A 55,552-nucleotide genomic window follows, 5' to 3' on the forward strand; every position below is an offset into this window, starting at 1 on the left:
CCCCTCCCCTGAAGGGGAGGGGCTTACGTAGACTTCAGCCTTGACTCACCCGACCAGCTGCACCTCGGGCTGCCAGCCCGCGCGCATCTGGCGGGCGAACAGCTCGCGCATCTGCGCCAGCGAGAAGAGGTGGGCGTAGATGAGCGGCAGCATGCCGTTCTGCACGATCTTGCGCAGCTGATCGCCGCGCATCTCGTTCAGCTTGTTCTCGTCGACCATCATGAAGCCGCGATAGATGAAGGGCTGCTCGGCGCCGTCCGGCTGGATCGAGACTTCGCCGTCGATCAGCAGGTTCATGTCCTTCAGTTCCCGCATGAACTGGCCGGTGCGGGCGCCAGCGGCCTCGAACTGCTCGTTGAACTGCAGGATGTTCTTGGTGACCTCGCTCGGCTCGGTGCCGTCGAACAGCGCTTCGCCTTCCTCGAACTTGCCGACCACGTCCGAGGTCGGATCGAAGCACAGCGACAGCTCGTCGCTCTCGGGACGGAGGCGCGCGAGCAGGAACGGATAGCGGCGGATATAGGCCGGGACGTAGAAGTTCGTGTCGACCAGCTTGCCTTCTTCGTCGAAGAAGGTGTTCACGCCTTCGTTCAGGCCCATCAGCGCGAGCGGCACGGGATCCTCGCCCACCGAGAAGACGATCGGCATGAAACGCTGGACCAGCGGGAATTCCTCGACGGTGACCGGCACGGCGTGCTGCTTGGCGAGGAACGGGGCGCGATCGGTCGAGCGCGTACGGAAATCGGCATGGACCTGGCTCGAAAGAGGCTCGAGCTGATTGTAAAACAAGGGAAGCGACTGCTGCGGCGCGCTGGCCATGAGGATCTCCTGAGAACTTTTTCCGTTGAAACGCGTTTCAACGCGCCCGCGGTCTATTTGCTGATGCTTGCGGGCGCAAGCGCGACCAGCTTTCCGGGATTGAGAATCAAATTTGGATCGAGCGCAGACTTGATCGCGCGCAGCGCCGCCATGCGTGCCGGCGGCGACAACCGGGCGAGTTCGTCGCGCTTCATCTGGCCGATGCCATGCTCGGCCGAGATCGAGCCGCCTGCCGCCACCACCATGTCGTGGACCAGCCGGGTGATCTGCGGCGCCTGTTCGGCATACCAGCGGTCGCGATCGGCGCCCTTGGGCGCGCGGACGTGGAAATGGACGTTGCCGTCGCCGAGATGGCCATAGGCGATCGAATGCGTGCCGGGAAAGCGCGCCTCGGCCTCGGCGCCGCCTTCCACCATGAAGCGCGGCATATCCTCCACCGGCACCGAGATGTCGTGCTGCACGGCCGGCCCCGCCGCGCGCTCGGCCTCGGAAATCGAGTGGCGGATGCGCCAGAAGCCCTCGGCCTGCGCCTCGCTGGCGGCGATCACCGCATCCTCGGCGAGCCCCGCCTCGAACGCCTGGGCGAGCATTTGCTCCAGCACCGTCGCCGGCGCCTCGGCGGTCGCGTCGCTGGTCACCGCCTCGATCAGCACATGCCAGCGATGCACGCCTGCCAGCGGCACCCGCGTTCCCGGTACATGCTCGAGCACCAAGGCGACGGTATCGTCGGGCATGATTTCGAAGCTTTCGACCATGTCGGTCGCCGCCTGCAGCCGGCGGAGCAGGGTGAGCGCCTGGGCCGGGCTGGCCAGCCCCACCCAGGCGACCGCCCGCGCGGCTGCTGCCGGCGCCAGCCGCAGCGTCGCGGCGGTGACGATGCCGAGCGTGCCTTCCGCGCCGATCAGCAGCTGGTTGAGGTCATAGCCGCGGTTGTCCTTCTTCAGCGCCGACAGGCCGTCGTGCACCGATCCGTCGGGCAGCACCGCCTCGACGCCCGCGACCAGCGCGCGCATCGTGCCGAAGCGGAGCACCTGCACCCCGCCGGCATTGGTCGAGACCAGGCCGCCGATCGTCGCGCTGCCCCGCGCGCCGAGATCGAGTGGGAAGCGGCGCCCGGCGGTCTCCGCCGCGTCGCGGAAATTGGCGAGGATCACTCCTGCCTCGGCAACGGCCAGATTGGCGTCGGCGTCCATCCGCCGGATGCGGTTCATACGGCGGGTGGACAGCAGCAGCGCCGACCCGTCCGCCGGTGGCACAGCGCCGCCGACCATGCCGGTATTGCCGCCCTGCGGCACCAGCGGCACGCCGAGCTCATTGGCCAGCGCGAGCAGCGCGCTGACCTCTTCGGTCGAGCCCGGCGACAGGATCGCGGGCGCCGCGCCGTGATACCGGCGACGCCAGTCGGTCAGCCAGGGTTCGATGTCCTGCGGATCGGTGGTAACGGCCTTGGGGCCGAAACGCTCGGCGGCGAAGGTCGCGATGCGAAGCTGCTCGGGTGTCATGACCGTTGCGCGATAGCATGGCGTGCGGCAGTTCATCCACCGTTCAAGCCGATGTTCCTACGATCCGAGCCCATAATGCCGAATCTGCCGACTGCCGCCGCCGGCCTTGCGCTGTTGCTTGCCGCCCCCGCGGCGAACCCGGTCGCGCCCGTCGAACTCGGCCAGTCCCCGCCGTTCCAGCAGCACGTGACCATCCATGTGCCGCGCATGACCGTGACGACGACGACCATCGTCGTCCGCGAGGCGCCTGCCCGGCTCGTCGAGCGCAAGACCAAGAGCTGCGTCGACATGGATCGCATCCAGGGCTTCACCGTCAACGCCGCCGACAGCGTGGACCTCATCCTGGAGGACGGATCGCTGCTGCGCGCCAAGCTGGGGGCGGAATGCCCGGCGCTCGGCTTCTACTCCGGCGCCTATCTGAAACCGACCCGCGACAGCAAATTCTGCGCCGGCCGCGACGCGCTTCGCTCCCGATCGGGGCGAACTTGCCCCGTCCAGGCGTTCAAGAACCTCGTTCGGGCACGCTGAAGCTTGACTTTTGCGGTTGAATCCGCAAGCGCCATGCCTTCTGTAAAGGTGCATAGCGACGCGCCCTATTTCCGGACATTTGCATGAGCTTTGCCGACCTCGGCCTTTCTGACGACCTTCTCCGCGCGGTGACCGACGCCGGCTATACCGAGCCGACTCCGATCCAGCGCCAGGCGATCCCGTCGGTGCTGATGGGCAAGGACCTGATCGGCATCGCCCAAACGGGCACCGGCAAGACCGCCGCCTTCGTGCTCCCGATGATCGACGTGCTCGGCGAAGGGCGCACCCGCGCGCTGATGCCGCGCTCGCTGATCCTCGAGCCGACGCGCGAACTGGCCGCGCAGGTCGCCGAGAATTTCGAGAAATACGGCGTCAACCACAAGCTCTCGATGGCGCTGCTGATCGGCGGCGTGCAGATGGGCGACCAGGTCAAGGCGCTGGAAAAGGGCGTCGACGTCCTCATCGCCACCCCGGGCCGGCTGATGGACCTCTATGGCCGCGGCAAGATCCTGCTCACCGGCTGCAGCCTGCTGGTGATCGACGAGGCGGACCGGATGCTCGACATGGGGTTCATCCCCGATATCGAGGAAATCTGCACCAAGCTGCCCAAGGTGCGCCAGACGCTGCTGTTCTCGGCGACGATGCCGCCGCCGATCAAGAAGCTGGCCGATCGCTTCCTCACCGATCCGAAGACGATCGAAGTGGCGCGCCCCGCCAGCACCAACACCAACATCACCCAGCGCATCGTCCAGGTGTCGGCCACCGCGCATGTGAAGCGCGACGTGCTGCGCCGCCTGCTGCAGCAGGATGAAGTCTCGACGGCGATCATCTTCTGCAACCGCAAGACGACCGTGCGCGACCTCAACAAGAGCCTGAAGAAGCACGGCTTCCGCTCGGCCGAGATCCATGGCGACATGGACCAGTCCGCCCGCATTGCCGAGCTCGACCGGTTCAAGAATGGCGACGTCAACATCCTCGTCGCCTCGGACGTTGCGGCACGTGGCATCGACGTGAAGGGCGTGAGCCACGTCTTCAACTTCGACGCACCCTGGCACCCGGACGATTATGTCCACCGCATCGGCCGCACCGGCCGCGGCGGCGCCACCGGCACCGCCTATACGCTGGTGACCCCGGAGGACGCCGAGAACATCGCCGAGATCGAGAAGCTGACCGGCCACAAGATCGAGCGCGTGCCCAGCCCGGTGGCGACCGACGACGCCGAGGATGCACCTGCGCCCAAGCGCACCCGGGGCGGCAAGCGCGAAGCCAAGAAGCCCGAACCGCGCCGCGAGGACGTCGCCGCCGAGACGCCGGCCAAGCCCAAGTCGCGCCGCGCCGCGCCGGCCCGCGAGGAAGCCGCTCCGGCCCCCGCCCCGCGCGAGGAGCAGCGCAGCCGCCCGGTCCGCGACGAGCGGCCGGCGCGCGACGATCGCCGCCGCCGCCGTGATCAGGACGATGGTCCGGACGATGGCTGGAACGGCCCGATCCCGGACTTCCTCAACTACACGATCGACGCCTGAACCGCGCGGGGCCGGTGCGTCAGCGCCGGCCTTGCCGCAAGGTGATCAGCCACCAGTCCGGCGGCGCGCCCAACCGCAGCGGCATCGTCCCGCTGCCCACGCCGGCGGTCACCACGATCGTCCGTCCGGCATCTCGCACCACGCCGCAGCGCAGGCGCGGATCGTACAGCAGGCGCCATTGTTCGTGCGGCGAGTGCAGCAGCAGCGGCCCCCAACCGGGCAACACGACCTGCCCGCAATGCGTATGCCCTGCGAGCAGCAGCGGCAGGCCGTGCGGAAGCCTGGCAGTGAGATCGGGTGCATGGGTCAGCACCACCGGCAAACCGCCGATCCGCCGCCACGCCGCCAGCGTCGCCCTTACATCGTCATGGCCGGAATAGCTGTCGTCGACCCCGAGCAGCGCGATCGGCCCGCGCCGGACCGCCCCGTTCTCCAGGACCAGGACACCCGCCCGCGCCAGCGCCGTCCGGATCGCGGCGGGGGCGGTCCAATGGTCGTGATTGCCGAGCACCGCGATCACGCCCCCCGGCGCACGCAGCTCGGCCAGCGGCGCCGTCAGTCCCGCCGCGCGGGCATCGGCGCCGGTCGCGTCGTGGCCGATCACCATGTCGCCGGCGAGCAGCACGATATCCGGATGCGCCGCGTTGACCTGCGCCACGATCCGGCGCAGCCGGGCATCGTCCATGCTGCGCGCGCCGAAATGGATGTCGGACAAGAGCGCCAGCCGGAGCGGGGGCGCACCGTCCGGCCAGCCCCTCACCGCCACGTCCAAACGGCGCGCCACGGGATCGCGCAACGCCTCTCGATAGCCGACCAGCGCCGCGAGGCCGATCAGCCCGAGCAGCGCAAGCACTGCCCAGGCCGCCGCCTTCCAGCAGCGCCCGGCCGCGCCGCCCGGACCTAGAATTTGGCCCCCGCCCGGATGCCGATCGTACGCGGCGTGATCGGCACGATATAGCTCCGGCCGCACGATCCGCACTCCTGGAAGCGCGAGAGCTGGCCGCGCTCGTCGGCAAGGTTGGTGACGAACAGCTCGAGGTTGAACCGCTCGAACTCGGCGCCCGCCGCCAGGCCCACCGTGGTGAACGCCTCCAGCCGCCCGAACAATTGCGCCGGGCTGACGATCGCGCCGGTACCGGTCTGGTAAATCGCCGTGCGGATGTCCGAGGCGGCCGAGCTCTGGTGCGACACCGTCGCCTGGCCATAGGCCTTCGCCGCCCCCACCGGCACGGTGTAGCGCGCCGTCCCGCTCAGCTTGACCTGGGGCGTGATCGGCAGCCGCGTTCCGCTGGGCGCCGAGACCAGGTTGCCATTGCCGGTATCCTTGCAGGTATAGGTCGGGTCGTCGAACAGGCAGAGGTTCTTGGTGGTCTTGGCATCGGTGTAGCTGCCAGCCGCGGTCAGCGACAGGCCGCCGCTGGTGAACGCCGCATCGGCCTCCACGCCCCGGATGCGCGCGTTGGGACCGTTGTGGATCTCGGTAAAGCTGTTCGCGCCGAGGAAGGCGAACTGGAACTTGTCCCAATCCTGCTGGTACACCGCCGCGTTCAGCTTCAGCGCGCCGCCGAGCAACGTCGTCTTGGCGCCGAGTTCGTAGTTGGTCAGGAAATCGGCCTGATAGGGTTGCACATCGACGCGCCGGTTGATGCCGCCCGGGCGGAAGCCGCGCGAGACCGTGCCGTAGATCAGCACGCCCTTGGTCGGCTTCCAGCTGAGATTGAAGCGATAGGTCGCCCCCTGCCCCTGCGCCCGCACCGGCAGCAACCCGCCGCCGCGGGCATAGGTGGCGAGGTTGGTGCAGGGTCCGCCGGCCACGGCGGCCGGGAGCAGGGTGGTCCCGGCCCCTGCCGCGATCGCGTCGCGGAGCCGCAGCCCGTCGCTGGTGAAGCACTGCGCCACGCCGGTGCGCGAGCTGCCAGCACCGTTATATGGTTTGTCGGTAAAGCCGTTACCCGGGTTCCGACCAAAGCCGAAGAAGCCGATCAGCGTGTTGTCGTAGATATAGCCGCGGCCCCCGGCGGTGGCGGTCAGCGTGTTGGTGAGGTCATAGCTGACTTCGCCGAACGCCGCATAGTCACGGTCGACGCGATGCTGCTGGGTAAGCCAAAGCGTCCCCGGATGGCCGTTGACCGAGAGATTGTCGGCCAGCCCGGTGACGCGATAGTCCTGGTGGATGTCGTTCGACTGGCGCTGATAGAACAGGCCGGCGACCACCCGCAGCCGCTCGCTGGAGGGCGAGGCGACGCGCAGTTCCTGGCTGGTCTTCTTGAAATGATCGGTGCCGATGATGCGCTGGCGCGGATCGATCGCCTTGCCGGCATTGTCCGAGAAGTAGAAATAGCCGGCGAGACCGCCCACCGAGGAATAGAGCGAGTCATACGCCTCGGCATAATCGGTATAGTCGCTCGACTGGGTGTCGCGCCGGTCGAGATAGGCGCCGGCATAGGTGAGGTCCCAGTTGCCCACCCGGCCCTCGATGGTCAGCGCCGCCTGGATGAAGCGGTCGCGCCGATATTCGGGGAAGAAGTGCTGGACCTGGAGATCGCCGACCTTGGGATCATAGCCATAGGCACCGTGGCTGCGCGTTTCCTGGTAGATGGCGTTCGGCGTAACCGTCCAGTTGTCGTCGAGATCAACCTTCAGAGCGGCGCGGCCGCCCCAGATCTCGGTATCGTTGTAATTGTTCTTCACGAACGCCTTGTTGTCGACCACCACGCCGCCCTTGGTGGCGGTGCACGACGCGGGCGTCGGCTCGGGCAGGAAGCTGCGGCAGCCGGCCACATTGTCGATATAGCCGGCGTCGCGCTGGTAGAAGCCGACGAGGCGCAGCGCCGCCATTTCGTTGATCGGCAGGTTCAGCATGCCTTCCAGCTTGCCGCCCACGCCGCCCTTGTTGACCGTGTTCACCTCTGCGTCGACGCGGCCATAGGTGCCCTTGTGGTCGGGCTGGTTGGTGATGATGCGGATCGTGCCTGCCTCCGACGAGGCGCCGTAGAGCGTGCCCTGCGGACCCGCCAGGCTCTCGATGCGCGCAATGTCGTAGACATGCACGTCGAGGTTGCCGCCGATCGTGGTAACCGGCTGCTCGTCGAGATAGACGCCCACCGACGGCAGCGCGCCCGAATGGTTGCCGTCACCGCCCGACGCGACGCCACGCATATAGACAACGTTGGTGCCCGGCGTGCCGCCCAGCGCTTGGAACGAGACCGACGGCAGCTGCTGGACATAGTCCTTGAAGTTGCTGACGTTCAGCTCGTCGAGCCGCTGCGTGCCGAGCGCCTGGATGCTGATCGGGACGTTCTGGATGCTTTCGCTGCGCTTCTGCGCGGTGACGACGATCTCGTTCGAATCCGTCGGCGGCGGAGCGTCGGCTTGTTGCTGGGCCAGCGCAGGCGTGGCGGCGAGCATGGTGGACGCGAGCAGCAGCGAACGAACGACGCACCGGTTGAGCGGCATGGAAATCCCCCGATTGTTGCGCCGCAGCGTCTTGCGCAACGCTGTCACGGTCAAGCGGGGGAGACGTGAGCTGCTGTTGAATGGTCAGGATTGTTCAACAAGTGTGACGATTCAGCAACAAAGCCGCAACCGTGCGGTGACACATTTGTCGGGTATTGCGCGGCGTCAAGATGCAGAGAACGGCACCGCCGGATAGGCCGTCAACACCTCGCCCAGCGCCGCCTTGAGCGGATCGAGCCAAGGCTCGAACGGCTTCCAGCCTTCCACGCCCTCGCGGAAAATGGGGCGTCGCACCTGTTCCGAACTCGCGGTACGCACCGCACGCGCGGTCTTGTAGAAGGACAGGCAGGCGGGCTCGAATTCCAGCCCGCAGGCCGCGAGCAGCGCGCGGACTTGCGCTTCGGTATCGTCCACCATCGCTTCGTAGAACACGCGGTGCACCCGCCCGGGCGCCACTGCATCGACATGCGCCATCAGCCGCACATAGTCACAATAATAGCGGCCCATGTCGTCCAGCGCATAGCTGAAGCCTTGGCCGCGGGCGAAATGCTGCTTGAAGTTGGAGAAGCAGCAGCCGAGCGGATGGCGGCGCGCGTCGATGATCCGCGCATTGGGCAGCGCCAGCAGGATCAGCGGCACATGCGCCCAGTTGTTGGGCAGCTTGTCGATGAAGAACGGGCGGTCGGTGCGGCGCTGGATGCGCGTGCGGCGCAGATAGGCCTCGCCCAGCGCGCGCAGCGGCGCGCCACCGAGCTCGGCAAGCCCCGCGGGATAGCCGGCGATCTCGCGCGCCAGCACCGGCAGGTCGGCCAGCTCGGCGGTGCCTTCGACCTGGCTGTGGCTCGACAGGATCTGCTCGACCAGCGTCGACCCCGCGCGTGGCATGCCGAGGATGAAGATCGGGTCGGGTGCGGTGCAGCCCTGCCCGGTACGCGCCGCCAGCAGCCCGGGCGTGAGATGGGCGATATGCGCATCGACCAGCCGGGTCGTGTCCTCGGCAGCGTAGCGGAGCGACCGGCGGCGCAGCGCATTGCCGGCGGCATAATGCGCGAAGGCCGGCGCCGCCTGCCCCCGCTCCTCCAGCGCCTTGCCGAGCGCAAAATCGAGGTGGAAACGATCCTCCTCGGCAAGATCGGTGCCGGCAAGCGCCGCCGCCATCGCCGCGAGATCGGCGTCGTCGAAGCGCACCGTCTTGAGGTTGGCGAGGCTCCACCATGCCTCGCCGAGCGCCGGCATCAGCGCGATCGACTGGCGATAAGCCGCGACCGCGTCGGCCTGGCGGCCGACCGTCTTGAGCATATGGCCATAGCTCATCCACACACGCGGCTGGTTGGGCGCCTGTTCCAGCACGCGCTGGTAGAGGCCGATCGCCGCGTCGAAGTCGCCGAGTCGCGCATTCGCCGCCGCCTGAAGATTGGTATGGGTGGGATTGTCCGGCTCGTCAGCCAGCACGCGATCGAGCTCGGCCAGCGCCTCGACCGGGCGATTAAGCCGGTAGAGCACCAGCGCAAGGTTGGCGCGCGCCGGCGTGAAGCCGGGGGCGAGCTCCACCGCGCGGCGGAGCAGCGCCTCGGCATCGCGGTACCGGCCGATCCGCCCGGCAAGCTCGGCGAACATCCGGATCGCGGCGACGTCGAACGGATCGTCCTTCAGATGCGCGCGCAGCAGCGGCTCGGCGACGTGCAGCTGGTTGTCGTGCAGCGCCAGCGCCGCGTCGATCAGCCGAGGTGGATAGCGCCCCGCGGTGGCGATCCAGCTTTGTGACGGGGCCGAAGCGTGCGGCTCGTCCGGGCCATGTTCTGCAACGGCGCTGGTCATGCCGAGCGGCTCCCAGGCCACCCAACCGTCATTCCCGCGGAGGCGGGGATCCATTGGCGCTGGTACCGCAGTTCTTTCCCCAAGCGCACTGGCCAATGGATTCCCGCCTCCGCGGGAATGACGTTCGATTTTGACATCGCTCGACGTCTGATCCTCACTTTCCCGCGCACCGCGCAACCATCGGCGAGCGGGGCGCAGGGATCAAGCCGGTTCGGCGGCCTTCTGCGCGGCGGCGACCAGCGCGTCGTCGAGCGCCCAGGCGCGCTTGTACGCCTCGCGGCTCTGCACGCGCTCGACATAGGCGAGGAACGAATCGCGCTTGGGAAGCATCCCGAACATGGTCAGCCAGCCGATCTGCGAACCGAGATACACGTCGGCCGCGGTGAAACGCGCGCCGGTCACATAGGACCGCGACGACAGCAGCCCGTCCAGCACCTCGACGACGAGATCGTAAGTACCATAGCCGAACATCCGGCTCTTTTCCTCAGCCGCGACGAAGGCTGCAGCGTGGTTGGTCGCCGCCTGCTCCACCGGGCCCGCCGCGTAGAACAGCCAGCGATAATAGTCGGCCCGCTCCTCGGGCAGCGGCGCCAGACCCGCCTCGGGAAACGCCTCCGCCAGATAAGCGCAGATCGCAGCGCATTCGGTGACGACCTTGCCGTCATGGACGATGGCCGGCACCTTGCCCATCGGGTTGATCGCGCGATACGCCTCACCTTTCATCGTCGAGGCATAATCGAGCACCTCGACGCCATAAGTCGCGCCCACTTCCTCGAGCATCCAGCGCGCGATCCGGCCGCGCGACTGCGGGTTGGTGTAGAGAATCAGCTGGTCCGTCATGGCCCCGTACCCCTGTTGCTCCCGACTCGATCGGCCGGGAACAAGAAGGGAACACGAAACCGCCAGCAGGTCAACCGGTCAGAGGCTGGCGAAGGTCGCGAGCAGGCGGTCCCAGGCACGATCGGCCTGCGCGGCGTTGTAGACGCGGCTGTCCGGCGGGCACCAGCCGTGCATCGTGCCGGCATAGACCTCGATCTCCGCCGGGACTTTTGCCGCGGCGAAGGCCGTACGCAGTGCGTCCTTGTCGCCGGGAGCGCGCGCGTCGTCATTCTCGGCGATGGCAAACAGGTAGCGTCCCTGCAGCTGCGGCGCGAGCTTGTGCGGACTGTCGGCCGCCTCGGTCACCAGCGGCGCGCCGTGGAAGCTGCCCCCGGCCTTCACCCGGCCGGATAGCGCGGCGGCGGTGCGCACGACAAACGGTCCGCCCATGCAATAACCGGTGCTGCCCATGCCGCGCTTGGTGTCGACCTCCGGCTGCGCGTCGAGGAAGGCGGCGAAGGTCTTCGCGTCGGCGGTGATCGCCGCCGGGGTGAGCGGTTCGCGCCACGGCATGATCATCGCGCGCACCTCGGGCTGGTCGAACGACTGGCCGGGCTTGAGGAACGGTGCCTTGGTCGAGCGGTAGAACTGGTTGACGGTCAGGACCGCATAGCCCGATTGCGCCAGCCGATCGGCCATCTGCCGGAAGGCGGGACGGAGCCCCATGATGTCGGGCCAGACCAGCACCGCGGGGTGCCGGCCGCTGGTAGGCGCGACGAAATAGGCATCGGCGGTGCCGTCGGCGGTCTTGATGGTGACGTCGCGCCCCTGCACCGCCGCAGCATTGGCGGGACTGGGCAGGATGGCCATGATTCCGGTCGCGGCTGCGGCGGCGGTGAAGCCGCGGCGGGTCAGGCCGCCCAGCACGCGATCGTTTTCGGCTGCGGTATGCTCGTCACACATGGCGATCCTCCTCCTGTCGGGGCTCTTTGACACGACTCACCCTCACCCTCCCCACCGCCTCCGGCGGCGGGTCCCCTCCCTCTCCCGCAGGCGGGAGAGGAGCCATTGAATCCCTCTCCCGCAGGCGGGAGAGGGAGGGAGGCGCGGAGCGCCGGAAGGGTGAGGGTGATGAAGGTCCATCACCCAAGCGCTTGATACCGCACCCGATCGCCCCCGCAAAGCTGCCCCAACAAGCAGAACGGGCCCCGGCGCAGAATGCGCCGAGGCCCGCTCATTCACGCCCGGGAAGGCGATCTCAATGCTTGAACAGGCTCTCCGCCGTATGCTCGATCGGCCCGGCTTCCTGCGCCTCGGGCACATGGCTCGCGGCATAGCGCTCGGCGCGGAGCTGCTCGATCAGCGCCTCGCGGTCGCCCTCGAGGCGGGTATCGGTCGGCGCCTCGATGCCGGCGGCCTTGGCGGCCTTTGCCACCAGCGCGTCCAGCTCGCGCTGCGAGCACAGGCCGAGCGTCACCGGGTCCTTCGGGACGATGTTGCCGATGTTCCAGTGGGTGCGGTCGCGGATCGCGGCGATGGTGGTGCGGGTGGTACCGATCAGCTTGCCGATCGCGCCGTCCGACACTTCCGGATGGTTGCGCAGGATCCAGGCGATGCCGTCCGGCTTGTCCTGGCGCTTGGAGACCGGCGTGTAGCGCGGGCCCTTGGTGCGGCGGACCTGCTCGGGGCCCTTCTGCATCTTGAGGACGTAATTGGGGTTCGCCTGCCCCTTCTCGATCTCGTCCATCGTCAGTTCGTGCGCGCGCACCGGATCGCGGCCGGTGAGCTTGGTCGCGGCGGTATCGTCGGCGATCGCCTGCACTTCGAGGATGTGGAGACCGCAGAACTCGGCGATCTGCTCGAACGACAGCGACGTGTTGTCGACCAGCCAGGAAGCGGTCGCGTGCGGCATCAGCGGCTGGGCCACGGTGGATCTCCGGAACTTGAAACAATAAGGGCCGCCCATCACGGGCGGCCACACATGGTCTTGATGTAGGGGAGCTTGCCCGCCGGAGCAAGCGTTTCCGCGATTCAGGCGGCGACCTTCTCGCGGTGGATCGGCACCAGGGCGTTGAGGAACTGGCGCGCGCTCGCCTCCCAGGTGAAGCTGCGACCATAGGCGGCGCAGGCAGCGCGATCGAGCGCCAGCGCCTTGTCGATCGCGGTGCCGAGGTCCTCGTCCATCACCCCCGTCTCGGGCGTGAGCACGTCGACCGGCCCGGTCACCGGATAGGCGGCGACCGGCGTGCCGCAGGCCAGCGCCTCGATCATCACCAGCCCGAAGGTATCGGTGCGGCTCGGGAAGACGAACACGTCCGCCGCGGCATAGGCGCTGGCGAGATCGGCACCGAACTGGGCGCCGAGGAACAGCACGTTCGGATATTTCGCCTCCAGCATCGCGCGCGCGGGGCCGTCGCCCACCACCACCTTGGTGCCCGGCCGATCGACGCTGAGAAACGCCTCGAGATTCTTCTCCACCGCCACCCGGCCGACATAGAGCATCACCGGCCCCGCCAGCCCCGCCATGCGCGGATGCGGGGCAAGGCCCGGATGAAAGTTGGCGAGATCGACGCCGCGGCCCCAGTGGCGCACCTGGGTGAGGCCGTGATCGACCAGCGACTGGCGGATCGACGCGGTCGAGGCGAGAATCGTGGAGCTCGGCGTGTGGAACCAGCGGATATAGCGCCAGATCCACTCGGCCGGCACGCCCGAGCGGGCCGAGACATAGTCGGGGAACTGGGTGTGATAGGCGGTGGTGAACGGCCGCTTGTTGCGCAGGCACCAGCGCCGCGCGGCGACGCACAGCGGCCCCTCGGTGGCGAGATGAATCGCGTTGGGGGCGAACTCCTCGAGCATCGCGCCGACCGCCGCCACGCTGGTGATCGCCAGCCGGATTTCGGGATAGGTGGGGCACGGCAGCGAATAGAATTTGTCGGGCGAGACCACCATCACCTGATGGCCCTGGCTCTCCAGCACCCGCCGCACCGATTGGAGCGTGCGGACGACGCCGTTGACCTGGGGCTCCCAGGCATCGGTCACGATTGCGATACGCACGGCCTCGTCCCCCGCCGCTGCCGTCACGCCGCCGCCAGTCTGACCTCGGACTCCGGCTGCGACTCGCGCGCTGCCATCTCGTCGGCCCAGTGGAGGATTTCCATGGACCCGTCGTAATGCTCCACCAGCGCAGTGCAACCCTCTACCCAATCGCCATCGTTATAATAGGCGACGCCGTCGATCGGCCGGATCTCCGCCTTGTGGATATGCCCGGCGATCACCCCATCGACGCCGCGGGCGCCGGCTTCGCGCGCGACGATTTCCTCGAACTTGGAGATGAAGGACACCGCGTTCTTCACCTTCTGCTTGGCGTATTTCGAGAGCGACCAATAGGGCAGCCCCATCCAGCGCCGCACCGTGTTGAGCCAGCGGTTGAGCGTCATCATCATCTCGTACGCGGCGTCGCCCAGATGCGCGAGCCAGCGGTGCGACATGGTGATCGCGTCGAACTCGTCGCCGTGGAGCACCAGCAGGCGGCGGCCGTCGGCGGTGGTGTGGATCGCCTGGCGCTTGATCTTCACGCCGCCGAAATCGAGCCCGGTGAACTGGCGGAACATCTCGTCATGGTTGCCGGGAATATAGACGATCTCGGTGCCGCGCTTCGCCCGCTTGAGCACGCGCCAGACGATGTCGTTGTGCGTCGCAGGCCAATAAAAGCGCTTCTTCATCGCCCAGCCGTCGATGATGTCGCCCACCAGATACATGATGTCGCTGTCGACATGGTCGAGGAAGTCGATCAGCATTTCGGCATTGCATCCGCGCGTGCCGAGATGGACATCGGAAATCCAGATCGCGCGATATTTGCGACGCGCGTCGATCGGACGTTCCGGAATCGTGGGGGTCGCCGCGTGAAAGTCCGCGAGACCCGCGACATCGAACGAAAGCCTGGTGATCGTGGCCATTGCCAAGTTCCCGTGCAGCTACCCTGTGCAGAGACTCGCCTATGGCGCGGCATTGTTACAAATCGAATCGTTGGGATTTCATGCGATTGTCACAGTTGCGCATCGGCTGTGCCATGGCACAACAATTCGCCGTGCCGGCTGCCTTGCTCGGCAACCGGCTCTACAATGCGGTGGGGGAGGAAGAGTCGAATGCCGGTGCAATCGCTGCGGGAAATCACCCGCGACATTCTGGGCATGACCGAACAGATCCTGCGCGCCGGCACACCCCCGATCGATCAGCAGCACCTCGCCGATCTGCGCAAGAAGGTGGCACTGGCGCACAACGACTTCTTCGCCGAGCAGGAGCGCGTGCTGCTGCGGCCGCTGCGGCAGAGCGGCGATCCTGCGCTCGCCGCCATCGCCCGCTGCTGCGTCGAGCGCGACCTCGAGGGGCGACAACTGGGGCTGGTCCACTACCAACGCTGGACGCTCGCGCGGATTGTCGACGACCCCGCCGGCTACCGCGAGGAGGTGCGCAATATCCTACGCTGGATGGAAGCTCGGGTGGTCTATGCCGAACAGACCGCCTATCCGGCCCTCGTGAAAATCATTTCATCTACACAACGGCACCCAGCGGTTTGAAACGCCGCTAGAATGACCTCAGGAAGGACCCTGATGCCATTCACTACCCTGTTCGCTTGCACCCAAGACCTCACCGACGCCGCCACGGCCCTGCTGCAACTCGATGCCCGACCGGCACCCGCCGCGCTCGACGCGGCCCGCACCCGGCTGATCGAGGCGATGCGCATCCACACCGCGACCAAGGACCGGCTGCTGCTCTCCGTGCTCCGCGAAAGCGAGGATTGCGCGCATCTGGGGATGGCGCGCCGCACCACCGAGCAGGACCTCGAATGGCGGCAGCGCACGCTCGATCATTTCGCCGCCTGGCCGCTCCGCGCCGTGCTGGCGGACCCGCAGGGGCATCATCGGGCAACCCAGCGGCTGCTGCGCCTGTTCGAACGCCGGGTCGCGCATCAGGAGCAGTTGCTGCTGCCGATGGCACACGAGGCGCTGTCGCAGCGCCGCCGCGCGGCCTGATCAGGCGGACTGGTCGCCGATCGTCAGCACGATCTTGCCGACATGCTCGCCCGCTTCCATCCGCCGGTGCGCCTCGGGCGCCTGCGCCAGCGGGTAGGTGCGGTCGATCACCGGCCGCAGCTTGCCCTCGGCGACGAGCGGCCACACGTTCCGGCGCAGCTCGTCCGCCAGTAGCGACTTGAACTCCACCGAGCGGGGCCGCAGCGTCGATCCGGTGAGCGTCAGCCGGCGCCGCATCACGTCCCACACCGGGATGGTGGCGGTCGCCCCGCCCTGTACCGCGATCGAGATGTGGCGGCCGTCCTCGGCCAGGCACTGAAGGTTGCGCGCGACATAGTCGCCGCCGACCATGTCGATCACGATCTGCACGCCCTTGCCGCCGGTGAAGGCCTTCACTTCCTCGACAAAGTCCTGCGTCTTGTAGTTGACCGCAAGGTCGGCGCCGAGATCGCGCGCCGCGGCGCATTTCGCATCCGATCCGGCGGTGACCAGGACGGTCAACCCGAACAGCTTGCCGAGCAGGATCGCCATCGTGCCGATGCCGCTGGTGCCGCCATGGACCAGCACGCTCTCGCCCGGCTGCGCCCAGCCGCGATCGAACAGGTTCGACCAGACGGTGAACAGCGTCTCGGGCAGCGCCGCCGCCTCGACGAGGCTCAGCCCCTCGGGCACTTCCAGGCACTGGCCGGCCGGTGCCACCGCAAATTCGGCATAAGCCCCGCCCGCGATCAGCGCGCAAACCTGTTTGCCGAGCAGCGAGTCGTCGGTGCCTTCGCCCAGCGCGACCACCGTGCCGGCGATCTCCATGCCGAGGATCGAGGGCGCACCCGGCGGCGGCGGATATTTCCCCTGCCGCTGCAGCACTTCCGGCCGGTTCACGCCCGCCGCCGCGACTCGCACCAGCAGCTCGCCCGCCCCCGGCTTGGGGATCGGTCGCGCTACCGGTACGAGGACTTCGGGGCCGCCCGGCGCATCAGGATCGATGGCCAGCATCATTTCGGCTGCGATCATTCGGTTCGTCGCTTTTTGGACTAAGGGGAACTCCGGCGCCTTATTGACATCGACCTCCCCAGGGTCAACGTTTCGTCGCATGGACGCCGACGAAAATCTTCCGCGTCGATCCGACGATCTCGCGGCGCAGCTGGCAAGCCAGGACCTCGACCCCTTTTCGGTGGCCGAACTAAAGGCGCGAATCCAGCTACTTGAAGCCGAGATCGGACGGTGTCGCGAAAAGATTCAACGCGCCGTTCATCATCGTGCAAGCGCTGACGCTCTATTTAAGAGATGAGCGTCAAGGCACCGGAACGCGGGCGATACGCCACGATCCTCCGGTGCGGGGCCGCAGCGCTTGATGCGGGGCCTGCCACTCCCGACATAGGGGAAGACGGGCTCAGCACCCTTTCGGCCCGACTGGAGTTGTATCCGAATGCCTAGTTTCGCCTCCGCTCTCGAAGCCACCCTCCACAAGGCGCTCGAGGCTGCGTCCTCGCGCCGGCACGAATATGCGACGCTCGAGCATCTCCTGCTCGCGCTGATCGACGACGAACATGCCTCGAAGGTAATGGGCGCGTGCGGGGTGGACCTGGGCGAACTGAAGACGACCGTGGCGCACTATCTCGATACCGAGCTGGAAGCGCTGAAGGTGGACAACGCCACCGATCCCTCCCCCACCAGCGGCTTCCAGCGCGTCGTCCAGCGCGCGATCCTGCACGTCCAGTCCTCGGGCCGCGACGAGGTGACCGGCGCCAACGTGCTGGTCGCGCTGTTCAGCGAGCGCGAGAGCTATGCGGTCTATTTCCTGCAGCAGCAGGACATGAGCCGGCTCGATGCCGTCAGCTTCATCAGCCACGGCGTCGGCAAGGGCGGCACCACGCCCACCGAGGCGAGCACTCCCAAGGGCGCTGCCGAGGAAGACAAGTCGAACAAGCAGGAGGCGAAGACGGGCAAGGGTGAGAGCGCGCTCAAGCAGTTCACCGTCGACCTCAACGAGAAGGCGAAGATCGGCAAGGTCGATCCGCTGATCGGCCGTTCGGCGGAGGTTGACCGCACCGTCCAGATCCTCTGCCGGCGCAGCAAGAACAACCCGCTCTATGTGGGCGACCCCGGCGTCGGCAAGACCGCCATCGCCGAGGGCCTCGCCCGCAAGATCGTCGAGGGCGAAGTGCCCGAGGTCCTCAAGGACGCGGTGATCTACTCGCTCGACATGGGCGCGCTGCTCGCCGGCACCCGCTATCGCGGCGACTTCGAGGAGCGGCTCAAGCAGGTAGTGTCGGAGCTCGAGAAGCTGCCGCACGCCGTGCTGTTCATTGACGAGATCCACACCGTGATCGGCGCGGGCGCGACCAGCGGCGGCGCGATGGATGCGTCGAACCTGCTGAAACCCGCACTGTCGGGCGGCTCGATCCGCTGCATCGGCTCGACCACCTACAAGGAGTTCCGCAACCATTTCGAGAAGGACCGCGCGCTGCTCCGCCGCTTCCAGAAGATCGACGTCAACGAGCCGTCGGTCGAGGATACGGTGAAGATCCTGGCCGGCCTGCGCTCGGCGTTCGAGCAGCACCATTCGGTGAAGTACACCCCCGACGCGATCAAGTCGGCGGTGGAGCTGTCGGCGCGCTACATCAACGACCGCAAGCTGCCGGACAAGGCGATCGACGTGATCGACGAAGTCGGCGCGATGCAGATGCTGGTGGCGCCGTCCAAGCGCAAGAAGGTGATCACGCCCAAGGAGATCGAGCAGGTCATCGCGACCATGGCGCGCATCCCACCCAAGACCGTCTCGTCGGACGACACCAAGGTGCTCGCCAATATCGAGCAGGATCTGAAGCGCGTCGTGTTCGGCCAGGACAAGGCGATCGAGGTCCTGTCCTCGGCGATCAAGCTCAGCCGCGCGGGCCTGCGCGATCCGGACAAGCCGATCGGCAACTATCTGTTCTCGGGGCCCACGGGCGTCGGCAAGACCGAGGTGGCGAAGCAGCTGGCCAACCTGCTCGGCATCCCGCTCCAGCGCTTCGACATGTCCGAGTACATGGAACGCCACTCGGTCAGCCGACTGATCGGTGCCCCTCCGGGCTATGTCGGCTATGACCAGGGCGGCCTGCTGACCGACGCGGTCGATCAGAACCCGCATTCGGTGCTGCTGCTCGACGAAATCGAGAAGGCGCATCCGGACCTGTTCAATATCCTGCTGCAGGTGATGGACAACGGCAAGCTGACCGACCACCACGGCAAGACCGTCGATTTCCGCAACACCATCCTCATCCTGACCACCAATGCCGGTGCGTCGGACATGGCGAAGGAAAGCGTGGGCTTCGGCGAACTGAGCCGCGAGGACGTGCAGGAAGAGGCGGTGAAGAACCTGTTCACCCCCGAATTCCGCAACCGCCTCGATGCGATCGTGCCGTTCGGCTATCTGCCGCCGGAAGTCGTCGCCCGCGTGGTCGACAAGTTCGTGCTCCAGCTCGAGCTGCAGCTCACCGATCGCGGCGTCCACATCCATCTGGACGAGGAAGCCAAGGCGTGGCTCACCAAGCGCGGCTATGACAAGCTGTACGGCGCGCGCCCGATGGGCCGCCTGATGCAGGAGAAGATCAAGCAGCCGCTCGCCGAGGAGCTGCTGTTCGGCAAGCTCGTCCATGGCGGCGAGGTGAACGTGAAGCTGAAGGACAATGCACTGGCGTTCGAGATTACGCCTGCCGCGCCCAAGAAGCCCAAGAAGGGCAAGAAGGAAGCGCCTGCGGACGTCTGACCGCGCTCGCTTCGGAAACGCAATGGGCCCGGGGGAGCGATCCCCCGGGCCCATTGCATTCTAGGAACGCTAGTTCTTCCCGCATCCCCTCCCGAGCCGGAGGGAAGCGGAAGCGGAAACGATCAGCGCGCGCGGCTCGCCACCAGCACGCCCTGGTTTGCGGCAAGGATGGCCCGATCGGCAGCCTGACGAGCGTCCGCGAGCGCGGCCTTGCGGCAGTTCAGTTCGTCGGCACTGAGCAGCAGCGAGCTGCGACCCGAGTCGATGCGGCAGACGCGCTGGCTCGCCATCACCACCCGGCGCTGCAGTCGGGCGCGGCCTTCGGCGCTCAGCAGTTCGGAAGGCTGGTAGGTGATGTGGACAGTCCTGTCCTCGCGCGTTTGGGCCTGCGCCGGAACGGTGGCGGTTGCACCAAGCATTGCGGCCAGTACGACGAGACGATTCATGGCTCATTCTCCATAGTGAGAGGGATCGCGACCGCACCGCACCGGCATTTCGCAAGCGCGGGCCTCTATCGGACGCGATTAGTCACTCCCGCAATCGATCCTCACGATCGCAGGCAATGCACCAGTATTGAGAAGTAAAAATTACCGTTACCGCATTGCGCATGCAGTTCACGATTATGAGGCGACCGATATCGTCAAGCTAAGCCATGGCCTAGCGGCTGCATAATGGCTCGCGACGCACGTCGGACCGGAAGAAATCTACCTCATATCCGCGAGCACGCGACTGTGCATGCCCTTTAAGCGCGCGCGTCTCCAAACCCACTTTGCCACCATTCAAGTTTTTTCTCTCGCTCGACGCGCAAGCCGCTCCCCGCACCGAACGCGGGGAGCGGTCGCACACTTAATGATCGCTCGCGAGCATGCGCCCCTGATTGGCGGCGAGGATCGCACGCTCGGCCTGTTGGCGGGCATCCGCCAGCGCCGCGCGACGGCAGTTGAGTTCGTCGCGGCTCGCCAGCCGCGATCCGGTCTGCGGCATAGTGCAGACGCGGTTGCTCGCCAGCGCCACCCGGCGCTGGAGTGCGGCGCGGCCCTTGGCATCGAGCAGGTCGCTGGTCTTGTAGGCGACATGCACGGTGGTCTGCCGATGGTCCTGGTCTTGGGCCTGGGCAGGAACCGTGGCGATCGTGCCAAGCATTGCGGCCATCACGATGAAAGTCTTCATGATTGGTCCTCCTGGAAGCGGTGTTGGTCGCGACCTTGTCGCGGCCGGTCTCCGCCGGCTGACCGCGCCTCTACTCTCAATTTGGGTCACCCCCATGGAGGGCGCATGACAGTCCGCGGCAGAAGACATGACATAAATATTTAAGCCGGGCGCAATACTGCGTCGCAACAACTTTCAACGAAAGAAAGTTACCTAGTCAAATCGAAGTACCAACTTGGCACGAAGGGACGACTATTCCACCGATCAGCGCTGCCGCAGGCCGATTCGTCGCGCGACAACCACCGGCGTGTCGCACTGGGCAAACCGCACCACCGGCCGATAGGCATTGGCCAGCGGCTCCTTGTCCAGCGAGCGCAGCGTCGGTGCAGGCGCCTCGCCTTCGCGGACCAGCTGATCGCGGACATTCTCGCACCGGGGCTGCGGCGACGGTGTCGCGACGCTGGGTTTGGGCAGGGCGGAGGCAGCGGGCGCCTCGTCACTTGCCATCGACAGCAGGAACAGGACCATCAGCACCGCCGGCCTCCCTCTGGCGCCTTTAGATGCGCCTGAGAGGATTTTATCAGCTGCTACGGCGGCTGCCTATCGCCCCATTTCGGCCAGCTTGCGCTCCCAGGCGAGCGCATCCCGGACGATGCCGCCCAGGTCGGCATGCTTGGGCCGCCACGGCAGCGCCGCGAGGATCGCGCTGTTGTCCGCCACCAGCGCGTCGGGATCGCCTGCGCGGCGGCCCTCCAGCTTGCGCTCGATCGTCATGTTGGTCACCCGATCGACCGCGTCGAGCACCTCGAGCACCGAGAAGCCGCGGCCATAGCCGCAGTTCATGGTATGACTTTCCTCCGGCCGCGCGATCAGCAGGTCGAGCGCGTCGACATGCGCGGCGGCGAGATCGCTGACATGGATATAGTCACGCACGCCCGTGCCGTCCGGCGTCGCAAAGTCGGTGCCGAACACCGAGACATGCGACCGCTTGCCGGTCGCCGCTTCCACCGCCACCTTGATCAGGTGCGTGGCACCCGCGGTCGACTGGCCGCTGCGCCCCTGCGGATCGGCACCCGCCACGTTGAAATAGCGTAGCGCGCAATAGTTGAGCGGATGCGCTGCCGCCACGTCCTTCAGCATGATCTCGGTCATCAGCTTGGACATGCCGTAGGGATTGATCGGCACCTTGGGGCTGTCCTCGCGGATCGGCACCTGCTCGGGGATGCCATAGGTCGCCGCGGTCGAGGAGAAGATGAAGTGGCGCACGCCCTCGGCCACCACGGCCTCGATCAGCGCGCGGCTGGCGGCGGTGTTGTTGCGATAATATTTGAGCGGATCAGTCACCGATTCCGGCACCACCACCGATCCGGCGAAGTGCATCACCGCGGTCACGCCATGCTCGCGGATCGCCGCGCGGACCGCCGGGATGTCGTCGATGCTGGCGACGACCAGCTTGGCGCGCGGATCCACCGCCCAGTCGAACCCCGTCACCAGATTGTCGATCACGACGACGCGCCAGCCTGCGTCGAGCAGCGCCAGCACCGCATGGCTGCCGATATAGCCCGCCCCACCCGTCACCAGCACCGTACCGTCGCGCATCGTTCGATCCCCTTTGTTCCGCCGCCCCTCCACCCTATCTTGGACGCACAAGCAAGGAGTTCCTCGACATGACGATCGAAACGGCGACGCTCGCCGGCGGTTGCTTCTGGTGCACGGAAGCGGTGTTCAACGATGTGATCGGCGTACAGGGCGTCGAAAGCGGCTATATCGGCGGCACCAAGGAGAACCCGACCTACAAGGAAGTCTGCACCGGCGACACCGGCCATGCCGAGGCGATCCGCGTCAGCTTCGACACCGATGTGGTGAGCTATGGCGAGATCCTCGACATCTTCCTCGCAACCCATGACCCCACCCAGCTCAACCGCCAGGGCAATGACGTCGGCACCCAGTATCGCTCGGCGATCTTCCCGCATTCCGCCGAGCAGGAGCGCGAGGCGCTGGACGCGATCGACCGCGCCCGCCCGGATTGGCCGCAGCCGATCGTCACCGCGATCGAGCCGCTCGGCGAGTGGTGGCCGGCCGAGGAATATCACCAGGAATATTGGCAGGGCGAAGGCCAGCGGAATCCCTATTGTCTGGCGGTGATCCCGCCCAAGCTCCGCAAGCTGCGCAAAAGCTTCGCCAACCGGACGAAAGAGGGCGCGGCCGCTTAAGGCCGCGCCCTCCCACGGGGGTGTTCGAGACCGCGGCGCGTCACACGGCGCGCCGCGGCTTTCGAAAGGCGAAACGCGGTGCGGGGGAGCACCATACGCCAATCGGGTTCCGCGCATCGTAGGATGGAATAGTACGAACGGGCGCACGCTCGATGCTCGGGCGACGGCTCCAGAAACGCACTAGGTCCATCCCTCACCGCCTCGCCCGTCTTTTTATCCGCGAGCTGTACGGCACAACGAATCTAGGAACTTGCCGGAAACTGTAAAGAAAAATGGATACACCAACGTACCCATATTGAGACCTGGCAAGTATTTAGCGTTTGCAGCATTGTCACCGCAGACTGTTGTTTCTTCGCCGCAATCAGTTCCGGGGGTGCGCCGCGCGGGCCAGACGATCACGGATCGCCGCGCCCAGCCCATGCTGCGGCACCGGCGCAATGGCGATCGCCGGACGATCCGACGCATCGGCGCGGTGCAGCGCATCAAACAACCGCGCCGCGGCTTCGCGCAGGTCCCCCGTCGCGGACAGCGTGTCGTCGCCCTCCACGTCGCCAAAGCCGATCAGCCATTCGCCGTCCGCTGCCGTTAGTGCGTTCAGCCGCACCGGCTTCGACGGCGCATAATGGCTGGCAAGCTGCCCGGGCGCGGTAACCGCCCCCGGCGTGCTGCCGCTGCCATAGCCGGGCAGTTGCTCGGCGGTGATCGGGCCCGGCCGCAGGATGCGATGCGTGGCAGACTCGACGATCGTCGACTCGAGGCCCGCGCTGGTCGCGCCGTCGTCGATCACCAACGGGATTCGCCCGGCCAGACTGGCGGCGACATGCGCGGCACGGGTCGGGCTGATGCCGCCGCTGGCATTGGCGGAAGGCGCGGCGAGCGGCCGCCCGCTTGCGTGGATCAGCCCCTGCATCGCCCGGTGATCCGGCATGCGCAGCGCCACCGTTGGCAGCCCGGCGGTGACCAGGCTGGCGACCGGCGAGCCCTCCGCCAGCGGGAGCACCATGGTCAGCGGCCCCGGCCAGAACCGCGCCGCCAGCGCCCGCGCCTCGGCATCCAAGCGCGCGATCGTTTCGGCCTGGTCCATGTCGGCGACATGCACGATCAGCGGGTTGAACGAGGGCCGGCCCTTGGCCGCATAGATCCCGGCCACGGCGTCCGAATCGGTCGCGTCGGCGGCGAGCCCGTAGACGGTTTCGGTGGGCACCGCGACGCAGGCGCCGCTGCGAATCAGCGCGGCGGCTTCGCCAAGGGCGGCCTCGCCGTAGGGTAAGATGCGCGGATTTGCTGGGCTCACCTGCAAGGCGCTATATCGGGAGCGAGAAGAGGACAAGAGAGAGGCCTGATGTTCACCCCCGCCACTGCCGAGCAGCGTTTCGTGCTCGACCATATCGTCCGCCTGTCCGAGATCAGCGAAGACGCCACCTCCGATCTGGTGGAAGCGGTGCTCGACGGCGCCGGCCAATTCGCCGCCGGCGAATGGGCCCCGCTCGAACGGCTCGGCGACACCGAGGGCGCCCGCTGGACCGAGAATGGCGTGACGATGCCCCAGGGCTTCGCCGCCGCCTATCGCGCCTATGTCGAGGGCGGCTGGGGCACGATCGGCTCGCCGGCCGAGTTCGGCGGCCAGGGCCTGCCGGTCAGCCTGTCGATCGCCGTGCTGGAGACGCTGGGCAGCGCGAACATGGGCTTCTGCCTGTGCCCGGTGCTCACCGTCGGCGCGGTCGAGGCGCTGCACCACCACGGCTCGCCCGAACAGCAGGCACAGTATCTGCCCAGGCTCGCCACCGGCGAATGGACCGGCACGATGAACCTCACCGAGCCGCAGGCGGGCTCGGACGTCGGCGCGGTGAAGGCCAAGGCCGAGCCTACCGGCGACGGCCGGTGGAAGATCAAAGGCACCAAGATCTACATCTCGTTCGGCGACCATGACATGGCCGACAACATCATCCATCTGGTGCTCGCCCGCACGCCCGGCGCGCCGGCCGGGACCAAGGGGCTGTCGCTGTTCCTGGTGCCGAAATACCGGCTGAACGACGACGGCACGCCGGGCGCGTTCAACGACATCAAGGTCGTCTCGATCGAGCACAAGATGGGCCTCCACGCCTCGCCCACCTGCGTGCTGAGCTTCGGCGACAAGGACGATTGCATCGGCGAGCTGATCGGCCCCGAGCTGGGCGGCATCCGCGCGATGTTCACGATGATGAACAACGCCCGGTTGAACGTCGGCCTGCAGGGCGTGCAGGTCGCCGAGCGCGCCACCCAGCGTGCGGTCGCCTATGCGCGGGAGCGGGTGCAGGGGTATCGCGGCGGGGCGCCGACGGCGATTATCGAGCACCCCGATGTCCGCCGCATGCTGCTGCGGATGAAGGCGCAGACTCAGGCGGCCCGCGCGATGGTCTATTACGCCTTCGGCCAGCTCGATCGCGGCCGGGCGGGCGATGCGGAGGCGGAAAAGCGCGTCGAGCTGCTCACCCCGCTGGCCAAGGCGCATGCGACCGATCTCGGCAACGAAGTCGCCAGCCTCGGCATCCAGGTCCATGGCGGCATGGGCTATATCGAGGAGACCGGCGCCGCCCAGCATTTCCGCGACGCGCGGATCACGCCGATCTACGAAGGCACCAACGGCATCCAGGCCGCCGATCTGGTCGGCCGCAAGCTGAGCATGGACAATGGCGCGACGCTGCTCGGCCTGCTGGCGGATATGCGCGCCGAGGCGGAGGATACGGGGCTCCGTTCGCTGATCGACGCCTGCGAGGAGGTCGGCCGCAACCTGCTGGGCAGCGATGCCGACGACCGGCTGGCGGCGAGCTACCCGTTCCTGACGATGCTGTCGGTGGCGGTGTGCGGCTGGCTGATGGAGAAGAGCGGCCGGCTGGCGGCGGCGAGCGATGGCGAGCCGGGCTTCCTCAAGATGAAGCAGGCGGCGGCGCGCTTCTATGTCGAGCAGATCGTGCCTGAGGCGCTCGGCCTGCGCGCGGCGGCGATGGCCAAGGCGGCGGTGCTGTACGCGGTGGACGCGGAGGCGTTCGCGGCGTGATCCCTGCGCGGGCCCTCCCGGGGAATGGGAGGGCCTGCCAAGCGAACCGTAAAGCTACGAGACCTGCTCAGGCCGGCACGCGCTGCCGTACATTGTCGCGGTACAGGCGCAGCTCGCGCTTGCGCAGCCATTCGGACGGGCGGTCGACCGCGAAATAGAGCAGGAGCGCCACGGCCATGGCGACCGTGGCGGCGAACACCTTGTCCAGCACGCCATGCGCATGGGCAAGCACCACCGCGATGATCGGGAAATGAACCAGGTATAGCGGGTAGCTGAGATTGCCCAGCGTGCGGTCCAGCTTGGTCGAACGATGCCGCACCGACGCCGCAAGATACGGCAGCAGCGGCAGGACCAGCAGCATCGAGAACAGATCCTGCGGCATAAAATCCGCCTTCAGCTTGTCGAACTGGGCAAGACCCACGGCGGTGAAGGGCAGCACCAGCACCAGCGCCAGGAACACGCCCAGCCAGCCGACCGCCACGGCGCTGCTCGGCGTCCGCTGGTCGCGCGTCATCAGCATGCCCGCCATGAACGCCGGCAGGAACCGCGCAAAGGTCCAGAGATCATAGTGCAGGGTCAGGAACCACCCGCCGCAGGTCAGTACCGCGCAGAGCAGGACGAAGGCGGCGTCGTTGGTGCGATTCCAGAACAGCAGCAGCAACGGCAGCGCCGCGTAGAATTGCAGTTCGATATCGAGCGACCAGGCGACGCCGGTGGGATCGCGATGGGTCGTGGCGACACCCAGCAGGAAGAATTCGGACGGCGCAAGCGGCAGCCCGCGCAGCAAGGACGCAAGAACGAGGCTGACGAGATAGACCGGCGCCAATCGCCAAAGCCGGCTCAGCAGGAACCGGGGGACATGGCGCTCATACTCCCCGACATAGACCTTGGTGACCCAGTAGCCGCTGAGCACGAAGAACAGGATCACACCTGCCCGACCAATGTCGAAGCGGCTGACATGGGAGATGAGCACCAGGACCGCCAGAAGGATGCGCACCAGTCCCGGCGGCGCGACGATGTGCGCCAGCCAGCGCGCGCCTACTGCGTTGCTCATCTATCCACACCCCCCGGCCGCTGATTGAACGATTGCCACCCACAGTCGGAAACTGCCGCAATGGCAGGAACCCGCGCTGACTCTTCGGAGACATCCACCCGTGAGCACTTGTTTCGTCTAGCTGGGCTCCTCGAACTACCGTCCCGCCCGGTAAAGCTCAAGGCGAATTGACGCGGCTTACAGCGCGCCCAGATCGACCGCTGCATCCTTGTCCAGCCACGTTCCCGCCTCCGGCAGCGGGTATTTCAGACCGGTCGCGCAGTTGAACAATACGGTCCGTTCCTCCGGATCGACCAGCCCGTCGCGCATCGCCTGCCGGTACGCCGCCAGCGTCGCGCCGCCCTCGGGGCAGAGCAACAGGCCATCCTTGCGCGCGCAGTCGTCCACCGCCTGGAGAATCGCCGGATCGCCCACCGCCAGCGCGCGGCCGCCGGACTCGCGTACCGCGCGCAGGATCAGGAAGTCGCCCACCGCGCGCGGCACGCGGATGCCCGCCGCAACCGTCGCGGCATGTTCCCAGCGGTCGGCATGTTCTTCGCCCGCCTCATAGGCGCGGACGATCGGCGCGCAGCCTGACGCCTGCACCGCATACATGCGCGGCCGCTTGGCGCCGATCCAGCCAAGCCGCTCCAGCTCGTCGAACGCCTTCCACATGCCGATCAGCCCGGTACCGCCGCCGGTGGGATAGAAGATCGCGTCGGGCAGCTCCCAGCCGAACTGGGCGGCGAGCTCCAGCCCCATCGTCTTCTTCCCCTCGATCCGATAGGGCTCCTTGAGCGTCGAGAAGTCGAACCAGCGCCCCTCGGCCGCCCCGCGCCCGACGATCGCGCCGCATTCGTCGATCTGGCCGTTGACCCGGTAGACCCGCGCGCCCTGTGCGGCGATCTCGCGGACATTCACTTCCGGAGTCTCCTCGGGGCAGAGGATCACCGTCTCGATGCCGCAGCGCGCGGCATAGGCGGCAAGCGCGGCGCCGGCATTGCCGTTGGTCGGCATCGCGATGCGGGTGACGCCCAGCTCGCGCGCCATGCTCACCGCCATGACAAGGCCGCGCGCCTTGAACGAGCCGGTCGGCAGGCGCCCCTCGTCCTTGACGATCGCGCCGGGGCCGCCGGCCTTGGGGATGGCGATCAGCGGCGTCTCGATCTCGCCCAGCGACACGATGTTCGCCGCCCGCCGCACCGGCAGCAGCTCGCGCCAGCGCCACAGATCGGTCGGCCGCGCTTCGAGCGCGTCACGGGTCAGGGCCGCGCCGACGCTGCCCAGATCGTAGCGCACCAGCAGCGGTCGCCCGACGCGCGAGAGTCCGTGCAACTGGTCCGCCGCATAGGTCTCGCCCGTCATCGAGCATTCGAGATGGGTGACGAAGCTCGGCCGCTCGGCCCGGATGTTGTCCTGCATGGGCGGCAGCGTAGCCCAGGCCGGTGCAAACGGAAGCCCTGTCCGCCCCATCCCAGCGTCATTCCGGCGAAAGCCGGAATCCATTCGCCGCTCCGTGCAAGCAGGCGCCATGCCGTAAAGGCCAATGGATCCGGGCTTCCGCCGGGATGACGGCGGGTAGAGCGGGGCGCTTCAGGCCATGTCGAGCACGATCCGGCCTTCGATTTCGCCCTTGCGCATCCGGTCGAACACGCTGTTGACGTTCTCCAGCTTCTCGGTCGCCACCGTCGCATGAACCTTGCCCTGCCCGGCGAAATCGAGCGCCTCCTGCAGGTCCAGCCGGGTGCCGACGATCGAGCCGCGCACGGTGATGCCGTTCAGCACCGTGTTGAAGATCGACAGCGGGAAATCGCCCGGCGGCAGGCCGTTCAGCGACACGGTGCCGCCGCGCCCGACCATGCCCAGCGCCTGCTGGAACGCCTTGGTGGACACCGCCGTCACCAGCACGCCCCGCGCGCCGCCCACGGCCTTGCGCACGAACCTTGCCGGATCCTCGTGCAGCGCGTTCACCGTCAGCGCGGCACCCAGCTTCTTCGCAAGCTCCAGCTTGGCGTCATCGATATCGACCGCGATGACGTTGAGCCCCATCGCCTTGGCATATTGCACCGCCATGTGCCCGAGACCGCCGATTCCCGAGATCGCCACCCAGTCGCCGGGCTTGGTATCGGTGACCTTGAGCCCCTTGTAGACCGTCACGCCCGCGCACAGCACCGGCGCGATCTCCACGAAGCCGACATTGTCGGGTAAGATGCCGACATAGTTCGGGTCCGCCAGCACATAGTCGGCGAAGCCGCCATTGACCGAATATCCGGTGTTCTGCTGGCTCTCGCACAGCGTCTCCCAGCCGCCCAGGCAATGCACGCAGTGGCCGCAGGCGGTGTAGAGCCAGGGAACGCCTACCCGGTCGCCTTCCTTCACATGGGTGACGCCGGCGCCCACCGCCGCGACATGGCCGACGCCCTCATGGCCCGGAATGAAGGGCGGCTTGGGCTTGACCGGCCAATCGCCCTCGGCGGCATGGAGATCGGTGTGGCACACGCCGCTCGCCGCGATCTTCACCAGGATCTGGCCCGGTCCCACCTGCGGCACCGGCACTTCCTCGATCACCAGCGGCTGGCCGAAGTCGCGGACGACGGCGGCTTTCATGGTCTTGAGCATGGGGTTCCTCTCCGGTTGTTCAGAACAGGCCGCGCGCGGCGGTATCGTAGCTGACCAGCAGGTTCTTGGTCTGCTGGTAATGGTCGAGCATCATCTTGTGCGTCTCGCGCCCGAAGCCCGATTCCTTGTACCCGCCAAACGCCGCGTGCGCAGGATAGACATGGTAGCAATTGGTCCAGACGCGCCCCGCCTCGATCGCGCGGCCGATCTCATAGGCATGGGTGCCGTTGCGGCTCCACACGCCGCCGCCCAGACCATAGACGGTATCGTTGGCGATCTCGATCGCTTCCTCCACCGTCTTGAAGGTGGTGACGGAGAGCACCGGCCCGAAGATCTCCTCCTGGAAGATCCGCATCTTGTTATGACCGACGAACACGGTCGGCTCGACGAAATAGCCCTGGTTCAGCTCGCCGCCGGGCAGCGCGCGCTTGCCGCCGGTGACGCATTCGGCCAGCTCGCTCCGGCCCACGTCGATATAGCCGAGGATTTTGTCGAGCTGGTCCTGCGACGCCTGCGGTCCCATCTGGGTGGCGGCATCGAGCGGATCGCCCACCCGGATCGCGGAAACGCGCTTCACCGCGCGTTCCATGAACTTTTCGAAGATCGATTCCTGCACCAGCGCCCGGCTGGGGCAGGTGCACACTTCGCCCTTGTTGAAGGCGAACAGCGCGAAGCCCTCCAGCGCCTTGTCGAGGAAGGAATCGTCCTCCTGCATCACGTCGGCCAGGAAGATGTTGGGCGACTTGCCGCCCAGCTCCATGGTCTGCGGGATCAGATGCTCGGCGGCGTATTGCATGATCTGGCGGCCGGTGGTGGTCTCGCCGGTGAAGCTGACCTTGCCGATGCGCGGATTGGCGGCGATCGCACGGCCGACCGAGGCCCCCGGCCCGGTGACGATGTTGACCACGCCCGGCGGCAGGATGTCGGCGGTCAGCTCGGCAAAGAGCAGCAGGCTGAGCGGGGTCTGCGAGGCGGGCTTGATCACGGTGCAATTGCCCGCCGCCAGCGCCGGCGCGATCTTCCACGCCGCCATCAGCAGCGGGAAGTTCCACGGGATGATCTGGCCGACCACGCCGATCGGCTCCTTGAAGTGATAGGCGATGGTCTTTTCGTCGATCGTCGAGATCGTGCCTTCGGACGCGCGGACGCAGCCGGCGAAATAGCGGAAATGGTCGATCGCCAACGGCACGTCTGCGCCGCGGGTTTCGCGGATCGGCTTGCCGTTATCCATCGTCTCGGCGAGCGCGAGCAGCTCCAGATTGGCTTCGAGCCGATCGGCGACACGGTTGAGGATCAGCGCGCGTTCCTGCGGCGAGACCGCTGCCCAGCGCTTGCGGGCGGCATGCGCGGCATCGAGCGCCGCCTCGACATCCGCCGGAGTCGACTGGGCGATCTCGGCGAGCGGCTTGCCGTTGATCGGGCTGTGATCGGTGAACCAGCGGCCCTCGATGGGATCGACCCAGCGGCCGCCGATGAAATTGCCGTAGCGGGCGGGCTGATGCCCCTGCGTCCGCACGGTCTGGATCGCCTGTTCAAACATTGCTGTCCTCCATTCGATACCCTGTCGAACGGAGGGATGCGCCCGGCCGTGACGAAGCCCCATTGGGAGAGGTGCTTAGGGAAGGTTCCTGATAGCGCGATCGCGCATCCCGTGCAGGTCGAGTCGCAGTCTCTCGCAACGCGGCCTAGCCGCGGCATGCGCCGCCACAGCTTTTCGCCGCAGCACACCGCAGGCCCCGGCAAGCGACTATAGTATGGGTAAACGCGGCACGTGGCCGCACGCGTTCGCGTTTGGACGCGAGATGAGGAGTTTCGGGCGTGACCATCGCATTCGCAGCGGCAATCGTGCGGCATCTCGGGCCCTGCCGGATCGCGGTGGAGGCACGCACGGTCCCCGGCCTCGCCGCAGAACTGGCGCTGCTTGGCTGCGATACCAAGCCTCAGTCCGTCGACGTCGTCGTCACGGAATCGGACGCGCTGTCGGCGCCCCTGCTTGCCCGTTATCCGGCGGCCCGCGCGCTGGCCGTGCTGCCACGGCAGGTACAGGCGCAGAGTCTCGACGATGCCCTGTTCAAGGCAGGCTGGCGACGACTGCCCGGCGCGATCGCCATGTCGACGCTGGAGCAGCTGACCGGCGGTCAGGCGCCGCAGCCCAGCTTCTACGAACGGGCGCCGGACGGCTATCGGGGCCTGCTCAACACCAGCGGCCCCGCAACCCTGTCGGCGCTCGGCCGCTGGACCCTTGCTGCAGAGCGCGTGCGCCCCGGCGACCGCGTGCTGCTGTGCGGCCCCGACGCCGCCGACGGGCAGGTGGTGCTGGAGGCTTGCGCGCGGGCCCGCAGCGTCGAGGTGGATGCGCCCAGAGCATCACACGCGCCGCGCAGCTTCGATGTAATCGTCGCCTTCGATGCCTCCAGCGGCTGGGCGGAAGAACTCGACCGCTACGCGCAGCTGCTCAAGCTCGACGGCCGGCTGGTCGCCGGCTGGTCGGAGAGCAACCGACAGAAACCTGCCGATTGGGCAAGCCTGCAACAGCGCCTCAGCGTCGAGTATCTGATCGAACGTCAGTTCGTGCAGGCGCCGGGAATCATCGTGCCGCGGGACGTTCCCCAAGGCGAGGTCACCGACCTCTCTTGGCGAATCGCCGTCGCCGCGAAGGGGCCGCTGGGCGGCGAAGACTCGCGTGCGCACTTCGTCCACCCCGCCTTCGGCACGTCGCAGGCGCAGGTCGTTGCCTTTGCCGAGGGCTATGACAATCCCTGGCTCTACCGCACCATGGTGCAGATGGGCGAACGGCTGGCCGATGCGGACCTGCTGGTCCGCCTCGCCGAACATGTCGCCTCGGAGGCCCGCCCCGGTTCGGCCGATCAGGGCGCTGCGCTGGCGGTGCTCGGCTACCGCGTGCTGGAGGCGCGCGCGGCGGACGTTGTCCCGGTGCTGCTGGGGGCGTTCAACGACTATTGGCAGCAAGGCGGCGATTCCCCGCATGTCGTACGCTGGCGCGTGTCGCTCGCCTTCCTTGCCGGACGCCTCGCGGAACTGCTCGGCGAGCGCGCCATCGCCAAGCATTGGTATGCCCGTGCGGCGAGCGACGACTGGCAGCATTTCTCCGCCATTCTGGCGACCAAGGCGATCGGTGCCGCCTTCTTCGTCGCCCGCATCCTGCTCGCCGAACAAGAGGCGGAGCTCGCCTGGAGCTGGTTCGAGCGCGGGGTCGAGATCGCCCTCCAGGCAGCGGCACGCGATCATCGCCAGGAACTGGGAACAGGCGACGGGCTGCTTCCCTTCTATCTGCCGGAGCTGGCCGAGGTGATCGACATGGGTTCGCAATGTGCCAATGCGCTCGCCAACCGCCACCTCTGGGCGCGTGACCCCGGCCTGTTCTGGCGTCAGGTTGACATCAAGCGCTTCGGCATCGCCTCGTGGACGCTGGACGTGACCAAGGAGAATGAACGATTGCGCCAGCAGCTCGGCCAGGCCTGAAGCGGCGCCGACTCAAGCGCCGTCGTTGCCGGCCTCCGAGCGCTGGTCGCGGCGCTTGTCGATCGTCTCCATGGCCTCCGCCCTGGCAGGATCGAACAGAGATCCGAAGGCAAGTCCCAGCAGCAGAATAGCAGCGCCCCCCCTGCCCCGGCTGTGCCGCACGCCGAGCCGGATCAGCAAGGGGGTCGATAGCAGGATCGCCCCTGCAAGTCCCCATTGCAGCAGGGTGCTCATTTCGCGTGCGTCGGCCGCAGCGAACCGGCAGTACGATCCCAGCGGATCGCGCTCACATAGGCGAGCGGATTCAGCCACGAGCCTTCGCCGTCATAGCTGAGCGTCCGAAATTCGGCGCGCCCGGCGATCGTCTCCAGGGGCACCGGGCCGCCCAGCCCCAGTTCGTCCGAACCGAAGCGACTGTCGGCGGATTGGTCGCGATTGTCCCCCATCAGGAACACCTGCCCCGCCGGCACCGTGATCGGCCCGTAATTGTCGCCGGGGCTGACATAGCCGTTCGGGAGTACCGTATCGCCGAGGTCGATCACGGTATAGCTGGCGCCGTTCGGCAGCGTCTCGCGGTAGAGCGGCGGCTGGCAGTAGAGCTTGCCGTCGGGCCCCGGCTTGCGGAACGCGACCAGCGGCCCCTCGTCGCATGGCACCGCCGCATCGACCGGAATCATGGCATGGCCCAGGGCCACGCGCGGCACGGCCTTGCCGCTGAGGATCACCTGGCCGTGTCGGACCTCCAGCGTGTCGCCCGGCAGGCCGATCACCCGCTTGATCAGATCCTCGCCGTCACCGCGGCGCACGACGATGACGATGTCGCCGCGCGCGGGCGTGCTGCCGAACAGCCGGGTGCTCGCGATATCGCGTCCGTGCACCATCAGCGAGGCCTGGGAGAAGCCATAGGGGAACTTCGTCGCCACCAGCCGGTCGCCGGCGCGCAGCGCGGGCATCATCGAGCCGGAGGGAATGCGATAGGGCCGCGCGACCGCGCTCTGGAACAGGAAGAAAATGCCCAGCGTGGCGGCCCATCCCGCCAGCGTCCGCGCCCAGCCCTGCTTCTGCTCGGCCATGGCGTCAGGCGACCTCGTGGCTGCCGTCGAGCAGCGCGCGCGGATCGAGCCCGAGCAGCGCGATATGATCGCGCACCCGCGGCCAGAAGCCGGTGAGGAATCGCTCGCGCTCCGCCGTGCGCAGCCGCTCGACCGCGCCGGCGACGACGAACATGCCGACGCCGCGGCGCACCTCGACATAGCCGTCGTCCTGGAAGCTCTGATAGGCCTTGGCCACCGTCAGCGGGTTGGCGCCATGTTCGGCGGCGAGCGCCCGCACCGAGGGAAGCTGGTCGCCGGCCCGATACTCACCCCGCAGGATCGCGGCGGCGATGATCGCGCGCAGCTTGAGGTAGACCGGGCTGTCTTCGTGCTCCAGGGCTGTCATGGTGCCATAATACAGCACATGGCCCCAGAGTCCATACTCAGGGATTCCACCGATGGACGATCTGGGCCAGTTCGCCGCGCGGCCGCTCCTCGAGCGGACGCGCGGGCGTGCCGAGGAAGACGAAGCCGGCGATGCGCTGCCCCGCGCCGCCGAACAGGTCGCGCACCGCGTCCGAATAGGCCGGCCAGCCGGTCAGCCAGCCGCCGGCGAAGCCCATCGCATGCGCGGCGTGGAGCAGGTTCATGCAGGCGGCGCCGGCCGACAGCTCCTGCTCCCACAGCGGCACCTTGTGCGGCTGGACGGGTGCCGAGAGCACCACCACCAGCGCGGGCGCCTGGGTCGCGAACTGCGCCGCCGCTTCCTCGTCGCGCGGCGTGGCGTCGGGATTTTCGGCGCGGAGGATCTCGACCAGCTTCAGCGCCAGTGCCGGCCGCGCTTCATCCGGCACGATCACGAACCGCCACGGCGCGAGCTTGCCATGATCGGGCGTGCGCGCCGCGATCGCCACCATCTCGTCGAGCTGCGCCGGGCTCGGCCCCGGCGCCACCAGGTCGCGCGGCTTGCCCGAGCGGCGGGTCTGGAGGAGCGTCAGCGGCGTGGTGCGATCGTTGAAGGTCATGGCTGCCCTCTAGGACAGCGTCCCGCCGCCGCCAAGCCGCGCGACTTTACAGCGGCGATGCAGGCTCTAGTCTGCGCGCCCATGCACCGGGCCCGGGCGCCCGGCTCCCAACTTTAGGACGACAATCTGCATGGTCGACACACCCACTGCCGATTCCCCGGCAGAACCGGATATCACCCACGTAAACCCCGCCGACGAAAAGACCTGGTTCGGCCATCCCCGCCAGCTGGCACGCCTGTTCTCCACCGAGATGTGGGAGCGCTTCGGCTTCTACGGCATGCGGGCGCTGCTGACGCTCTACCTTACCCAGCATTTCCTGTTCGGCGATCGCGAGGCGACGGGCCTCTATGGCGGCTATACCGCGCTGGTGTACCTCACCCCGCTGATCGGCGGCTATCTGGCGGACCAGTTCCTCGGCTCGAAGCGCGCGGTGAAGTTCGGCGCGATCCTGATGTCGATCGGTTATTTCGTACTGTGCTTCGGCGGCCAGACCGCCACGCCCTACGCCAAGATCGACGGCCAGCGCTACGAGGTCGCGATCGAGAAGAGTGCCGCCGGCGAGGAACAGCGCTTTGTGCTCGACCAGGGCCACAAGCAGCTGATCAAGGGCAATGACGACGGCTCGATCACGCTCAGCGAGAACGGCCGGACGGTGCGCACGATCGCCAAGGGCGGCTTCGAATCCGAGGCCGATCGCAGCGGCTTCTACGTGATGGTGATGCTGATCGCGCTGTCGATGGTCTCGGTCGGCAACGGCTTCTTCAAGCCGAACATCTCGACCATGGTGGGCGAGCTCTACCCCAATGGCGACAGCCGACGCGACGCCGGCTTCACCATCTTCTACATGGGCATCAACCTCGGCTCGATGCTCTCGCAGGCGCTGTGCCCGTGGCTCGCCGTAGCGGTCGGCTGGTGGGCGGGCTTCGGCCTCGCCGCAATCGGCATGCTGTGCTCCTGGGCGCTGATCCAGATGGACGGCGGCAAGCTCAACGGCATCGGCGAGCCCCCGGCCCGGGCAGCGACCGGCACGCAGCAGATCCTGATCTATATCGGCGCGCTGTGCGTCATCCCGCTCTTCTACCTGCTCTACATCAACCTGATGGCCGCCGAGCCCGCGCCGGCCGGCTCGGGCCTGCTCGGCTATGTCGCGTCGCTGTCGCTGATGGGCAAGCTGCTGTTCGGCACCTTCCTGATCGGCGTGCCGGCGATCCTCGTCTGGTCGTTCGTTGCCGGCGATCGCCGCGAATTCCAGATGATGCTCGCGGCGATGGTGCTGATCGTGTTCAACGTGGTGTTCTGGACGCTGTTCGAACAGGCCGGCTCGTCGCTCACCCTGTTCGCCGATCGCAATACCGACCTGTCGATCTTCGGCTGGTTCACCATCACCGCCGGCCAGACGCAGAGCTTCAACGCGATCTTCATCGTGCTGCTGGCGCCGCTGATGTCGATGCTGTGGGGCGGCCTCGCCAAGCGCGGGCTGGAGCCGAGCATCCCGGTGAAGTTCGGCATCGCGCTGGTCGCGGTCGGCGGCGGCTTCCTGTTCCTGGTATGGGGGGCGCAATGGGCCGATACCAGCTTCAAGGTATCGGTGTGGTGGCTCGCCGGGCTCTACTTCATCCACAGCTTCGCCGAGCTGTGCATCTCGCCGGTCGGGCTCAGCATGATCACCAAGCTGTCGATCGCGCGGATCGTCGGCATGATGATGGGCGTGTGGTTCCTGTCGATCTCGGTCGCGCAATATGTCGCGGGGGTGATCGCGCAGTTCGCCAGCGTCGACACGGTGGGCGGCCAGGTGACCAACCTGAAGGTCAGCCTCGACACCTATCTCAGCGTGTTCACGCTGATCTCGGAATGGGCGATCGGGCTCGGCGTGCTGTTGCTGCTGCTCAGCTGGCCGCTCAAGCGCTGGATGCACGGCGTCAAGTAAGCGCCGTCATGGAATAGGGACGGGGCGCCGCAACGTTGGGGGGTATCGCGGCGCCCCTGTCGTCCGCCCGAGGGGGAGTGGGCGAACGAGTCTCGGTTCAGGCCGCGAGCGGCAGCGCGATCGGCGCATCCTGCTCGTTGGCGGCCGAGCGGACCGTGCCGTGCGCCGCGACCGGCTGGGCAGCCTCGGCGGCCAGACGACGATGGGCGAAATACAGCGCGATCAGCGAAAACATCGGAACCTCGGGAATCAACTCTGCTGCAATGCAGCGTGGGCCGGCGCATCTGGTTTCGCGGCGATGATTCCGCAACTGCAAAGCCGCCCCCGGGCGATTGCATGTCACGCAAGTGACATGATTTCTCCTCCCAGAATGCAAAACGGCCCGGCGTCGCCACCGGGCCGTTTCCGTACAAATACGAATGGCGTTACCAGATGTGCACGCGCTGGTCCGGCGGCAGGTACAGCTTGTCGCCGGGCTTGACGTCGAACGCCTTGTACCAGGCGTCGACATTGCGGACGATGCCGTTGACGCGCGCGGTCGCCGGCGAGTGTGGATCGGTGAGCAGCTGCTGGCGCTGCGCATCCTCGCGCACCTTCACCCGCCATGCCTGGGCATAGGCGAGGAAGAAACGCTGGTCGCCGGTCAGCCCGCCGACCGTCTTCGCCTTGCCGTGCTTGGCCTGGTACTTCTGATAGGCACCATAGGCTGCCTCGACCCCGCCGAGATCGCCGATATTCTCGCCCAGCGTGAGCTTGCCGTTGATCTTGGTGCCCGGCACCGGCTCGTACGCGTCATACTGGCCGGCGAGGGCTGCGGTACGCGCCGCGAAATCCGCCTTCGCCTTGGGCGTCCACCAATTCTCGAACTTGCCGGTCGGCCCGAACTGGCTGCCCTGGTCGTCGAAGCCATGGCCCATCTCGTGGCCGATCACCGCGCCGATCGCGCCGTAATTGACCGCCGGATCGGCGTTGGGATCGAAGAAGGGCGGCTGCAGGATCGCCGCCGGGAAGGTGATCTGGTTCGACAGCGGGTTGTAATAGGCGTTCACCGTCTGCGGCGTCATCGCCCAGAGGCTGCGATCGACCGGCTTGGGGAAGCGCGACAGCTCCAGCTGGTGCTGGAACTCGCCCGAGCGCATCGCATTGCCGAGCAGATCGCCCCGCTCCACCCGGAACGCCGAATAGTCGATGTATTTCTCCGGATGGCCGATGCGCGGCTCGAACGCGGCGAGCTTGACGAGCGCCGCCTTGCGCGTCGCGTCGTCCATCCAGGTCGAGGCCGTGATCCGTTCGCGATAGGAATCGCGCAGATTCTCGATCAGCTCGGCCATCTGCTTTTCGGCTTCGGGCGGGTAATATTTGGCGACATAGGCCTTGCCCACCGCCTCGCCGAGCGCGCCGTTGACCAGCTGAACGCCGCGCTTCCAGCGCTCGCGCTGGACCTGCACGCCGGCAAGCGTCTTCGAGTAGAAGTCGAACCGCGCCTGGTCGAACGCCTTGGGCAGGAAGGTCGCGTGATCGCTGACGAAGCGATAGGCGAGATAGTCCTTCCAGGTGGCGAGCGGCGTCGCCGCGAAGATCTTGCCCAGCGCGATCAGCGCCGTGTTCTGCGTCATCAGGATCTGCGGCGAGCTGTCGAGACCGGCGGTCTTCAGCAGCAGCGCCCAGTCGAACTCGGGCGCCTTGGCGGTCAGCCCCGCGATCGACTGCGGATCGTTGAGCGCGGCGATGTTGCGGCTCTGCTCGGGCGACCACTGGACCTTGGCCATCGCGGTCTCGAGCGCGACGATCGCATCGGCCTTGGCGGCGGCGTCGGGGATGCCGGCCAGTTCCTGGACCTTCTGCACATAGGCGCGATAGGCGGTGCGCGCCGCGTCGAACTTCGGCCCCTGGTTCAGGAAATAATCGCGCGGCATGCCGAGCCCGCCCTGCCCGACCGCGGCGGTATAGCGAGTCGGATCGACGAGGCTGGGGCTCATTCCCACCCCTACCGGGCTGGCATAGCCGACGCTGGCGAACAGCACCTGCAGCTGGGTCTTGTCCTGCACGCCGGCGATGCGGGCAAGATAGGGCTTCAGCGGCGTGGTGCCGCGCGCCTCGATCCCCGCCTCGTCCATCCAGCTGGCGTAGAAATCGCCGATCTGCTTGCCGCTGGCGCCGTACGCCGCCGGGTTCTTCGCCATGTCGTCGAGCAGCGCGCGGACATTCGCCTCCGCCGCCAGCACGAGATCGACCGAGACGCCGGCCGAACCCCGGTCCGCGGGAATCTGGGTGCGGGCATCCCAGCCACCATTGGCGAACGCCCAGAAGTCGTCGCCCGGCTTCACCCCGGCCTTCTGCGCGGTCAGATCGACGCCGAAGCTGCCATAGCTGGGCTTGCCGCTCTGGGCCAGCGCGGGCGCCGAGACGAGCAGCGCCGCGACGCTGCCAAGCAACAAGGAACGACGCACTTTCATGATGTTAGGAACCCCCACCTGGATGTGTGTTAGGGGAATGTAACGGCCACGGAAATGCGCTGCAATGGAATTTTGTTACAAGGGAGACTGCCCGTAGGGGCACCCTCCACACTGGGCGGAGGGCGCCGTCAAACGACGCGGTTGGCGACCAGATCGTCCACCACCGACGGATCCGCGAGCGTCGAGGTATCGCCAAGGCTGCTCACATCGCCCTCGGCGATCTTGCGCAGGATGCGGCGCATGATCTTGCCCGAGCGGGTCTTGGGCAGGCCGGGGGCGAACTGGATCGCATCGGGCGTGGCGATCGGGCCGATCTCGGTGCGCACCCAGTCGCGCAGTGCCTTGCGCAGCGCCTCGCTGGCTTCCTCGCCGGCGTTGAGGGTGACATAGGCATAGATGCCCTGGCCCTTGATGTCGTGGGGCATGCCGACGACCGCCGCCTCGGCCACCTTGTCGTGCAGCACCAGCGCGCTCTCGACCTCGGCGGTGCCCATGCGGTGTCCCGAGACGTTGATCACGTCGTCCACCCGGCCGGTGATCCAGTAATAGCCGTCGCCGTCGCGGCGGCAGCCGTCGCCGGTGAAATATTTGCCGCGATAGGTGGTGAAATAGGTCTGGAAGAAGCGCTCATGATCGCCCCAGACGGTACGCATCTGTCCCGGCCAGCTCCGCGCGATGACGAGATTGCCCTCGGTCGCCCCCTCGAGCAGCGCGCCGTCGCCGTCGACCAGTTGCGGCTCGATCCCGAAAAAGGGCATCGAGGCCGACCCCGGCTTGAGCGCGGTGGCGCCGGGCAGCGGGGTGATCATGTGGCCGCCGGTCTCGGTCTGCCACCAAGTGTCGACGATCGGGCAGCGCCCCTCGCCCACCACGTCATGATACCAGCGCCACGCCTCGGGGTTGATCGGCTCGCCGACCGAGCCGAGCAGCTTGAGCGACTTGCGGCTGGTCGAGGTGACGTAGGAATCGCCCTCCTTCATCAGCGCGCGGAGCGCCGTCGGCGCGGTGTAGAGGATCTCGACCTGGTGGCGGTCGACCACCTGCCACATGCGGCCGGCATCGGGCCAGGTCGGCACGCCCTCGAACATCAGCGTGGTGCCGCCATTCGCCAGCGGACCATAGACGATATAGCTGTGGCCGGTGACCCAGCCGATATCGGCCGCGCACCAATAGATCTGGCCCGGGCGGTAATCGAACACCACCTCGTGCGTGTAGGCGGCCCAGAGCAGATAGCCGCCGCTCGAATGGAGCACGCCCTTGGGCTTGCCGGTCGAGCCCGAGGTGTAGAGGATGAACAGCGGATCCTCCGCATCCATCGGCTCGGCCGGGCAGTCGGCGGAAACCTTCGCCGCCGCCTCGTGATACCAGAGGTCGCGGCCGGGCTGCATCGCCACATCGCCGCCCGTCGCCTGCACGACGATCACCCTTTCGAGCACGGGGGCATGTTTCTGCGCGGCGTCGACATTGGCCTTGAGCGGCACGCGCTTGCCGCCGCGCCGGCCCTCGTCGGCGGTGATGACGATGCGGCTGTCGCAATCGACGATGCGGCCGGCCAGCGCTTCCGGAGAAAATCCGCCGAACACCACCGAATGGATCGCGCCGATCCGCGCACAGGCGAGCAGCGCCACCGCCGCCTCAGGGATCATCGGCATATAGACGGTGACGCGGTCGCCCTTCTTCACCCCTTCCGCCTTCAGCACATTGGCGAAGCGGCAGACCTCTTCGTAGAGCTCCAGATAGGTGATCCGGCGCGGTTCCTCCTCGGGATCGTCCGGCTCCCACAGGATGGCGGTGTCGCCGCCGCGGCTTGCCAGATGGCGATCGAGGCAGTTGGCGGCGACGTTGAGCTGGCCGTCGGCGAACCAGCGGATGCGGAAATCGGCCTCGTCGAACGACCAGTCGCCGGCCGTCTGCGGCGGCACGATCCAGTCCAGCCGCCGGGCCTGTTCGCGCCAGAAGCCGTCCGGGTCGGACAGCGACTGGGCATGGAGACGTTCATACGCTGCGGCATCGACGCGGGCGCTTTTCGCCCAGCTTTCCGGCACCGGATACAGATTATCGCTCATCGAGACCCCTCCTGGTCGCCCGGCATCTAGGAGCGCAAGGGGTGGCTAGGCAAGGCACCCCGCGGCGCAAGATCGTTTCGGAGGCACATGTTTTTTTGGTGGATCGCAGCAAGCGTATCAGCCATATAAGACGCTATGGCACGACCCGCGTTTGCTCTGTTGCTCTGTGCGGCACTGCCGCTCGCAGCCTGCTCCACCGGTTCCGCCCACCCGCAACACGCGGCCGCGCCAGTCGAGCTGCCCGATCGCTTCTCGGTCGACCCGCAGGTTCAGGCACGCGAGGATATGTCTCGCTGGTGGGACAGGTTCGACGATCCGATGCTCGGCCAGCTGATCGGCCAGGCGCAGACTGCCAATCTCGACATCGCCCAGGCGGTGATCCGGCTGCGCCAGGCGCGCGAGTCGCTGCTCCAGTCGCGGGCGGCGCTGCTGCCTTCGGTGAGCGGCTCGGCCGGCTATTCGCGCAACGAGCCGCTGCGCGGCGGCACCACCACCACGCAGCTGCCCGACGGCACCATCGCGTCCTTCTCGCAGGGCGGCAGCAGCAACTTCTCGCTGGGTCTCGACGCCAGCTACCAGGTCGATCTGTTCGGCGGGGTGCGCAGCGGCGTGCGCGGCGCCCGCGCCAACTACGAGGCCGCCGGCTTCAACCGCGCTGCGGTGCTGCTCTCGGTCGAATCCGAAACCGCGCGCAACTATGTGCTGGCGCGGCTCGCCCAGGCGCAGCTCGCCAATGCGCGCGAGAGCCTGGCCATTCAGGACGAGAATCTCAGCATCGCCCAGTGGCGGGTGCAGGCGGGTCTGGTCTCCTCGCTCGATGCCGAGCAGGCCCGCGCCCAGCGCGCCCAGACCGCCGCCACCATCCCGCAGCTGGAAAGCAGCTATGCCGCCAATGTCGCGCGGCTCGGGGTGCTGACCGGGCAGACGCCGGGGGCGTTGCGCGGCGCGCTGGAGGCAGTGAAGCCGATCCCCCGCGGCCCGGCGAGCGTCGCCGCCGGCATCCCCGCCGACGCGCTGCGCCAGCGGCCGGACGTGCGCGCGGCCGAGCGCAACCTTGCCGTCGCCACCGCGCAGATCGGCGTGTCGCGTGCCCAGCTTTATCCCAGCCTCAGCCTCGGCGGCAGCATCAGCTCGGGCAGCAGTTCGCTCCGTTCGCTGCTCGACATCATCACCGGCCGCGCCTTCGCCAATGTCGCGCAGACGATCTTTGATTCAGGGCGGCTGCGCAGCCAGCTGCGCTCGGCGCGCGAAGGAGCGGACGGCGCCTTCTATGCCTATAAGGCCAGCGTGCTGCAGGCGATGGAGGAGATCGAGAACGCGATCGTCGCGCTTCAGGCCGCCCGCGCCCGCGAGGCCGAGTTCCGCACCGCGCTGGAGGCCGCCAACAACCAGGCGCTGCTCGCCCGCTTCCGCTACCGCTCGGGCCTCACCGATTTCACCACGCTCAACCAGTCCGAAAGCGCGCTGCTTTCGGCCAAGAACGGCCTCGCCCAAGCCGAATCCGAACAGGCGACCGCGCTGATCCAGCTCTATGTCGCCTTGGGCGGCGGCTGGGACGAAGCCGCGCCGATCCCGCCCCTCCCTCCAAGAACAGGCAGCGCCACCGATGGCCAGTGAACCGCAGGACCTCAACGCCTTTCTGGGCACCAAGCGGCGGCCTTGGTGGCGGCGCAACCTGCGCTGGATCGCCGTCGCGCTGGTCGTGGTGGTGCTGGGGCTGCTGGTGTCGCGCTGCTTCGCCCCCAAGCCGCCGCCCAACTACATCACCGTGCCCGCCGAGAAGGGCGCGCTCGCGGTGACCGTCTCCGCCACCGGCCGGCTCGCGCCAATCCGCCAGGTGACGGTCGGCTCGGAGATCTCGGGCCTGGTCCTCAAGGTGCTGGTCGACGTCAACGACCGCGTGACCGAAGGCCAGCCGATCGCGATCATCGATCCGTCGCGGCTCGACGACACCATCACCCAGAGCCGCGCGACGCTTGCCGCCAACCAGGCCGCAGTGGCACAGGCAAAGGCCACGGTGGACGAGTCGACCGCGCAGCTGCGCCGCATGGAAGAGGTGAGCCGCCTGTCCGGCGGCAAGGTGCCCGCCAAGACCGAGCTCGATACCGCCCGCGCCGCCGTTGCCCGCGCGGTCGCCAATCTGCGCTCCGCAGAAGCTAATGTCGTCTCCGCCCAGGCGTCGCTCTCGTCGAACCAGACCCAGCGGTTCAAGTCGATCATCCGCTCGCCGGTGAACGGCGTGGTGCTCGCCCGGCAGGTCGATGCCGGCCAGACCGTCGCCGCGCAGTTCAGCACGCCGAACATGTTCGTGATCGCGCAGGACCTGACCCACATGAAGCTGGAGGTCGCGATCGACGAAGCCGATGTCGGCTCGGTCAAGGTCGGCCTGCCGGCGAGCTTCACGGTCGACGCCTTCCCGGGCCGCACCTTCCCGGCGCAGATCACCCGCGTCGACCTCGGCTCGAACCTGACGGCCTCGAGCGCGACGAGCGGCAGCACCGCCGCGAGCACCACCACTACCGCCAATCAGGTCGTCTCCTATGCCGCGGTGCTGTCGGTCGCCAATCCGGACCTGACGCTGCGCCCCGGCATGACCGCAACCGCGACCATCGGCGTCGAGAAGCTGGAGAACGCGCTGCTGATCCCCAACGGCGCGCTGCGCTTCACCCCCGAGCAGGCCGACGCCAAGGCGGGCGTCCAGGTCCAGTTCGGTCCCCGCCAGGACCAGCAGCAAAAGGCAATCGGTCGCGGCAGCAAGCAGACCATCTATGTCGTCGGCAAGGACGGCAAGCCCGAGAAGGTGGAAGTCGTCACCGGCCCCAGCGACGGCAGCCGCACGGCGGTGACCAGCGCCAAGCTGACGCCCGGCATGAAGGTGATCGTCGGCGTGAAGGCCGATGGCCCGGCCAAGCCCGCCATGGACGACCAGGACTGATGACCGAGCCGCTGATCCAGCTCCAGGGCATCACCAAGACGTTCGGCGAGGGGCCGACCGCGTTCCAGGCGCTGAAGGGCGTCGATCTCGCGATCGATGCCGGCGCGTTCCTGGCGGTGATGGGGGCATCGGGCTCGGGCAAGTCGACGACGATGAACATCCTCGGCTGCCTCGATGTGCCGAGCGGCGGCAGCTATCGGTTCCGCGGCGTGCATGTCGAGCAACTGGACCGCGACCAGCGCGCCTATCTGCGCCGCCGCTATCTCGGCTTCGTGTTCCAGGGCTTCAACCTGCTCGCCCGCACCACCGCGCTGGAGAATGTCGAGCTGCCGCTGCTCTACCGCGGCGAGCACCGCAAGGCGCGGCGCGAGGCGGCGATGGCGGCACTGGAACAGGTGGGGCTCGATCGCTGGGCCGATCATACCCCCGCGGAGCTTTCCGGCGGCCAGCAGCAGCGCGTCGCCATCGCCCGCGCGATCGTGACCCAGCCCGACGTGCTGCTCGCCGACGAACCGACCGGCAATCTCGACAGCGAGCGCTCGGTGGAGATCATGAAGCTGCTCCAGCGGCTCAATGCCGAGCTTGGCATCACCGTGCTGATGGTGACCCATGAGCCCGACATGGCGGCCTTCGCCAAGACTATCGTGCATTTCAAGGACGGGCTGGTGGAACGGACCGAAATCCCCGCCGGCATGGGGGCCTGAAGCCATGCTGTTCACCACCCTCCTCCTGTCGCTGCGCGAAATCCGCCGACACCTGCTGCGCTCGTTCCTGACGACGCTCGGCATCATCATCGGCGTGGCCGCGGTGATCACCATGGTGACACTCGGCAACGGCGTCTCGGCCTCGGTCCAGGCCTCGATCAGTTCGCTCGGCAACAATACACTCACCGTCTTTCCCAGCGGCGGCCGGCGCGGCGGCGGCAATGCCCCGCCGCAGTTCGAGAATGGCGACATCCAGGCGATCCGCCAGCAGGTGAGCGGCGTCAGCGCGGTCGCCCCGCAAGCCTCCGCCTCGGCGCTCGCGGTGCGCAACGCGCAGAACTGGAACGCGTCCGTTACCGGTACGAGCAACGATTATTTCGACGCGCAGAATCTCGAATTCGCGGGCGGGCGGCGCTTTACCGATGCGGAGCAGAGTGCCGGCAAATCGGTCTGCGTGATCGGCGACACGATCCGCGCCAACCTGTTCGCCAACGAGGATCCGGTCGGCGAGCGCTTCCGCCTCGGCACGGTCAGCTGCGAAGTGGTCGGCGTGCTCAAGAAGCGCGACAATGCCGGGTTCAGCGATCCCAATTCCACCGTCGTGCTACCGCTCAAGACGGTGCAGCGGCGCTTCGTCGGCAACCAGAATGTGCTGGCGATCCAGGTGGCGGTGGCCAAGGGCTATGACACCGCGACGGTCAAGCAGTCGCTCACCGGCCTGCTGCGCGAGCGCCGCCATATTGCCCCCGGCCAGCCCGACAATTTCGACATCTTCGACAGCGCCGAATTCGCCTCGACGGTCCAGAATCAGATGGCGCAGATGACGACCTTCGTCGCCGCGATCGCCGCGGTAAGCCTGCTCGTCGGCGGCATCGGCATCATGAACATCATGCTGGTGTCGGTGACCGAACGCACGCGCGAGATCGGCATACGCCTGGCGATCGGCGCACTCGGCAAGGAAGTGCTGCTGCAGTTCCTCGTTGAGGCGATCGCGCTCTCCTGTCTCGGCGGGCTCGTCGGCGTGGTGCTGGCCTTCTTCGCTTCCTGGGGCTTCGCAAGCTACGCCAAGCTGCCCTTCACCTTCGACCTGTCGATCAACTTGATCAGCTTCGGCATCTCGGCGCTGATCGGGATCGTGTTCGGCTTCTTCCCGGCACGGCGCGCCGCCGCGCTCAATCCGATCGACGCCTTGCGGCACGAATAGCCGCGGCGGCCTCGCGCTCGCGCAGGTCTTCCAGATCCTGGCGCGTGTCGATGTCGACCAGCTCCTCGGGCCGGGTGATGACATGATGACCGCGCAGGATCAGCTGCCGGGCGCCCGCATCGCCCTCGAGGCTGCACAGCTCGGCGAAATGATCGCGGCCGATCAGCGCCGGCGGCATCGGCTGCACGCCGTCGCTGGAGGCGACCAAGGTCGCGCCATTGTCCGAGGCGTCGAACAGACGGTAGCAATGCGCGGCGGTCACGCGCGGCATGTCGGCCAGCGCGATCAGCACCGCCTCGGCGCCCGCGGCCTCCGCCGCCGCCACACCATAGCGCACCGATCGCGCCTGGCCGAGCGCGCGGTCGGGATTCTCCACCACCTGGAAACCGCGCGCGGCGAAATCGAGCGCCGTGTCCCATACCACCGCGATGCGGGCGAGGAACGGCATGTTCTCGAGCGCGGTCACGACATGGAAGGCGAGCGGCTGGCCGAGATAGTCCTCGGTCAGCTTGTCGCCATCGGCGAAGCGTTCGGAGCGGCCGGCGGCAAGCAGGACGAGCGCGGTCTTTTCAGGTGTCAGCATGGAAGGTCTTCACCATGGCGGCAGCAATGGACAGGGCGATCTCGGACGGACCGATCGCCCCGATCGAAAGCCCCGCCGGCCCCTCGATCCGCGCGAGATCCTGCGCAGAGACGCCCGCGGCGCCAAGTCGTTCCAGCCGCGCCGCCTGGCTGCGCCGCGAGCCGAGCGCGGCAACATAGCCGGTCGGGTGCGCCAGCGCCGCGATCAGCGCCGCGTCGTCGATCTTGGGATCGTGGCTGAGCGTCACCACCGCGGTGGCCGGATCGGGCCTGAGCGCGGTCACCGCCTCGTCCGGCCAGCGATCGTCGAGCGTTACGCCGGGGAAGCGCTCCTCGGTGAGGAAGCGGCCGCGCGGATCGATCACCGTGGTCGCGATGCCCAGCTCGCGTGCGAGCCCGGCGAGCGCCTGCGCGATCTGCACCGCGCCGACGATCAGCAGCCGGCGCGGCGGATCGTAGCGATTGACGAAGCCCGCACTGCCAATCGCGCTCTGCCCGGTGGCGAGATCGGTGCCCACCTCCAGCGGATGCCCGTCGGCGCGCGCATCGCGGATCGCATCGAACAATGCGGGCGGGAAGCCATTCGCCGCCACCGGCTGCACCAGCACCGCGATCTGCCCGCCACAGGGCAGCCCCACCTCCCACGCCGCCGCATCGGCTACGCCATAATCCTTCACCACCGCCGGCGCGCCGGCGATCACCTCGGCGGCGGTCTGCAAGATGTCGGTCTCGACACAGCCGCCCGAGACCGAGCCTTCGAAGCGCCCATCCTCATGCACGAGCAGGTGGCTCCCGCGCGGGCGCGGCGCCGAGCCCCAGGTCGTCACTACCGTCGCCAGCGCCATCTTCGCGCCGCGCCAGGCCTCGGCCGCTGCCAATACGCTGTCGTTGTCGGCCACTTGTCTCGCTCCCGTCACATCGGCTGCCTAACCGCCTAGCCGAAGGAGAGTTTCGTGACGAGATGGATGCTACTGGCGACGGCCCTGCTGGCGCCCGCCGCCGCTTTCGGACAGGATCATGCGATGCAGAAGCCCATGCCCCGCCCCATGCCCCGGATCGTCGTCATCGGCCATCGCGGCGCCAGCGGCGAGCGGCCGGAACACACGCTGCTCTCCTACCAGCGCGCGATCGACACCGGCGCCGATTTCATCGAGCCCGATCTCGTTCCCACCAAGGATGGCGAGCTGGTCGCGCGGCACGAGAACGCCATCACCGACACCACCGACGTGGCGGCGCATCCCGAGTTCGCCGATCGCAAGACCACCAAGACGATCGACGGCCAGACGATCACCGGCTGGTTCACCGAGGACTTCACCCTTGCCGAGCTGAAGACGCTGCGCGCCAAGGAGCGGCTGCCCAAGATCCGCCCGGGCAACACCGCCTATGACGGCCAGGCGACGATCCCGACGCTCGACGAGATCATCGCGCTGGCGAAGAAGGAATCGGCGCGCCTCCACCGCACGATCGGCATCTATCCCGAGACCAAGCACCCGAGCTATTTCGCCTCGATCGGCCTGCCCCTCGAAGCGCGGCTGGTCGCCAAGCTCAAGGCCGCGGGCTGGGACCGCGCCGATGCGCCGGTGTTCATCCAGTCGTTCGAGGTCAACAACCTCAAGCAGCTCCACACGATGACCAAGGTGCCGCTGATCCAGCTGATGGCAGGTAGCGAAGGTCCGGCGGATCGCGCCTATGCCAGCTACAAGGAGATGGCGACGCCCGAGGGCCTGAAGGCCGTGGCGAAATACGCCTATGGCATCGGCCCGGAGCTGACCCAGATCCTCGCCACCGACGGCACGCCCTCGACGCTGGTCGCGGACGCCCATGCCGCGGGCCTGAAGCTCCACCCCTGGACCTTCCGCGCCGAGAATTTCTTCCTGATGCCCAGCTATCGCGTCGGCACCGATCCCGCCGCGCACGGCCGGCTCGCGGAGGAGATCACGGCGTTCCTCAAGGCCGGGATCGACGGCTTCTTCACCGATTTTCCTTCCATCGGCGTGCCGGCTCGGGATAGCTTCCTGAAAACCAACGGCAAGTAAGGCTTATTCGATGCGTATCCTCCCCGTCTTGCTGATGCTGCCGCTGCTCGCGGGGGGATGCGTGGTGAAGACCGCCGCCAATGTCGTGACCCTGCCGGTCAAGGCCGGGGCCAAGGCGGTCGACTGGACTACGACCAGCCAGGACGAAGCCGACCGCAACCGCGGCCGGGAGATGCGCAAGCGCGAGAAGGAATGCCGCAAGCATCCCGAACGCTGCCAGCAGGACGCGCGCTAAGCCCTATCTCATGCCCCTCCCGCTTGCGGGAGGGGCTAGGGGAGGGTGCGTGAGGTTCGCGGGAGACGACGGTTCAGAAAGAACCTCCACGTCACACCCTCCCCCATCCCCTCCCGCAAGCGGGAGGGGGGGTTATGCCGCCAGGAACGTCATCAACGCCCGCTCGAACACCGCCGGCTGGTCGAGCATGATGAAGTGGCCGCTGTCGCCGACGCCGCGGATCGTGACGTTCGGCGCACCGGCATATTGCGCGCGGTAGAGGCCAAGCACCTTCTCCTCGCCGCCGCGCGCGTCGGTCCAGGGCACCAGCACGGTGATCGGCGCGGCGATCCTGGGCAGCGCCGGCCGCAGGTCGGTGGTCAGGTCCTCGTAGATCGCCTGCCCGCTCACCCGCATGTCGGCCTGGGCCGACCAGCCGGCGACCGTGTCCTGCGAGCCAGGCTTCAGCGCATTCTGCCGCGCGATCGACTGGGCCAGGATCGGCGGGAAGGGCTTGCCGTACAGCCCCGCCATCTGCGCGCGCATCATCTCGGCGGGGGCCTTGGCGGCGTCCGCGTTCGGCAACCCGCCCCAGATCACGCCGAGAAACGGCAGCGCGTCGACGATCAGGGCCTTGCGCACATCCTCGGGGTGTTCGCGCGCCAGCCGGAGCGTCACCAGCCCGCCCATCGAATGGCCGACGACCGGCACCGCGCCGAGCTTGCGCCCGGCGATCAGCGTGTGGAGGTCCGCGACGATCCCGTCGAGGATCCCCGGCTGCCCATTGCCACGCGGATCGTCGCCGCCGAAGCCGTTGACCTGTACCAGATAGACGCGGTGGTTCTTGATCAGCTCGGGGACCACGCCGTCCCAGGTGGCGCGCGGGCTCGACAATCCGGGGATCAGCACCACCGGGCTGCCACGGCCGACGACCTGCACCGAGATATGGTCCATCTGCACCAGCGTATCGGCAGCAGTTACCGGCGCGAGCGCGCCATGGCTGTGGCCCGAGGCATTGGCGACGGCGATCGCCAGCGCCATGGCCAGCCAGCGGGTGGTGGAGACGCGGGAAGCGGCAAAGCAGAGGGCGCGGATCATCGGTCCTGCTCCTTGGCGGGGTTCATGAAAATCTCCTCGATCGCGAGACCGAACAGGTCGGCAATCTTGAAGGCGAGCGGCAGCGAGGGATCGTAACGCCCGGTCTCGATGGCGTTGACGCTCTGGCGCGAGACCTCGAGCCGTTCGGCGAGATCCTGCTGGCTCCACGCACGCTCGGCGCGAAGCACGCGGAGGCGGTTGTTCATGCGTCGGCGCCTACCCGGTCGCGCCAGGTCATCAGGCATTGCGCGGCGCCCCAGCTCGCACACCAGATCGGGAACGCCCAGAACACGTCGATCTGGCCGATCGCATGGTAGATCTGGAGGAAACCCAGCACCGCGGAGACGGCGAGCACCACGCCAATGCCGAACAGCATCGCGGTGACGATGCGCTGGCGCAGATATTCGTCGGTTTCCTCACGGACGTACAGCCCGATCACCGCGAGCATGGCGATGATGGCGATCGCCGGTAGGATCGAGAGCGCGATCAACGCAGCGCCGGTCGGCTGGAACCAGGCAACCGCAAGGCTCGTCGTCATGACCGTGACGACATAGCCGATCATCGCCGGAACGAAGCGTTTGAGATAGCGCCGGGCGGCGGGGGTTTTCAGCTGCATGGAAAGCTCCCTGTTCGATTTGACAAGCGAGCTTTACGTCAACCACGCTTTACATGTCAAGCGTGGTGGACATTATGTACTTTACAAAGCACCCATGATGCGGGTATATAATCCGCATGACGAACCTCACCGCTCCCCATTTCACCGACGAGAACGCGGCGCGCGAGCATCTTGAAGCGCTGCGCTGGCCTGAAGGCCCTGTGTGCCCGCACTGCGGTTCGGTGGAAGTGAAGCGGCTCCCGGCCCAGCGCGGCAAGCCGTCGAAGGCGCACCCCGAAGGCAAGCTTCGCGCTGGCGTTCTTCAGTGCAACGGGTGCCGTGGGCAGTTCACTGTGACGGTTGGCACGGTTTTCGCCGACAGCAAGGTTCCGCTCAACAAGTGGCTTCTCGCAACGCACCTTATGGTCGCGAGCAAGAAGGGTATTTCGGCCCACCAGCTACACCGCATGCTTGGCGTGACCTACAAAACCGCGTGGTTTATGGCCCACCGTATCCGCGAAGCGATGGTGCCCGATGACAACGGTCCAATGGGCGGCAACGGCGGCACGGTCGAGGTGGATGAAACCTTTATCGGCCGCGTTCCTGGCGAGAGCCGCATGGCGATCCACAACATGAACAAAATTGTGTCGCTGGTTGATCGCGTCACCGGCCGCGCCACCTCGGTCGTGTTCACCGGCAATTTCAGCCTCAAGAGCATTGCGCCGATCCTTGAGCAGCATGTGGCGAAGGACAGCCGCATTTTGACGGATGAAGCGCGCCACTATCGCGGCCTTGGCGTGCGCTTTGATGGCGGCCACCAGTCGGTAGCGCACGCTCGCGGTGAGTACGTCCGCAAGGGCACCGACATCCACACGAACACAATCGAAGGCTTTTTCGGCATCTTCAAACGCGGCATGCGTGGCGTGTATCAGCACTGCGGGTCGCAGCACCTACAGCGCTATCTTCGCGAGTTCGACTTCCGCTACTCGCATCGCGCGGCTCTGGGCGTAAATGATGACGAACGCTGCGAAATCGCACTGCGCGGTATCGCCGGTAAGAGGCTCACATATCGGCGGACTGCTGGCCTCGCAGCCTAAACATCCGGCTCTAGGCAGGAAGCGTAAACACCCTAGGAAGTCTTAGGGCGTTCCTGTGCCCGCTTTCCTGGCCTTGACTCTTTTGGCGCCTCATGCGGCTTAGGAGGCGTGCTCAGCATTCGGCGGAGTACGTCGTCTTCGTTCTGATGGTCGGTGTCAGTCATGGCAGATAGCTACCTCTTTGAAATCGAGCGAACCCGGTTTTACCGTCAAATTTGGCAGATGACGATGCTCTTGGCTGTGCACGCCAAAGCCGCATTTCCTTACCGCCCAAACCCCAATATTCACCTTAGCGGAAATACTATCCCCTTTAATCTAATTATGAATTTCGAAGGGGCGTACGAAATGTTTCGATCCAATCGAATCGGATCATCGATCCATTGGGGCAAGACGGAGCGACATCTAGCATCAAGGAAGTCCAATTATTTTGACACTAATCATTCCGGGTTTATGCATGACATATTTTCAGGTCTTTTTGTCCTGGCATTTGATCCATACATTTACTGGTTAAAATGCAATTACGGCACCAATTATCACTCATGGCCGCCATATTGCGCCTTCGCAAGGTTAGTTAGGAACGCAATATCACATTCAGGAACTGTAAATCTGAATAGTGAAAACGCGCCGTCTGGCGAATGGATGGGCACTAGGATTGGGCATGCTCAAAATGGAATGATAATTGGCGAGAAGATTACCATCGGTGATTACCTTGTGCTAATGTATGACTTGAACGAGGAACTTGAGGTGCTGGGAGCACCTCTCCATGCGACATGGCAGACTCTAAAATTTGTCGAAGGAGATCCTTCGATTGTTGAAGAGTCAAGACCTCCTCCTGATCAGGCAGCAATATCCTGAAGGCTTCGTAAGCCCCCTCCACCATCTCCTGAGTAACTTCAATCACGGGCTTGTCATGCCCCGCGTGTGCGGCTTGTTCCTCATGCTTTGTCATGTATATAATGTCCAGCGTGGTTGACGTGCACAATTCCTCCCCGGCACGGGGAGGGGGACCATGTGCGCCAGCACATGGTGGAGGGGCCGCCGCGCACGCGGCGGTGTCCAGCCCTGTCCAGGAAACCCGCGCCTTCGGCGCGGCCCCTCCACCACGCGGCGGTGCCGCGCGGTCCCCCTCCCCGTTCCGGGGAGGAATTTACGTGCCGAGCCGCGCCACCATGTCTTCGGCCAGCTGGCTGAGCGTGTCGTCGCGCGCGCCCATCACCACGATGCGGTCGCCGGGCCGCGCCTGCGCCACCAGATGCGCCGCCGCCGCCTCGCGGCCGGGGATGTGCAGCGCCTGCGCGCCGGTCGCCGCGACATCGGTGACGATGTCCGCGCTGGTCACCTCGCGCGCCACGGTGCCGCCCTGATAGACCGGGTCCGGCAGCACCAGCAGGTCCTCGGCACCCAGCTTGGTCGCGAACATCGCGACCAGCTCGCGCCGCATCACCTTGAGCGGGCCATAGCCATGCGGCTGGAACAGCAGCAGCAACCGGCCGGGAAAGGCGTGCAGCGTATCGAGCGTCGCCGCGATCTTGTCCGGGTTGTGCCCGAAATCGTCGATCACCGACACGCCGCCGCCCGTGCCGACCAGCTCGAACCGCCGCCGCAGCCCGGTGAAGCCCTCCACCGCCGCGCATACGTCCTCCAGCGGCACCCCCGCCGCGGTCGCCGCGCCGATCGCCGCCAGCGCATTGGCGACATTGTGCCGCCCCGGCACCTGCAGCCGCACGCGGCGCACCGTCTCGCCCCTCACCAGATCGAAGCCGATCGCGAAGGCCTCCGGCACCAGGTTCCGCGCCATCAGATCCGCCTCGCCCTCCACCGCGAAGGTCAGCGTCCGCCCGCGATCCAGCCCCACCGCCAGCGCCGCGCTCTCGGCATCGCCGACATTGACCACCGTCGTCGCCGCCTTGCCCGCAAAGGCGCCGAACAGCAGCCGCAATTCCTCCAGCGACTTGTGGTCGAGGCTGACATTGTTGAGCACCGCGATCCGCGGCCAATAGTTGGCGATCGAGCCGTCGCTCTCGTCCACCTCGCTGACAAAGGCATCCCCCGCCCCCACCAGCGCGCTGGCGAAGGGCGCGTCCGGCGTGGCGAAATTCTTCATCACCGCGCCGTTCATCACCGTCGGGTCGCGCCCGCAGGCATGGAGGATCCAGCCGATCATCCCCGTCACGGTCGACTTACCGCTGGTCCCCGCCACGCCGATCGGCAGCGGCGAGGCGTTGAACAGGCTCGCCAGCAGCTCGGCCCGCGACATCCGCGCGCAGCCCAGTTCGGCCGCGCGCACCATGTCCGGCACGGTCGGTTCGATCGCGGCGGAGGCGACCACCACCTGCTCGGCCGACTGCACGCCGCTGCCGTCCTGGGGGAACAGGTCCACCCCACGCGAGCGCAGCCAGTCGAACTTGGAGGCCAGCCGCCCGCCATCGAGACTGCGGTCCGAACCCGAGACCCGGGCGCCCCGGCCGGCGAGGATCATCGCCAGCGGCATCATCCCCGAACCGCCGATCCCTACGAAGAAGGTTGCTTTGCCATGCTGCATGGGCACGCTATCGGCAATTCGAGGAGACCATACAAGCATATGCGGATCGGAGTCGTCGCGCCGGCGCGGCCAGTCACCCGGGAATCGTCTGCCCGCATGGCGGCGTTCATGGCACTCACCTACCCGGAGCATGAGGTGGTGTTCCACCCGCAATGCTATCTCTCGGCCGGCCATTTCGCCGGCACCGATGCCGAGCGCGCGGCGGCGTTCCTGGAGTTCGCCAACGATCCGACGATCGACGCGATCTGGTTCGCGCGCGGCGGCTATGGCTCGAACCGCATCCTCGACGCGGTGATGCCGCACCTCGGCGAGGCGGCGCGGCGCAAGACCTATATGGGCTTCTCCGACATGGGTTTCCTGCTCGGCGCGCTCTACGCCCGCGGCATCGGCCATCCGGTCCATGCCTCGATGGCGAGCAGCATCGGCAAGAACGATGCCGGGGTGGATACCGGCTGGGCGCTCGGCTGGCTGATCGAACGCGACCGCCGCGGGCTCGACCCCGCGCTCGCCGATGGCCGCCCCGCCGCCGCCTTCAACCTCGCGATCCTGACGTCGCTGATCGGCAGCAAGTACCTGCCCGACCTCACCGACCATGTGCTGATGATCGAGGAAGTGGACGAGCCCCTCTACCGGATCGACCGGATGCTGTTCAACATGGCCCATGCCGAACAGTTGAAGGGCATCGCCGGCATCCGCTTGGGGGCGGTCACCGCGATCGCCGAGAACGACCCGCCCTTCGGCGAGACCGTGGACGAGATGATCCTGCGCTGGTGCAAGGAGATGGGCGTCCCCTATCTCGGCCGCTGCGCGGTCGGGCACATCTCGACCAACCACGTCGTCCCGTTCGGGGTCGCATGAGCCCCGATCCGCACGCGCTGCGTGCGCGCCACGGCGCGGTAGCGCTGCTCGCCCACCCCTCGCCGATCGAGCGGCTGGCGCGGCTGGAGGCGGCGCTGGGCACCGACGTGCGGATCTATGTGAAGCGCGACGATGTGGCAGGCATCGGCGGCGGCGGCAACAAGCTGCGCAAGCTCGAATTCCTGCTCGGCGACGCAATCGCGCAAGGGTGCGACACCTTCGTCACCACCGGCGGCCTGCAATCGAACCATTGCCGGCTGAGCGCGGCAGCCGCGGCGCGGATGGGCCTCGCCTGCGAGCTGGTGCTGGCCGATGTCGTCCCGCGCCACGACGCCGACTATCGCCGCAACGGCAACCTGCTGCTCGACGCGATCTTCGGCGCGACCGTCCACCGCGTGTCCG

Annotated in this window: 53 protein-coding genes (1 of these 53 cut by a window edge); 20 read left to right on the plus strand and 33 right to left on the minus strand. The window is 67.1% G+C overall.

Annotation, left to right across the window (positions count from 1 at the left end):
• Positions 1-45: 45 nt before the first annotated feature.
• A complete protein-coding gene (locus SAZ01S_RS15795; protein WP_084583243.1) occupies positions 46-819 on the minus strand; it encodes a SapC family protein in 774 nt (257 codons plus the stop codon).
• A 53-nt stretch (positions 820-872) separates the two neighbouring features.
• Positions 873-2,321, minus strand: coding sequence for an FAD-binding oxidoreductase (locus tag SAZ01S_RS15800; protein WP_084583299.1), 1,449 nt, complete (start codon positions 2,319-2,321; stop codon positions 873-875).
• A 75-nt stretch (positions 2,322-2,396) separates the two neighbouring features.
• Between SAZ01S_RS15800 and SAZ01S_RS15805 the strand changes: the two genes are divergently transcribed.
• Entirely contained in the window at positions 2,397-2,849 is a 453-nt protein-coding gene (locus SAZ01S_RS15805) for a hypothetical protein (RefSeq protein WP_084583244.1), read from the plus strand.
• Between the two features lie 83 nt (positions 2,850-2,932).
• Positions 2,933-4,369 (plus strand): DEAD/DEAH box helicase, encoded by a 1,437-nt coding sequence (locus tag SAZ01S_RS15810; protein WP_084583245.1) that lies wholly within the window; start codon positions 2,933-2,935, stop codon positions 4,367-4,369.
• Positions 4,370-4,388: 19 nt separating this feature from the next.
• On the opposite strand, the gene SAZ01S_RS15815 is transcribed toward SAZ01S_RS15810, so the two are convergent.
• The 8 genes from SAZ01S_RS15815 to SAZ01S_RS15850 all read right to left on the minus strand — a co-directional run bounded on the left by SAZ01S_RS15815 (position 4,389) and on the right by SAZ01S_RS15850 (position 14,418).
• On the minus strand, positions 4,389-5,222 hold the full coding sequence (locus SAZ01S_RS15815) for a metallophosphoesterase (RefSeq protein ID WP_174596130.1): 834 nt from the start codon (positions 5,220-5,222) through the stop codon (positions 4,389-4,391).
• Between the two features lie 47 nt (positions 5,223-5,269).
• On the minus strand, positions 5,270-7,825 hold the full coding sequence (locus SAZ01S_RS15820; protein ID WP_084583301.1) for a TonB-dependent receptor: 2,556 nt from the start codon (positions 7,823-7,825) through the stop codon (positions 5,270-5,272).
• A 165-nt stretch (positions 7,826-7,990) separates the two neighbouring features.
• Positions 7,991-9,643, minus strand: a complete 1,653-nt coding sequence (locus tag SAZ01S_RS15825; RefSeq protein ID WP_245824934.1) for a tetratricopeptide repeat-containing sulfotransferase family protein — start codon at positions 9,641-9,643, stop codon at positions 7,991-7,993.
• A gap of 201 nt (positions 9,644-9,844) precedes the next feature.
• Positions 9,845-10,483 (minus strand): glutathione S-transferase family protein, encoded by a 639-nt coding sequence (locus SAZ01S_RS15830; protein ID WP_084583246.1) that lies wholly within the window; start codon positions 10,481-10,483, stop codon positions 9,845-9,847.
• 78 nt (positions 10,484-10,561) lie between these two features.
• On the minus strand, positions 10,562-11,425 hold the full coding sequence (locus SAZ01S_RS15835) for a dienelactone hydrolase family protein (protein WP_084583247.1): 864 nt from the start codon (positions 11,423-11,425) through the stop codon (positions 10,562-10,564).
• A gap of 295 nt (positions 11,426-11,720) precedes the next feature.
• The gene (locus tag SAZ01S_RS15840; RefSeq protein ID WP_174596133.1) at positions 11,721-12,374 is read right to left on the minus strand and encodes a DUF1013 domain-containing protein; all 654 of its coding nucleotides are present in this window, start codon (positions 12,372-12,374) and stop codon (positions 11,721-11,723) included.
• 119 nt (positions 12,375-12,493) lie between these two features.
• Positions 12,494-13,516, minus strand: a complete 1,023-nt coding sequence (locus SAZ01S_RS15845) for a glycosyltransferase family 4 protein (RefSeq protein WP_084583303.1) — start codon at positions 13,514-13,516, stop codon at positions 12,494-12,496.
• Positions 13,517-13,539: 23 nt separating this feature from the next.
• Positions 13,540-14,418: a UDP-2,3-diacylglucosamine diphosphatase gene (locus SAZ01S_RS15850; RefSeq protein ID WP_084583249.1), complete on the minus strand. Its 879-nt coding sequence runs from the start codon at positions 14,416-14,418 to the stop codon at positions 13,540-13,542.
• Between the two features lie 189 nt (positions 14,419-14,607).
• Here SAZ01S_RS15850 and SAZ01S_RS15855 point away from each other — a divergent pair, with 189 nt between their 5' ends.
• Both SAZ01S_RS15855 and SAZ01S_RS15860 read left to right on the plus strand, forming a co-directional pair.
• Positions 14,608-15,039, plus strand: a complete 432-nt coding sequence (locus SAZ01S_RS15855) for a hypothetical protein (RefSeq protein ID WP_084583250.1) — start codon at positions 14,608-14,610, stop codon at positions 15,037-15,039.
• A 33-nt stretch (positions 15,040-15,072) separates the two neighbouring features.
• A complete protein-coding gene (locus tag SAZ01S_RS15860; protein WP_084583251.1) occupies positions 15,073-15,495 on the plus strand; it encodes a hypothetical protein in 423 nt (140 codons plus the stop codon).
• Here the strand turns inward: SAZ01S_RS15860 and SAZ01S_RS15865 are convergent, their stop codons facing one another.
• A complete protein-coding gene (locus SAZ01S_RS15865) occupies positions 15,496-16,506 on the minus strand; it encodes an NAD(P)H-quinone oxidoreductase (RefSeq protein WP_174596131.1) in 1,011 nt (336 codons plus the stop codon). It abuts the gene before it with no gap.
• Between the two features lie 79 nt (positions 16,507-16,585).
• On the opposite strand from SAZ01S_RS15865, the gene SAZ01S_RS15870 reads away from it, so the two are divergent.
• Together SAZ01S_RS15870 and clpA are read left to right on the plus strand one after the other, a co-directional pair.
• Complete coding sequence (locus tag SAZ01S_RS15870) at positions 16,586-16,783, plus strand: DUF1192 domain-containing protein (protein ID WP_084583252.1); 198 nt, start codon at positions 16,586-16,588, stop codon at positions 16,781-16,783.
• Positions 16,784-16,921: 138 nt separating this feature from the next.
• Positions 16,922-19,243: an ATP-dependent Clp protease ATP-binding subunit ClpA gene (gene clpA / locus SAZ01S_RS15875; RefSeq protein WP_084583253.1), complete on the plus strand. Its 2,322-nt coding sequence runs from the start codon at positions 16,922-16,924 to the stop codon at positions 19,241-19,243.
• Between the two features lie 122 nt (positions 19,244-19,365).
• On the opposite strand, the gene SAZ01S_RS15880 is transcribed toward clpA, so the two are convergent.
• The 4 genes from SAZ01S_RS15880 to galE form a co-directional block, all read right to left on the minus strand.
• The gene (locus SAZ01S_RS15880) at positions 19,366-19,689 is read right to left on the minus strand and encodes a UrcA family protein (protein ID WP_084583254.1); all 324 of its coding nucleotides are present in this window, start codon (positions 19,687-19,689) and stop codon (positions 19,366-19,368) included.
• A gap of 400 nt (positions 19,690-20,089) precedes the next feature.
• Positions 20,090-20,413 carry a UrcA family protein gene (locus SAZ01S_RS15885; RefSeq protein ID WP_167693192.1) on the minus strand — a complete coding sequence of 108 codons (324 nt, stop codon included), beginning with the start codon at positions 20,411-20,413 and terminating at the stop codon, positions 20,090-20,092.
• A 243-nt stretch (positions 20,414-20,656) separates the two neighbouring features.
• Positions 20,657-20,926, minus strand: a complete 270-nt coding sequence (locus SAZ01S_RS15890; protein WP_084583256.1) for a hypothetical protein — start codon at positions 20,924-20,926, stop codon at positions 20,657-20,659.
• Between the two features lie 66 nt (positions 20,927-20,992).
• Complete coding sequence (gene galE / locus SAZ01S_RS15895; protein WP_084583257.1) at positions 20,993-21,991, minus strand: UDP-glucose 4-epimerase GalE; 999 nt, start codon at positions 21,989-21,991, stop codon at positions 20,993-20,995.
• A gap of 68 nt (positions 21,992-22,059) precedes the next feature.
• Here galE and msrA point away from each other — a divergent pair, with 68 nt between their 5' ends.
• The gene (gene msrA, locus SAZ01S_RS15900; RefSeq protein WP_084583258.1) at positions 22,060-22,605 is read left to right on the plus strand and encodes a peptide-methionine (S)-S-oxide reductase MsrA; all 546 of its coding nucleotides are present in this window, start codon (positions 22,060-22,062) and stop codon (positions 22,603-22,605) included.
• A gap of 361 nt (positions 22,606-22,966) precedes the next feature.
• On the opposite strand, the gene SAZ01S_RS15905 is transcribed toward msrA, so the two are convergent.
• Positions 22,967-23,899: an L-threonylcarbamoyladenylate synthase gene (locus tag SAZ01S_RS15905; protein ID WP_245824936.1), complete on the minus strand. Its 933-nt coding sequence runs from the start codon at positions 23,897-23,899 to the stop codon at positions 22,967-22,969.
• Positions 23,900-23,947: 48 nt separating this feature from the next.
• Here SAZ01S_RS15905 and SAZ01S_RS15910 point away from each other — a divergent pair, with 48 nt between their 5' ends.
• A complete protein-coding gene (locus tag SAZ01S_RS15910; protein WP_084583260.1) occupies positions 23,948-25,642 on the plus strand; it encodes an acyl-CoA dehydrogenase family protein in 1,695 nt (564 codons plus the stop codon).
• Positions 25,643-25,709: 67 nt separating this feature from the next.
• Here the strand turns inward: SAZ01S_RS15910 and SAZ01S_RS15915 are convergent, their stop codons facing one another.
• The 4 genes from SAZ01S_RS15915 to SAZ01S_RS15930 form a co-directional block, all read right to left on the minus strand.
• Positions 25,710-26,696 carry an acyltransferase family protein gene (locus SAZ01S_RS15915; RefSeq protein ID WP_084583261.1) on the minus strand — a complete coding sequence of 329 codons (987 nt, stop codon included), beginning with the start codon at positions 26,694-26,696 and terminating at the stop codon, positions 25,710-25,712.
• 177 nt (positions 26,697-26,873) lie between these two features.
• Positions 26,874-28,097 (minus strand): threonine synthase, encoded by a 1,224-nt coding sequence (locus SAZ01S_RS15920; RefSeq protein ID WP_084583262.1) that lies wholly within the window; start codon positions 28,095-28,097, stop codon positions 26,874-26,876.
• 171 nt (positions 28,098-28,268) lie between these two features.
• Complete coding sequence (adhP, locus tag SAZ01S_RS15925) at positions 28,269-29,294, minus strand: alcohol dehydrogenase AdhP (protein ID WP_084583263.1); 1,026 nt, start codon at positions 29,292-29,294, stop codon at positions 28,269-28,271.
• A gap of 19 nt (positions 29,295-29,313) precedes the next feature.
• Positions 29,314-30,834: an aldehyde dehydrogenase family protein gene (locus SAZ01S_RS15930; RefSeq protein WP_084583264.1), complete on the minus strand. Its 1,521-nt coding sequence runs from the start codon at positions 30,832-30,834 to the stop codon at positions 29,314-29,316.
• A gap of 278 nt (positions 30,835-31,112) precedes the next feature.
• On the opposite strand from SAZ01S_RS15930, the gene SAZ01S_RS15935 reads away from it, so the two are divergent.
• A complete protein-coding gene (locus SAZ01S_RS15935; protein WP_084583265.1) occupies positions 31,113-32,777 on the plus strand; it encodes a hypothetical protein in 1,665 nt (554 codons plus the stop codon).
• 12 nt (positions 32,778-32,789) lie between these two features.
• On the opposite strand, the gene SAZ01S_RS15940 is transcribed toward SAZ01S_RS15935, so the two are convergent.
• The 4 genes from SAZ01S_RS15940 to SAZ01S_RS15955 are packed head-to-tail and all read right to left on the minus strand — an operon-like array spanning position 32,790 to position 34,836.
• On the minus strand, positions 32,790-33,011 hold the full coding sequence (locus tag SAZ01S_RS15940; RefSeq protein ID WP_084583266.1) for a hypothetical protein: 222 nt from the start codon (positions 33,009-33,011) through the stop codon (positions 32,790-32,792).
• On the minus strand, positions 33,008-33,850 hold the full coding sequence (gene lepB / locus SAZ01S_RS15945; RefSeq protein ID WP_084583267.1) for a signal peptidase I: 843 nt from the start codon (positions 33,848-33,850) through the stop codon (positions 33,008-33,010). The genes SAZ01S_RS15940 and lepB overlap by 4 nt, the downstream gene beginning before the upstream one ends.
• A gap of 4 nt (positions 33,851-33,854) precedes the next feature.
• Complete coding sequence (locus SAZ01S_RS15950) at positions 33,855-34,217, minus strand: GntR family transcriptional regulator (RefSeq protein ID WP_084583305.1); 363 nt, start codon at positions 34,215-34,217, stop codon at positions 33,855-33,857.
• A 37-nt stretch (positions 34,218-34,254) separates the two neighbouring features.
• Positions 34,255-34,836 carry a nitroreductase family protein gene (locus SAZ01S_RS15955; protein ID WP_084583268.1) on the minus strand — a complete coding sequence of 194 codons (582 nt, stop codon included), beginning with the start codon at positions 34,834-34,836 and terminating at the stop codon, positions 34,255-34,257.
• Between the two features lie 130 nt (positions 34,837-34,966).
• On the opposite strand from SAZ01S_RS15955, the gene SAZ01S_RS15960 reads away from it, so the two are divergent.
• Positions 34,967-36,763: a peptide MFS transporter gene (locus SAZ01S_RS15960; protein WP_084583269.1), complete on the plus strand. Its 1,797-nt coding sequence runs from the start codon at positions 34,967-34,969 to the stop codon at positions 36,761-36,763.
• A 97-nt stretch (positions 36,764-36,860) separates the two neighbouring features.
• Here the strand turns inward: SAZ01S_RS15960 and SAZ01S_RS24085 are convergent, their stop codons facing one another.
• From SAZ01S_RS24085 to acs, 3 genes are all read right to left on the minus strand, one after another.
• Positions 36,861-36,998, minus strand: coding sequence for a hypothetical protein (locus SAZ01S_RS24085; RefSeq protein WP_167693193.1), 138 nt, complete (start codon positions 36,996-36,998; stop codon positions 36,861-36,863).
• Between the two features lie 190 nt (positions 36,999-37,188).
• A complete protein-coding gene (locus SAZ01S_RS15965; protein ID WP_174596132.1) occupies positions 37,189-39,219 on the minus strand; it encodes a M13 family metallopeptidase in 2,031 nt (676 codons plus the stop codon).
• A gap of 128 nt (positions 39,220-39,347) precedes the next feature.
• On the minus strand, positions 39,348-41,285 hold the full coding sequence (gene acs / locus SAZ01S_RS15970; protein WP_084583270.1) for an acetate--CoA ligase: 1,938 nt from the start codon (positions 41,283-41,285) through the stop codon (positions 39,348-39,350).
• Between the two features lie 135 nt (positions 41,286-41,420).
• Here acs and SAZ01S_RS15975 point away from each other — a divergent pair, with 135 nt between their 5' ends.
• From SAZ01S_RS15975 to SAZ01S_RS15990, 4 genes are read left to right on the plus strand one after another with little or no spacing between them, the layout of a single operon-like run.
• The gene (locus tag SAZ01S_RS15975) at positions 41,421-42,902 is read left to right on the plus strand and encodes an efflux transporter outer membrane subunit (RefSeq protein WP_084583271.1); all 1,482 of its coding nucleotides are present in this window, start codon (positions 41,421-41,423) and stop codon (positions 42,900-42,902) included.
• Positions 42,892-44,220, plus strand: a complete 1,329-nt coding sequence (locus SAZ01S_RS15980) for an efflux RND transporter periplasmic adaptor subunit (protein WP_084583272.1) — start codon at positions 42,892-42,894, stop codon at positions 44,218-44,220. The genes SAZ01S_RS15975 and SAZ01S_RS15980 overlap by 11 nt, the downstream gene beginning before the upstream one ends.
• Positions 44,220-44,924, plus strand: a complete 705-nt coding sequence (locus SAZ01S_RS15985; protein WP_084583273.1) for an ABC transporter ATP-binding protein — start codon at positions 44,220-44,222, stop codon at positions 44,922-44,924. The genes SAZ01S_RS15980 and SAZ01S_RS15985 overlap by 1 nt, the downstream gene beginning before the upstream one ends.
• 4 nt (positions 44,925-44,928) lie before the next feature.
• Positions 44,929-46,128 (plus strand): ABC transporter permease, encoded by a 1,200-nt coding sequence (locus tag SAZ01S_RS15990; protein WP_084583274.1) that lies wholly within the window; start codon positions 44,929-44,931, stop codon positions 46,126-46,128.
• Here the strand turns inward: SAZ01S_RS15990 and SAZ01S_RS15995 are convergent.
• The gene (locus SAZ01S_RS15995; RefSeq protein WP_084583275.1) at positions 46,097-46,711 is read right to left on the minus strand and encodes a nucleotidyltransferase family protein; all 615 of its coding nucleotides are present in this window, start codon (positions 46,709-46,711) and stop codon (positions 46,097-46,099) included. The two genes, SAZ01S_RS15990 and SAZ01S_RS15995, sit on opposite strands and share 32 nt — an antisense overlap.
• Positions 46,698-47,609, minus strand: a complete 912-nt coding sequence (locus SAZ01S_RS16000) for an XdhC family protein (protein WP_084583276.1) — start codon at positions 47,607-47,609, stop codon at positions 46,698-46,700. The genes SAZ01S_RS15995 and SAZ01S_RS16000 overlap by 14 nt, the downstream gene beginning before the upstream one ends.
• A 66-nt stretch (positions 47,610-47,675) precedes the next feature.
• Here SAZ01S_RS16000 and SAZ01S_RS16005 point away from each other — a divergent pair, with 66 nt between their 5' ends.
• Positions 47,676-48,746, plus strand: coding sequence for a glycerophosphodiester phosphodiesterase (locus tag SAZ01S_RS16005; protein WP_084583277.1), 1,071 nt, complete (start codon positions 47,676-47,678; stop codon positions 48,744-48,746).
• Between the two features lie 10 nt (positions 48,747-48,756).
• A complete protein-coding gene (locus tag SAZ01S_RS16010; protein ID WP_084583278.1) occupies positions 48,757-48,981 on the plus strand; it encodes a hypothetical protein in 225 nt (74 codons plus the stop codon).
• Between the two features lie 132 nt (positions 48,982-49,113).
• Here SAZ01S_RS16010 and SAZ01S_RS16015 read toward each other — a convergent pair whose 3' ends face one another.
• The 3 genes from SAZ01S_RS16015 to SAZ01S_RS16025 are packed head-to-tail and all read right to left on the minus strand — an operon-like array spanning position 49,114 to position 50,674.
• Positions 49,114-50,058, minus strand: a complete 945-nt coding sequence (locus tag SAZ01S_RS16015; RefSeq protein ID WP_245824938.1) for an alpha/beta fold hydrolase — start codon at positions 50,056-50,058, stop codon at positions 49,114-49,116.
• A complete protein-coding gene (locus SAZ01S_RS16020; protein WP_084583279.1) occupies positions 50,055-50,264 on the minus strand; it encodes a helix-turn-helix transcriptional regulator in 210 nt (69 codons plus the stop codon). Before SAZ01S_RS16020 ends, SAZ01S_RS16015 begins: the two co-directional genes overlap by 4 nt.
• Positions 50,261-50,674 (minus strand): hypothetical protein, encoded by a 414-nt coding sequence (locus tag SAZ01S_RS16025; RefSeq protein WP_084583280.1) that lies wholly within the window; start codon positions 50,672-50,674, stop codon positions 50,261-50,263. Before SAZ01S_RS16025 ends, SAZ01S_RS16020 begins: the two co-directional genes overlap by 4 nt.
• A gap of 116 nt (positions 50,675-50,790) precedes the next feature.
• On the opposite strand from SAZ01S_RS16025, the gene SAZ01S_RS16030 reads away from it, so the two are divergent.
• Together SAZ01S_RS16030 and SAZ01S_RS23745 are read left to right on the plus strand one after the other, a co-directional pair.
• On the plus strand, positions 50,791-51,750 hold the full coding sequence (locus SAZ01S_RS16030) for an IS1595 family transposase (protein WP_084583281.1): 960 nt from the start codon (positions 50,791-50,793) through the stop codon (positions 51,748-51,750).
• A gap of 162 nt (positions 51,751-51,912) precedes the next feature.
• Positions 51,913-52,605, plus strand: a complete 693-nt coding sequence (locus SAZ01S_RS23745; protein ID WP_139810109.1) for a hypothetical protein — start codon at positions 51,913-51,915, stop codon at positions 52,603-52,605.
• A gap of 292 nt (positions 52,606-52,897) precedes the next feature.
• On the opposite strand, the gene SAZ01S_RS16035 is transcribed toward SAZ01S_RS23745, so the two are convergent.
• The gene (locus SAZ01S_RS16035) at positions 52,898-54,292 is read right to left on the minus strand and encodes a UDP-N-acetylmuramate--L-alanine ligase (protein WP_084583282.1); all 1,395 of its coding nucleotides are present in this window, start codon (positions 54,290-54,292) and stop codon (positions 52,898-52,900) included.
• A gap of 39 nt (positions 54,293-54,331) precedes the next feature.
• On the opposite strand from SAZ01S_RS16035, the gene SAZ01S_RS16040 reads away from it, so the two are divergent.
• Both SAZ01S_RS16040 and SAZ01S_RS16045 read left to right on the plus strand, forming a co-directional pair.
• Positions 54,332-55,150, plus strand: a complete 819-nt coding sequence (locus SAZ01S_RS16040; RefSeq protein ID WP_084583283.1) for an LD-carboxypeptidase — start codon at positions 54,332-54,334, stop codon at positions 55,148-55,150.
• Positions 55,147-55,552, plus strand: the 5' portion of a protein-coding gene (locus SAZ01S_RS16045; RefSeq protein ID WP_084583284.1) for a D-cysteine desulfhydrase family protein. Its footprint extends 617 nt past the window's final position; only the first 406 of its 1,023 coding nucleotides appear in the window; its start codon is at positions 55,147-55,149; the stop codon falls past the right edge of the window. The genes SAZ01S_RS16040 and SAZ01S_RS16045 overlap by 4 nt, the downstream gene beginning before the upstream one ends.

This window comes from Sphingomonas azotifigens NBRC 15497, assembly GCF_002091475.1.
GTDB classification, from domain to species: domain Bacteria; phylum Pseudomonadota; class Alphaproteobacteria; order Sphingomonadales; family Sphingomonadaceae; genus Sphingomonas; species Sphingomonas azotifigens.

Excerpts from the sequence above, each read along its gene's own strand:
- SAZ01S_RS15795 (WP_084583243.1), bottom strand. The coding sequence starts at position 819 with ATGGCCAGCGCGCCGCAGCAGTCGCTTCCCTTGTTTTACAATCAGCTC.
- SAZ01S_RS15800 (WP_084583299.1), bottom strand. The coding sequence starts at position 2,321 with ATGACACCCGAGCAGCTTCGCATCGCGACCTTCGCCGCCGAGCGTTTC.
- SAZ01S_RS15805 (WP_084583244.1), top strand. The coding sequence starts at position 2,397 with ATGCCGAATCTGCCGACTGCCGCCGCCGGCCTTGCGCTGTTGCTTGCC.
- SAZ01S_RS15810 (WP_084583245.1), top strand. The coding sequence starts at position 2,933 with ATGAGCTTTGCCGACCTCGGCCTTTCTGACGACCTTCTCCGCGCGGTG.
- SAZ01S_RS15820 (WP_084583301.1), bottom strand. The coding sequence starts at position 7,825 with ATGCCGCTCAACCGGTGCGTCGTTCGTTCGCTGCTGCTCGCGTCCACC.
- SAZ01S_RS15825 (WP_245824934.1), bottom strand. The coding sequence starts at position 9,643 with ATGACCAGCGCCGTTGCAGAACATGGCCCGGACGAGCCGCACGCTTCG.
- SAZ01S_RS15830 (WP_084583246.1), bottom strand. The coding sequence starts at position 10,483 with ATGACGGACCAGCTGATTCTCTACACCAACCCGCAGTCGCGCGGCCGG.
- SAZ01S_RS15835 (WP_084583247.1), bottom strand. The coding sequence starts at position 11,425 with ATGTGTGACGAGCATACCGCAGCCGAAAACGATCGCGTGCTGGGCGGC.
- SAZ01S_RS15840 (WP_174596133.1), bottom strand. The coding sequence starts at position 12,374 with ATGCCGCACGCGACCGCTTCCTGGCTGGTCGACAACACGTCGCTGTCG.
- SAZ01S_RS15850 (WP_084583249.1), bottom strand. The coding sequence starts at position 14,418 with ATGGCCACGATCACCAGGCTTTCGTTCGATGTCGCGGGTCTCGCGGAC.
- SAZ01S_RS15855 (WP_084583250.1), top strand. The coding sequence starts at position 14,608 with ATGCCGGTGCAATCGCTGCGGGAAATCACCCGCGACATTCTGGGCATG.
- SAZ01S_RS15860 (WP_084583251.1), top strand. The coding sequence starts at position 15,073 with ATGCCATTCACTACCCTGTTCGCTTGCACCCAAGACCTCACCGACGCC.
- SAZ01S_RS15865 (WP_174596131.1), bottom strand. The coding sequence starts at position 16,506 with ATGATCGCAGCCGAAATGATGCTGGCCATCGATCCTGATGCGCCGGGC.
- SAZ01S_RS15870 (WP_084583252.1), top strand. The coding sequence starts at position 16,586 with ATGGACGCCGACGAAAATCTTCCGCGTCGATCCGACGATCTCGCGGCG.
- clpA (WP_084583253.1), top strand. The coding sequence starts at position 16,922 with ATGCCTAGTTTCGCCTCCGCTCTCGAAGCCACCCTCCACAAGGCGCTC.
- SAZ01S_RS15880 (WP_084583254.1), bottom strand. The coding sequence starts at position 19,689 with ATGAATCGTCTCGTCGTACTGGCCGCAATGCTTGGTGCAACCGCCACC.
- SAZ01S_RS15885 (WP_167693192.1), bottom strand. The coding sequence starts at position 20,413 with ATGAAGACTTTCATCGTGATGGCCGCAATGCTTGGCACGATCGCCACG.
- galE (WP_084583257.1), bottom strand. The coding sequence starts at position 21,991 with ATGCGCGACGGTACGGTGCTGGTGACGGGTGGGGCGGGCTATATCGGC.
- msrA (WP_084583258.1), top strand. The coding sequence starts at position 22,060 with ATGACGATCGAAACGGCGACGCTCGCCGGCGGTTGCTTCTGGTGCACG.
- SAZ01S_RS15910 (WP_084583260.1), top strand. The coding sequence starts at position 23,948 with ATGTTCACCCCCGCCACTGCCGAGCAGCGTTTCGTGCTCGACCATATC.
- SAZ01S_RS15915 (WP_084583261.1), bottom strand. The coding sequence starts at position 26,696 with ATGAGCAACGCAGTAGGCGCGCGCTGGCTGGCGCACATCGTCGCGCCG.
- SAZ01S_RS15920 (WP_084583262.1), bottom strand. The coding sequence starts at position 28,097 with ATGCAGGACAACATCCGGGCCGAGCGGCCGAGCTTCGTCACCCATCTC.
- adhP (WP_084583263.1), bottom strand. The coding sequence starts at position 29,294 with ATGCTCAAGACCATGAAAGCCGCCGTCGTCCGCGACTTCGGCCAGCCG.
- SAZ01S_RS15930 (WP_084583264.1), bottom strand. The coding sequence starts at position 30,834 with ATGTTTGAACAGGCGATCCAGACCGTGCGGACGCAGGGGCATCAGCCC.
- SAZ01S_RS15940 (WP_084583266.1), bottom strand. The coding sequence starts at position 33,011 with ATGAGCACCCTGCTGCAATGGGGACTTGCAGGGGCGATCCTGCTATCG.
- lepB (WP_084583267.1), bottom strand. The coding sequence starts at position 33,850 with ATGGCCGAGCAGAAGCAGGGCTGGGCGCGGACGCTGGCGGGATGGGCC.
- SAZ01S_RS15950 (WP_084583305.1), bottom strand. The coding sequence starts at position 34,217 with ATGACAGCCCTGGAGCACGAAGACAGCCCGGTCTACCTCAAGCTGCGC.
- SAZ01S_RS15955 (WP_084583268.1), bottom strand. The coding sequence starts at position 34,836 with ATGACCTTCAACGATCGCACCACGCCGCTGACGCTCCTCCAGACCCGC.
- SAZ01S_RS15960 (WP_084583269.1), top strand. The coding sequence starts at position 34,967 with ATGGTCGACACACCCACTGCCGATTCCCCGGCAGAACCGGATATCACC.
- SAZ01S_RS24085 (WP_167693193.1), bottom strand. The coding sequence starts at position 36,998 with ATGTTTTCGCTGATCGCGCTGTATTTCGCCCATCGTCGTCTGGCCGCC.
- SAZ01S_RS15965 (WP_174596132.1), bottom strand. The coding sequence starts at position 39,219 with ATGAAAGTGCGTCGTTCCTTGTTGCTTGGCAGCGTCGCGGCGCTGCTC.
- acs (WP_084583270.1), bottom strand. The coding sequence starts at position 41,285 with ATGAGCGATAATCTGTATCCGGTGCCGGAAAGCTGGGCGAAAAGCGCC.
- SAZ01S_RS15975 (WP_084583271.1), top strand. The coding sequence starts at position 41,421 with ATGGCACGACCCGCGTTTGCTCTGTTGCTCTGTGCGGCACTGCCGCTC.
- SAZ01S_RS15980 (WP_084583272.1), top strand. The coding sequence starts at position 42,892 with ATGGCCAGTGAACCGCAGGACCTCAACGCCTTTCTGGGCACCAAGCGG.
- SAZ01S_RS15985 (WP_084583273.1), top strand. The coding sequence starts at position 44,220 with ATGACCGAGCCGCTGATCCAGCTCCAGGGCATCACCAAGACGTTCGGC.
- SAZ01S_RS15990 (WP_084583274.1), top strand. The coding sequence starts at position 44,929 with ATGCTGTTCACCACCCTCCTCCTGTCGCTGCGCGAAATCCGCCGACAC.
- SAZ01S_RS15995 (WP_084583275.1), bottom strand. The coding sequence starts at position 46,711 with ATGCTGACACCTGAAAAGACCGCGCTCGTCCTGCTTGCCGCCGGCCGC.
- SAZ01S_RS16005 (WP_084583277.1), top strand. The coding sequence starts at position 47,676 with ATGCTACTGGCGACGGCCCTGCTGGCGCCCGCCGCCGCTTTCGGACAG.
- SAZ01S_RS16010 (WP_084583278.1), top strand. The coding sequence starts at position 48,757 with ATGCGTATCCTCCCCGTCTTGCTGATGCTGCCGCTGCTCGCGGGGGGA.
- SAZ01S_RS16015 (WP_245824938.1), bottom strand. The coding sequence starts at position 50,058 with ATGATCCGCGCCCTCTGCTTTGCCGCTTCCCGCGTCTCCACCACCCGC.
- SAZ01S_RS16020 (WP_084583279.1), bottom strand. The coding sequence starts at position 50,264 with ATGAACAACCGCCTCCGCGTGCTTCGCGCCGAGCGTGCGTGGAGCCAG.
- SAZ01S_RS16025 (WP_084583280.1), bottom strand. The coding sequence starts at position 50,674 with ATGCAGCTGAAAACCCCCGCCGCCCGGCGCTATCTCAAACGCTTCGTT.
- SAZ01S_RS16030 (WP_084583281.1), top strand. The coding sequence starts at position 50,791 with ATGACGAACCTCACCGCTCCCCATTTCACCGACGAGAACGCGGCGCGC.
- SAZ01S_RS23745 (WP_139810109.1), top strand. The coding sequence starts at position 51,913 with ATGGCAGATAGCTACCTCTTTGAAATCGAGCGAACCCGGTTTTACCGT.
- SAZ01S_RS16035 (WP_084583282.1), bottom strand. The coding sequence starts at position 54,292 with ATGCAGCATGGCAAAGCAACCTTCTTCGTAGGGATCGGCGGTTCGGGG.
- SAZ01S_RS16040 (WP_084583283.1), top strand. The coding sequence starts at position 54,332 with ATGCGGATCGGAGTCGTCGCGCCGGCGCGGCCAGTCACCCGGGAATCG.